This is a genomic window from Pseudomonas sp. MF08875 (assembly GCF_059862525.1).
In genome coordinates this window covers 112,527-161,202 of record NZ_JCBCUW010000007.1, presented here as the reverse complement: position 1 = coordinate 161,202, position 48,676 = coordinate 112,527, and the positions used below count along the sequence as shown (strand labels likewise).

Annotated in this window: 43 protein-coding genes and 2 pseudogenes (1 of these 45 running past the window's edge); 23 read left to right on the top strand and 22 right to left on the bottom strand. The window is 62.7% G+C overall.

The genetic code is table 11. The features are described from left to right. The first annotated feature begins 570 nt into the window (after positions 1 to 570). Complete coding sequence (gene epsC / locus AC19YT_RS06220; protein ID WP_095109184.1) at positions 571 to 1,497, top strand: serine O-acetyltransferase EpsC; 927 nt, start codon at positions 571 to 573, stop codon at positions 1,495 to 1,497. 496 nt (positions 1,498 to 1,993) lie between these two features. Further along, positions 1,994 to 3,955 (top strand): choline transporter BetT, encoded by a 1,962-nt coding sequence (gene betT / locus AC19YT_RS06215; protein ID WP_176465107.1) that lies wholly within the window; start codon positions 1,994 to 1,996, stop codon positions 3,953 to 3,955. Between the two features lie 121 nt (positions 3,956 to 4,076). On the opposite strand, the pseudogene AC19YT_RS06210 reads toward betT, so the two are convergent. From AC19YT_RS06210 to AC19YT_RS06170, 9 genes and pseudogenes are all read right to left on the bottom strand, one after another. Next, positions 4,077 to 4,302 (bottom strand): annotated as a pseudogene (locus AC19YT_RS06210) (PIN domain-containing protein); the annotation flags it as partial. Beyond that, the gene (locus AC19YT_RS06205) at positions 4,299 to 4,544 is read right to left on the bottom strand and encodes a FitA-like ribbon-helix-helix domain-containing protein (protein ID WP_500609937.1); all 246 of its coding nucleotides are present in this window, start codon (positions 4,542 to 4,544) and stop codon (positions 4,299 to 4,301) included. The gene AC19YT_RS06205 and the pseudogene AC19YT_RS06210, both read right to left, overlap by 4 nt. Positions 4,545 to 4,618: 74 nt before the next feature. Beyond that, the gene (tauD, locus tag AC19YT_RS06200; protein WP_095109180.1) at positions 4,619 to 5,455 is read right to left on the bottom strand and encodes a taurine dioxygenase; all 837 of its coding nucleotides are present in this window, start codon (positions 5,453 to 5,455) and stop codon (positions 4,619 to 4,621) included. A gap of 42 nt (positions 5,456 to 5,497) precedes the next feature. Then, a complete protein-coding gene (gene tauC / locus AC19YT_RS06195) occupies positions 5,498 to 6,340 on the bottom strand; it encodes a taurine ABC transporter permease TauC (protein WP_500609936.1) in 843 nt (280 codons plus the stop codon). Beyond that, positions 6,337 to 7,116, bottom strand: a complete 780-nt coding sequence (tauB, locus tag AC19YT_RS06190; protein WP_095109178.1) for a taurine ABC transporter ATP-binding subunit — start codon at positions 7,114 to 7,116, stop codon at positions 6,337 to 6,339. The genes tauC and tauB overlap by 4 nt, the downstream gene beginning before the upstream one ends. A 91-nt stretch (positions 7,117 to 7,207) precedes the next feature. Next, positions 7,208 to 7,372 (bottom strand): annotated as a pseudogene (gene tauA, locus AC19YT_RS06185) (taurine ABC transporter substrate-binding protein); the annotation flags it as partial. Positions 7,373 to 7,616: 244 nt separating this feature from the next. Further along, positions 7,617 to 9,200 (bottom strand): glutamate--cysteine ligase, encoded by a 1,584-nt coding sequence (gshA, locus tag AC19YT_RS06180; protein ID WP_500609935.1) that lies wholly within the window; start codon positions 9,198 to 9,200, stop codon positions 7,617 to 7,619. A 215-nt stretch (positions 9,201 to 9,415) separates the two neighbouring features. Then, complete coding sequence (locus AC19YT_RS06175) at positions 9,416 to 9,799, bottom strand: PaaI family thioesterase (protein ID WP_500609934.1); 384 nt, start codon at positions 9,797 to 9,799, stop codon at positions 9,416 to 9,418. Continuing rightward, positions 9,799 to 12,123 (bottom strand): Tex family protein, encoded by a 2,325-nt coding sequence (locus AC19YT_RS06170; protein WP_095109175.1) that lies wholly within the window; start codon positions 12,121 to 12,123, stop codon positions 9,799 to 9,801. The genes AC19YT_RS06175 and AC19YT_RS06170 overlap by 1 nt, the downstream gene beginning before the upstream one ends. A gap of 360 nt (positions 12,124 to 12,483) precedes the next feature. Here AC19YT_RS06170 and ompR point away from each other — a divergent pair, with 360 nt between their 5' ends. Continuing rightward, a complete protein-coding gene (gene ompR, locus AC19YT_RS06165) occupies positions 12,484 to 13,224 on the top strand; it encodes an osmolarity response regulator transcription factor OmpR (protein WP_095109174.1) in 741 nt (246 codons plus the stop codon). A gap of 116 nt (positions 13,225 to 13,340) precedes the next feature. After that, positions 13,341 to 14,654 (top strand): ATP-binding protein, encoded by a 1,314-nt coding sequence (locus tag AC19YT_RS06160; protein WP_095109173.1) that lies wholly within the window; start codon positions 13,341 to 13,343, stop codon positions 14,652 to 14,654. A 100-nt stretch (positions 14,655 to 14,754) separates the two neighbouring features. Here AC19YT_RS06160 and rimK read toward each other — a convergent pair whose 3' ends face one another. Continuing rightward, complete coding sequence (rimK, locus tag AC19YT_RS06155) at positions 14,755 to 15,660, bottom strand: 30S ribosomal protein S6--L-glutamate ligase (RefSeq protein ID WP_095109172.1); 906 nt, start codon at positions 15,658 to 15,660, stop codon at positions 14,755 to 14,757. Beyond that, positions 15,657 to 16,139 (bottom strand): retropepsin-like aspartic endopeptidase RimB, encoded by a 483-nt coding sequence (rimB, locus tag AC19YT_RS06150; RefSeq protein ID WP_095109171.1) that lies wholly within the window; start codon positions 16,137 to 16,139, stop codon positions 15,657 to 15,659. Before rimB ends, rimK begins: the two co-directional genes overlap by 4 nt. A 216-nt stretch (positions 16,140 to 16,355) precedes the next feature. On the opposite strand from rimB, the gene AC19YT_RS06145 reads away from it, so the two are divergent. Continuing rightward, complete coding sequence (locus AC19YT_RS06145; RefSeq protein WP_095109170.1) at positions 16,356 to 16,763, top strand: RNA-binding S4 domain-containing protein; 408 nt, start codon at positions 16,356 to 16,358, stop codon at positions 16,761 to 16,763. Positions 16,764 to 16,787: 24 nt separating this feature from the next. Here the strand turns inward: AC19YT_RS06145 and AC19YT_RS06140 are convergent, their stop codons facing one another. Continuing rightward, on the bottom strand, positions 16,788 to 17,588 hold the full coding sequence (locus AC19YT_RS06140; protein ID WP_095109169.1) for a phosphatase PAP2 family protein: 801 nt from the start codon (positions 17,586 to 17,588) through the stop codon (positions 16,788 to 16,790). A 101-nt stretch (positions 17,589 to 17,689) separates the two neighbouring features. Here AC19YT_RS06140 and hslO point away from each other — a divergent pair, with 101 nt between their 5' ends. Both hslO and AC19YT_RS06130 read left to right on the top strand, forming a co-directional pair. Beyond that, the gene (gene hslO / locus AC19YT_RS06135) at positions 17,690 to 18,592 is read left to right on the top strand and encodes an Hsp33 family molecular chaperone HslO (RefSeq protein ID WP_095109168.1); all 903 of its coding nucleotides are present in this window, start codon (positions 17,690 to 17,692) and stop codon (positions 18,590 to 18,592) included. A 179-nt stretch (positions 18,593 to 18,771) separates the two neighbouring features. Beyond that, positions 18,772 to 20,319, top strand: coding sequence for a phosphoenolpyruvate carboxykinase (locus AC19YT_RS06130; RefSeq protein WP_095109167.1), 1,548 nt, complete (start codon positions 18,772 to 18,774; stop codon positions 20,317 to 20,319). Positions 20,320 to 20,382: 63 nt separating this feature from the next. On the opposite strand, the gene AC19YT_RS06125 is transcribed toward AC19YT_RS06130, so the two are convergent. Next, complete coding sequence (locus AC19YT_RS06125; protein ID WP_095109166.1) at positions 20,383 to 21,468, bottom strand: S8 family peptidase; 1,086 nt, start codon at positions 21,466 to 21,468, stop codon at positions 20,383 to 20,385. 161 nt (positions 21,469 to 21,629) lie between these two features. On the opposite strand from AC19YT_RS06125, the gene AC19YT_RS06120 reads away from it, so the two are divergent. Further along, positions 21,630 to 23,561, top strand: coding sequence for a RecQ family ATP-dependent DNA helicase (locus tag AC19YT_RS06120; RefSeq protein WP_500597415.1), 1,932 nt, complete (start codon positions 21,630 to 21,632; stop codon positions 23,559 to 23,561). 40 nt (positions 23,562 to 23,601) lie between these two features. On the opposite strand, the gene AC19YT_RS06115 is transcribed toward AC19YT_RS06120, so the two are convergent. Together AC19YT_RS06115 and AC19YT_RS06110 are read right to left on the bottom strand one after the other, a co-directional pair. After that, a complete protein-coding gene (locus tag AC19YT_RS06115) occupies positions 23,602 to 25,992 on the bottom strand; it encodes a penicillin acylase family protein (RefSeq protein WP_095109165.1) in 2,391 nt (796 codons plus the stop codon). Positions 25,993 to 26,096: 104 nt separating this feature from the next. Further along, entirely contained in the window at positions 26,097 to 26,678 is a 582-nt protein-coding gene (locus AC19YT_RS06110) for a DUF6436 domain-containing protein (protein ID WP_500609933.1), read from the bottom strand. A gap of 110 nt (positions 26,679 to 26,788) precedes the next feature. Here AC19YT_RS06110 and bipL point away from each other — a divergent pair, with 110 nt between their 5' ends. Next, positions 26,789 to 27,730: a phospholipase BipL gene (bipL, locus tag AC19YT_RS06105; RefSeq protein WP_095109163.1), complete on the top strand. Its 942-nt coding sequence runs from the start codon at positions 26,789 to 26,791 to the stop codon at positions 27,728 to 27,730. A 16-nt stretch (positions 27,731 to 27,746) separates the two neighbouring features. Here the strand turns inward: bipL and AC19YT_RS06100 are convergent, their stop codons facing one another. After that, entirely contained in the window at positions 27,747 to 28,499 is a 753-nt protein-coding gene (locus AC19YT_RS06100; RefSeq protein ID WP_095109162.1) for a DUF2059 domain-containing protein, read from the bottom strand. A 108-nt stretch (positions 28,500 to 28,607) separates the two neighbouring features. Between AC19YT_RS06100 and AC19YT_RS06095 the strand changes: the two genes are divergently transcribed. Together AC19YT_RS06095 and AC19YT_RS06090 are read left to right on the top strand one after the other, a co-directional pair. Next, positions 28,608 to 29,240, top strand: a complete 633-nt coding sequence (locus AC19YT_RS06095) for a 2OG-Fe(II) oxygenase (protein ID WP_095109161.1) — start codon at positions 28,608 to 28,610, stop codon at positions 29,238 to 29,240. A 2-nt stretch (positions 29,241 to 29,242) separates the two neighbouring features. Next, on the top strand, positions 29,243 to 29,731 hold the full coding sequence (locus tag AC19YT_RS06090; RefSeq protein ID WP_500609940.1) for a 2-thiouracil desulfurase family protein: 489 nt from the start codon (positions 29,243 to 29,245) through the stop codon (positions 29,729 to 29,731). Between the two features lie 9 nt (positions 29,732 to 29,740). Here the strand turns inward: AC19YT_RS06090 and AC19YT_RS06085 are convergent, their stop codons facing one another. After that, on the bottom strand, positions 29,741 to 30,514 hold the full coding sequence (locus AC19YT_RS06085; RefSeq protein ID WP_500609932.1) for a transporter substrate-binding domain-containing protein: 774 nt from the start codon (positions 30,512 to 30,514) through the stop codon (positions 29,741 to 29,743). A 133-nt stretch (positions 30,515 to 30,647) separates the two neighbouring features. Here AC19YT_RS06085 and AC19YT_RS06080 point away from each other — a divergent pair, with 133 nt between their 5' ends. Further along, positions 30,648 to 31,085: a DUF4399 domain-containing protein gene (locus AC19YT_RS06080; RefSeq protein ID WP_095109159.1), complete on the top strand. Its 438-nt coding sequence runs from the start codon at positions 30,648 to 30,650 to the stop codon at positions 31,083 to 31,085. 105 nt (positions 31,086 to 31,190) lie between these two features. Here the strand turns inward: AC19YT_RS06080 and serA are convergent, their stop codons facing one another. After that, positions 31,191 to 32,420: a phosphoglycerate dehydrogenase gene (serA, locus tag AC19YT_RS06075; RefSeq protein ID WP_095109158.1), complete on the bottom strand. Its 1,230-nt coding sequence runs from the start codon at positions 32,418 to 32,420 to the stop codon at positions 31,191 to 31,193. A gap of 204 nt (positions 32,421 to 32,624) precedes the next feature. Here serA and AC19YT_RS06070 point away from each other — a divergent pair, with 204 nt between their 5' ends. From AC19YT_RS06070 to AC19YT_RS06055, 4 genes are all read left to right on the top strand, one after another. After that, entirely contained in the window at positions 32,625 to 34,019 is a 1,395-nt protein-coding gene (locus AC19YT_RS06070) for a D-2-hydroxyglutarate dehydrogenase (protein ID WP_095109157.1), read from the top strand. 22 nt (positions 34,020 to 34,041) lie between these two features. After that, positions 34,042 to 34,707, top strand: a complete 666-nt coding sequence (locus AC19YT_RS06065) for a fumarylacetoacetate hydrolase family protein (protein WP_095109156.1) — start codon at positions 34,042 to 34,044, stop codon at positions 34,705 to 34,707. Positions 34,708 to 34,964: 257 nt separating this feature from the next. Next, on the top strand, positions 34,965 to 35,891 hold the full coding sequence (locus tag AC19YT_RS06060; protein WP_500609931.1) for an SdiA-regulated domain-containing protein: 927 nt from the start codon (positions 34,965 to 34,967) through the stop codon (positions 35,889 to 35,891). A gap of 119 nt (positions 35,892 to 36,010) precedes the next feature. Beyond that, complete coding sequence (locus AC19YT_RS06055; protein ID WP_500597412.1) at positions 36,011 to 36,925, top strand: SdiA-regulated domain-containing protein; 915 nt, start codon at positions 36,011 to 36,013, stop codon at positions 36,923 to 36,925. Between the two features lie 6 nt (positions 36,926 to 36,931). Here the strand turns inward: AC19YT_RS06055 and AC19YT_RS06050 are convergent, their stop codons facing one another. Continuing rightward, positions 36,932 to 38,884 carry an autotransporter domain-containing protein gene (locus tag AC19YT_RS06050; protein ID WP_095109153.1) on the bottom strand — a complete coding sequence of 651 codons (1,953 nt, stop codon included), beginning with the start codon at positions 38,882 to 38,884 and terminating at the stop codon, positions 36,932 to 36,934. A 375-nt stretch (positions 38,885 to 39,259) separates the two neighbouring features. Then, a complete protein-coding gene (rpiA, locus tag AC19YT_RS06045) occupies positions 39,260 to 39,931 on the bottom strand; it encodes a ribose-5-phosphate isomerase RpiA (protein ID WP_500597409.1) in 672 nt (223 codons plus the stop codon). A 184-nt stretch (positions 39,932 to 40,115) separates the two neighbouring features. On the opposite strand from rpiA, the gene ilvA reads away from it, so the two are divergent. Together ilvA and AC19YT_RS06035 are read left to right on the top strand one after the other, a co-directional pair. After that, the gene (ilvA, locus tag AC19YT_RS06040) at positions 40,116 to 41,630 is read left to right on the top strand and encodes a threonine ammonia-lyase, biosynthetic (protein ID WP_095109151.1); all 1,515 of its coding nucleotides are present in this window, start codon (positions 40,116 to 40,118) and stop codon (positions 41,628 to 41,630) included. Between the two features lie 40 nt (positions 41,631 to 41,670). Further along, positions 41,671 to 42,099: a DUF2269 family protein gene (locus AC19YT_RS06035; RefSeq protein ID WP_095109150.1), complete on the top strand. Its 429-nt coding sequence runs from the start codon at positions 41,671 to 41,673 to the stop codon at positions 42,097 to 42,099. Positions 42,100 to 42,209: 110 nt separating this feature from the next. On the opposite strand, the gene AC19YT_RS06030 is transcribed toward AC19YT_RS06035, so the two are convergent. After that, the gene (locus AC19YT_RS06030) at positions 42,210 to 42,866 is read right to left on the bottom strand and encodes a histidinol-phosphatase (RefSeq protein ID WP_500597407.1); all 657 of its coding nucleotides are present in this window, start codon (positions 42,864 to 42,866) and stop codon (positions 42,210 to 42,212) included. A gap of 143 nt (positions 42,867 to 43,009) precedes the next feature. Between AC19YT_RS06030 and AC19YT_RS06025 the strand changes: the two genes are divergently transcribed. Together AC19YT_RS06025 and ptsP are read left to right on the top strand one after the other, a co-directional pair. Then, the gene (locus tag AC19YT_RS06025) at positions 43,010 to 43,489 is read left to right on the top strand and encodes an RNA pyrophosphohydrolase (protein ID WP_095109148.1); all 480 of its coding nucleotides are present in this window, start codon (positions 43,010 to 43,012) and stop codon (positions 43,487 to 43,489) included. A gap of 22 nt (positions 43,490 to 43,511) precedes the next feature. After that, positions 43,512 to 45,791 carry a phosphoenolpyruvate--protein phosphotransferase gene (ptsP, locus tag AC19YT_RS06020; RefSeq protein ID WP_095109147.1) on the top strand — a complete coding sequence of 760 codons (2,280 nt, stop codon included), beginning with the start codon at positions 43,512 to 43,514 and terminating at the stop codon, positions 45,789 to 45,791. Between the two features lie 114 nt (positions 45,792 to 45,905). Here ptsP and AC19YT_RS06015 read toward each other — a convergent pair whose 3' ends face one another. After that, positions 45,906 to 46,652, bottom strand: coding sequence for an NRDE family protein (locus tag AC19YT_RS06015; protein WP_095109146.1), 747 nt, complete (start codon positions 46,650 to 46,652; stop codon positions 45,906 to 45,908). Between the two features lie 111 nt (positions 46,653 to 46,763). Here AC19YT_RS06015 and AC19YT_RS06010 point away from each other — a divergent pair, with 111 nt between their 5' ends. From AC19YT_RS06010 to AC19YT_RS06000, 3 genes are all read left to right on the top strand, one after another. Next, on the top strand, positions 46,764 to 47,546 hold the full coding sequence (locus AC19YT_RS06010; protein WP_095109145.1) for a sulfite exporter TauE/SafE family protein: 783 nt from the start codon (positions 46,764 to 46,766) through the stop codon (positions 47,544 to 47,546). A 75-nt stretch (positions 47,547 to 47,621) separates the two neighbouring features. Next, the gene (lgt, locus tag AC19YT_RS06005; protein WP_095109144.1) at positions 47,622 to 48,434 is read left to right on the top strand and encodes a prolipoprotein diacylglyceryl transferase; all 813 of its coding nucleotides are present in this window, start codon (positions 47,622 to 47,624) and stop codon (positions 48,432 to 48,434) included. Positions 48,435 to 48,482: 48 nt separating this feature from the next. Next, positions 48,483 to 48,676, top strand: partial view of a thymidylate synthase gene (locus AC19YT_RS06000; RefSeq protein WP_500609930.1) — the start only. It continues 778 nt past the right edge of the window; only the first 194 of its 972 coding nucleotides appear in the window; its start codon is at positions 48,483 to 48,485; its stop codon lies off the right edge, out of view.

Below are 48,676 nucleotides of genomic sequence, written 5' to 3'. Positions count from 1 at the left end.
CTGAGTCAGCTGCCGGTAATGCGTAGTCATCTGCGCTTGAATCCTTCGGTGTGAGAGCCTGGATTCTACCGGTGGCTGGCTCTCTGCCTCTCGTTTCAAGCGTTGCGCTTATTCTATGAATTCAGGGTGCCTGCGAAGTTCTAGAGTGTGAACTTCGATAAGTTATACCGATTTAATAAGGGGGCGAGCGCCGATGAGTGGAGTATGCCGGTAAGGAAGAGAAATAAAAATTCATTGAGTTGAAATGAAACTTTAGGGTGCGGCAGAGTTCGGTAACTTGCTCGAAAACTCTCGGGTGCGCCCATGTTGGGGGCGGCAAACAATGCCTTGTTCAGCACTCACGCCTTTATCGAAAAACCCTGGCAGGGGCTGTGGCTACCTCACCTGGCTTGTTGTTGAGCGCCGGCCAGCACCACGGCGGCGGAGTTCAGGCCGCCGCTGCCAGGAGCGACTGCCAACGGCTTATGCCCGAATGTGCTGGCCACCATACAAACGGTTCTTAAACGGCGCTGGGCGGCGTGCCGTAAAGTGGAGGCCATTTTTGCCGCCGTCAGTGTGAGGAGTTCTACCGTGAGTGCGCGATCCAGCCATTGGCAATTGCAGACCATCGTCGGCCAACTGCGGGCCGCCCGCGATCAGTGGCGTTCGCAAAATGGCCGCATCAGCGGCGAGCAGGGCGGGCGGGAATTACCGTCCCGGGCGGCGATGGCCGAGATCCTCGAAGCCTTGTGCGGAGCGTTGTTCCCCATGCGCCTGGGGCCGGTTGACCTGCGTGAAGAGAGCGAGGACTTTTACGTCGGCCACACCCTGGACGTGGCGCTGAACGCGTTGCTCTGCCAGGCGCGCCTGGAGTTGCGCTACGTGGCGCGCCAGAGCGCCCGTGTCGATGAAGAGGTGGAGGCCCGCGCCATCGCGTTGATCCAGGACTTCGCCCTGGCCCTGCCGGGCCTGCGCAGCCTGCTGGATACCGACGTGCTGGCCGCCTACCATGGCGACCCGGCCGCCCGCAGCGTGGATGAAGTGCTGCTGTGCTACCCCGGCATTCTGGCGGTGATCCACCATCGCCTGGCCCACCACCTGTACCGCGCCGGGTTGCCGTTGCTGGCGCGCATCAGTTCGGAAATAGCCCACTCGGCCACCGGCATCGACATCCACCCCGGCGCGCAGATCGGCCCTAGCTTCTTTATCGACCACGGTACGGGCGTAGTGATTGGCGAAACGGCGATCATCGGCGAGCGGGTGCGCATCTACCAAGCCGTGACCCTGGGCGCCAAGCGCTTCCCGGCGGACGAGGACGGCCAACTGCAAAAAGGCCACCCGCGCCACCCGATTGTCGAGGACGACGTGGTGATCTACGCCGGCGCCACGATCCTGGGGCGTATCACCATCGGCCAGGGCTCGACCATCGGCGGCAACGTCTGGCTGACCCGCAGCGTTCCGCCCGGCTGCAACCTGACCCAGGCCAACCTGCAACATGATGATGGGACGCAGAAGTAGGGGCTGGGCAATAGAGATCGCCGGTGGGAGCAACTGTCTTACCCCTGCCATTCGTCACCGCCACTCAGGCTGCCATTGCGAGCAGGCTCGCTCCCACAGAGGAAAAATGAAAATCCCACCCACACCACAGTAGGGCTGTGGTGTCGGTTGGTTTTCGGTTCAGGCAACGTGCTCTGTGGGAGCGGGCCCAGCCCGCGATGGTGTTTGGCTAGCCATCGCCTCGCTGCCGACGGTTTTAACGCTGAACGAAACTGTTTACCCCACGTCATACCCTTCCTTGAGCTAGCGTACGAAAGTACTGGCGAGCCTTACGATTAGTCCTCGAACCCTATCCATGTTTAACTTGAACGCTCGTTCAAGTTAAACCGGTGGTTCGCTGCCCGTACACAACAGGAGGCTTGCCTTTGCTGAGTCCGTTTTTTTCGGCCCCCTTTTCCATCCCTGAGGTGCATCGTCCATGAGTGCATCGTCTACTCCTACCTCCGGCCAGATGCGCATGAATGCGCCGGTGTTCTATTTCGCAGCCAGTTTCATCCTGGTGTTCGGCCTGGTGGTGATCGCATTCCCGCAGGAGGCCGGCGCCTGGTTGCTGGCGGCGCAGGACTGGGCGGCCAATACGGTCGGCTGGTATTACATGCTGGCGATGACCCTGTATCTGGTCTTCGTGGTGGTCACCGCGCTGTCTGGCTACGGCAAGATCAAGCTCGGTGCCGACCACGACGAGCCCGAGTTCAGTTACCTGTCATGGGCCGGGATGTTGTTCGCGGCGGGGATCAGCATCACGCTGTTTTTCTTCTGCGTTTCCGAACCCCTGACGCACCTGCTGCAACCGCCCCAGGGCGAGGCTGGCACCGCCGATGCGGCGCGCCAGGCCATGCAGGTGCTGTTTTTGCACTGGGGCCTGCACGGCTGGGGTGTGTTTGCCTTTGTCGGCATGGCCCTGGCGTACTTCGCCTACCGGCATAACCTGCCGCTGGCCCTGCGTTCGGCCCTGTACCCGTTGATCGGCAAGCGCATCAACGGCCCCATCGGCTATGCGGTGGATGGCTTCGGCATCATCGCCACGGTGTTTGGCCTGGGCGCGGACATGGGGTTTGGCGTGCTGCACCTCAATTCCGGCCTGGATTACCTGTTCGGCATCGCCCACACCCAATGGATTCAGGTCGGCCTGATAACCCTGATGATGGGCGCGGCGATCATCGTCGCCGTCGCTGGCGTCGATAAAGGCGTGCGGGTGATGTCCGACATCAACATGCTGCTGGCCTGCGCGTTGCTGTTGTTCGTGCTGTTCGCCGGGCCCACCCAGCACTTGCTCAACACCCTGATCCAGAACCTGGGCGACTACCTCGGCGCCTTGCCGGCCAAGAGTTTCGACGTGTACGCCTACGACAAGCCCAGCGACTGGCTGGGCGGTTGGACGGTGTTCTATTGGGCCTGGTGGATCGCGTGGTCGCCCTTTGTCGGGCTGTTTATCGCGCGTATCTCCCGGGGCCGCACGATCCGCGAATTCGTCTTCGGCGTGCTGCTGATCCCTCTGGGGTTCACCCTGGCCTGGATGTCGATTTTCGGCAACAGCGCCATCGATCTGGTGCTCAACCACGGCATGAGTGCCTTGGGCATGTCGGCCTTGGAAAACCCGTCGATGACCCTGTACCTGCTGCTGGAAACCTACCCCTGGGGCAAAACCGTGATCGCGGTCACGGTGTTCATTAGCTTCGTATTCTTCGTCACCTCGGCGGATTCCGGCACCGTGGTGCTGTCCACGCTCTCGGCCCGGGGCGGCAACGCCGATGAAGACGGGCCCAAGTGGCTGCGGGTGTTCTGGGGCGCGATGACGGCCCTGGTGACCAGCGCGCTGCTGTTCGCCGGCAGTATCGATTCGCTGAAGTCGGCGGTGGTGCTGACCTCGCTGCCGTTCTCGATGATCTTGCTGCTGATGATGTGGGGCTTGCACAAGGCGTTTTACCTCGAATCCCAGAAGCAGATCGCCCAGTTGCACTCCCTGGCACCGGTTTCGGCCTCGCGCCGGGGCAAGGGTGGTTGGCGCCAGCGCCTGAGCCAGGCGGTGCATTTCCCTTCGCGCGATGAGGTTTACCGCTTCCTCGACACCACGGTGCGCCCGGCCATCGAGGAAGTGACGGCGGTGTTCGTCGAGAAAGGCCTGAACGTCGTCGCCCAGCCCGACCCGGCCAACGACAGCGTCAGCCTGGAGATCGGCCATGGTGACGAGCACCCGTTCGTGTACCAGGTGCAGATGCGCGGTTACTTCACGCCGTCCTTCGCCCGCGGCGGCATGGGCCCCAAGGAACTGCGTAACCGCCGCTACTACCGGGCCGAAGTGCACCTGGCCGAAGGCAGCCAGGACTACGACCTTATGGGCTACACCAAAGAGCAGATCATCAACGACATCCTCGACCAGTACGAACGGCACATGCAGTTTTTGCATTTGGTCAGGTGAGGTTGGGGAGGCTCATCACGAGCGCGCCTATGCCCACAGGGCATTACGTAACCCCTGTGTGGTGATGGCGGTCTAAAGGCTTGCCAGGAAGCTGACCGCGGGCTGTCCAGACGTTCCGGCGGATACGATCAGCGAAATCCTCCTCGAACATGCCCCCGTGCGGCGTCCAGCAGGCTGCTGCGGCGTTTGCCGGGCGGCAGACGCTCGATGCCGTGGAGAATCTGCGCCATGGTGATGGCGCTGATGTACAGATCACTGGCTACTTGCTGCTCTACCCAAAGCGAAACGACGAGCGCGGGTGGTGGCCGCATCAGCTCGGAAAGTAGGTTGGTGTCGAGCACAATCATTGTCCCAGGTCCACCACGCGGGGCGCGTCGCTGCGCGCGGGCAGATCAAGTTCCACGCCACCCTCCTCGGCGAACCGCGCGCGAATGCGGCTGCCCAAGCCATCGCCGCTGGCCGCCTTGTTCAGTGCCTTGTGCAAAACCAAGCGGGCCTCTTCTTCCATGGAATGACCGCTGTGCGCTGCCTCGACCCGCAGTCGCTCTTTCACGCGGTCGTCTAGGTTGCGAATAGTCAGACTCGCCATGGTGCCTCCCGCTGCAATCAATGAAGTCATTGCGCTGTCAGCGGGCCGGCGGCTTGCCGTTGGTCATTTGCCGGCTAAAACGGCACATCCCCCAAAATCGTCGCCCGCTGCATCACCCGACGCTGCGGGCGGTAGTCGTCCACGGCGTAGTGCTGGGTGACGCGGTTGTCCCAAAAGGCGATGTCGTTGGCCTGCCAGCGCCAGCGCACGATGAATTCGGGGCGGGTGGCGTGGGCGAAAAGGAATTTGAGGAGGGTTTCGCTTTCGCTGCCGCTCAGTTCGTTGATGCGGCTGGTGAAGCCCTCGCTGACGAACAGGGACTTGCGCCCGCTGACCGGGTGGGTGCGTACCACGGGGTGGGACACGGGCGGGTTTTTCTGGCGTGCTTCTTCCCAACGCGCCAGGTCGGCGGGGGTGGTGCCGTAGCGCTCCACCGGGAAGGAGCGGGTGAAATCATGGGTTGCCGTCAGCCCGGTGAGCAGGTTTTGCAAGGGTTTTGACAGTGCCTCGAATGCCGCGATGCCGCTGGCCCACAAGGTATCGCCGCCCACGGCGGGCAGCAGTTTGGCGCTGAGCACCGCGCCCATGGCCGGGTTGGGCAGGAAGGTCACGTCGGTGTGCCAGATGGCGTTGTCGCCCACGTCGGTGACGGCGGTGTCGAGGATCAGCACTTCGGGCTGTTCCGGCACGTTGGGGTAGATCGGGTGAATGTGCAGATCGCCGAAGTTCGCCGCAAATCGCGCTTGCTGCTGAGGTGTGATCGGCTGATCGCGGAAAAACAACACCTGGTGCTTGAGCAGCGCCTGCTCAATGGCGTCCCGTTGTTCCAGGTTCAGCGGTGCGCTGACGTCGACGCCGCTGATCTGCGCGCCGAGGGCCAGGCTTATAGGGGTGATGGTCAGGCTGCTCATGGGGTTCCCTTTGAGTGTGTGGCGCCGAGCGCTCGGCGGTGATTAATGGGCCTGGCCGTGCCACGGCACCAGTTTGCGTTGCAGGGCGCGCAGGCCCATTTCCATGGCGAAGGCAATCAGGGCGATGACCAGAATCCCCAGCACCACCACATCGGTGACCAGAAATTGCGCCGCCGACTGCACCATGAAACCCAGGCCACTGGTGGCGGCGATGAGTTCGGCGGCCACCAGGGTGGACCAGCCCACACCCAGGCCGATGCGCACCCCGGTGAGAATGTCGGGCAGGGCGCTGGGCAGGATCACATGGCGAATCAGTTGTGCGCGGGTGGCACCCAGCGATTGCGCGGCGCGCAGTTTCGCCGGGTCCACGGTGCGCACGCCGGTGGCGGTGGCGATGGCGATCGGGGCGAAGATCGCCAGGTAAATCAGCAGCACCTTGGACAACTCGCCAATGCCGCACCAGATGACGATCAACGGCAAGTAGGCCAAGGGCGGGATCGGCCGGTAGAACTCGATCAGCGGGTCGAGGATGCCGCGGGCGATGCGGTTGTGGCCGATGGCGATGCCCACCGGCACGGCGGTGAGCACGGCAAAGCCCAGGCCCAGGCCGATGCGCCCCAGGCTCGCGGCCAGGTGCTGCCACAGGGTGGAATCCATGTAGCCGCTGGTGGCCAGCAACCAGCCCTTTTGCAGCACGGCCGAGGGCGGCGGCAAAAACAAAGGCTCGATCAGGCCGCTGGCGGTCACCGCCCACCACAGGGCGAGCAGCGCCAAAAGCGTCAGCACGCTGATGGTGCGGGTGCCGAGGCTGCGGCGCGGGGCGCCGGCGGGTGCCGCGTGGCCGGCAGGTTTGGCGACGGTGGCGGGGAGTTCGTAGCTGCTCATGCGCGCTCCTGGCGTTGGGAGAACACGCGGCTTAGCACATGCTCACGGGTTTCGATAAAGCGCGGGTCGGACTTGATCGCCCGCGCCGATTCGCCGGCGGCGTAGCGCTGGCCGAAATCCAGGCTCAGGCGCTCGACAATCTGCCCGGGGTTGGGCGCCAGCAAAATCAGGTCGGTGGCCAGGAACACCGCTTCTTCGATGTCGTGGGTAATCAGGAACACCGGTTTGGCGGTGCGCCGCCAGACTTGCAGGAGCAACTCCTGCATCTGTTCGCGGGTGAAGGCATCGAGGGCACCGAACGGCTCATCCATCAGCAGCACACGCGGGTCGGCGGCCAGGGCGCGAGCTAGGCCGACGCGCTGTTTCTGCCCGCCGGAGAGCTGCCAGATACGCCGTTGGTCGAACCCGGCCAGGTCCACCAGGGCCAGCATCTCGCGGGCGCGGCTGTCCCGTTGTACGCGGGGCACGCCGGCCAGTTCCAGGCCGAAACCGACGTTGGCAAGCACGTCCTGCCAGGGCAGCAGAGCGTCGTCCTGGAACACCACGCCGCGCTCGGCACTGGGGCCTTGCACGGGCACGCCGTCGAGGGTGATGCGCCCGGCGCTGGGGGTGACGAAACCGGCAATCAGGTTTAACAGCGAGGTTTTGCCACTGCCGGATGGGCCCAGGGCCACCAGCAGTTGCCGGGGCCCCAGGTTGAGGGTGATGTCGGCCAGCACCGGCTCGGGGCTGCCCGGGTACTGTGCGCTGATGCGCTCCAGTTCTAACAAGGCCATCGCGGCGTACTCCGGGTCAGTTGGGGATGAACAGGGCGCTGACGTAGGGCGCGTAGTCCGGCAGCACGGCTTGCACCTTGCCCTGCGCCTTGAGGGGCGCGTGGGTGGCTTTTGCATAGCTGCCGTCGGCCCGGGCGACTGTGGCTGGGGCCACGGTGGTGTGGTACGCGACGGTGAGGTCCGCCGCGTGGGCGAACAGGCTGGCCGCCGCCAGGGTTAGGGCCGCCAGGAGGCGAAGGGGGGCGTGCAGTTTCATCGTGAAGCTCCTCATCAGGCGGCCGAGGTTTCGGCTGATGAGGAGACTAAATGATCTAAGAATTCAAAAATAAATAACTTTTTAGAATTAGCTTATGAGCAAGGCGCACGGCGGTGGGGGTTTTGTGCCAGCGCTTAACCTGTGGGAGCGAGCCTGCTCGCGATAAGGCTGGGGCAGGCGCTGCATATGTACTGGCAAGGAGGCCGCTAGCGCGAGCGGAGCGCCGCCCGGCCAGCTCCCACCGTCAGTTACTGATGGCCAGAATGCTCGCCTGGTAGGAACCGACAAATACGTCGAAATCGCCCACCTCGGTTTGCTCCAGTTCGGTTTGCTGGGCCAGGGAGCTGCGGGCCAGTTCTTCAAAGCGGGCCTGGTCCTCGGTGCTCAACGGCTCGCGGCGGAAGAATTCGGCGTGGGCCTGGCTCTGGCGCATGGAGAACTGGGTGAAGCTTTCCTGGTGCTCGGCCATGGCGGCCAGGACCTGGGCCGAGGGGGTCAGCGACGGGTCGCGGACCTTCGCCATTTGCGCATCCAGGGCCTTACTGTGGGCGTTGCCGCCGTGGCTCTGGTCGAGCAGGGCGGCCAGCGGGGCGATGTTCTCCAGCAACTCGGCGGCCCATTCCTTGAGGTCCACGGCCTGGCCATTGCGCTGCAATTGCAGGCCCGGGCGGCGGCCTTCCTTGACCACGCTGAGGAAGTTGGAGGTGCAGTTGCCGCATTCGTTGTTCTGGAACAGCGGGCTCTCGTTCAGGGCGCAATACAGCAAAAACGCATCGATGAAGCGCGACTGCGGCAGGTCGATGCCCATCGGCAGGAACGGGTTGATGTCCAGGCAACGTACTTCGACGTACTGGATGCCGCGCGCCATGAGGGCCTGGATCGGCCGCTCGCCGGTGTAGGTGACACGCTTGGGGCGGATGTTGGAGTAGTACTCGTTTTCGATCTGCAGGATGTTGGTGTTGAGCTGCACCCATTCACCGTCCTGATGGGTGCCGATTTCGACGTAGGGCGCGTAGGGCGTGGCCACGGCCTTGCGTAGGCTGTCGGTGTAGCTTTCCAGGTCGTTGTAGCAGGGCGTGAGGCCAGCCTGGGCGTTGCTCTGGTAACCCAGGTCGCTCATGCGCAGGCTGGTGGCATGGGGCAGGTAGAGGGTGTCGGCGTCCCACTGTTCGAGCTGGTGGGCGCGGCCCCGCAGGAAACCGGCGTCCAGCGCCGGCGAGGCACCGAACAGGTACATCAGCAGCCAGCTATAACGGCGGAAATTGCGGATCACGGCGATATAGGCGGCCGACTGATAGTCGCGGTCGGTGCCGACAAAACCTTCGGCCTGCTTGAGCAGCGGCCAGATTTTTTCCGCCAGGGAAAAGTTGTAGTGGATCCCGGCGATGCACTGCATGGTCTTGCCGTAGCGCAGCGCCAGGCCCTTGCGGTAGACGTACTTGAGCTGGCCGATGTTGGAGGTGCCGTAATAGGCGATCGGGATATCTTCCTCGGCCGGCAACGGGCACGGCATCGATGGACTCCACAGGTACTCGTCGCCGAGCTTGCTGTAGGCGAAACGGTGGATCTTGTCGAGGCTGGCCAGGGTGTCTGCCGGGTCGGGCAGGGCCGGGGTGATGAATTCCAGCAGCGACTCGGAATAGTCGGTGGTAATCAGTTCGTTGGTCAGCGCGGCGCCCAGGGCTTCGGGGTGCGGCGTCTGGGCCAGGCGGCCGGCCTCGGTGACGCGCAGGCATTCGCGTTCGATACCGTGCAGGCACTGTTGGAGCACCGAAAGGTTGGCGTGCTCGCTGAGCAGGGCCAGGCGGCGGTTGAGAAGTTCGCTCAAGTTGGATTCCTTCACGCGTCAGTCGCCCCAATATGGGGGTGGGCAGGACGGTCTACAAGGGTGAAGTAGAAACTGGCGTTTTCGCCTGGTTTTAGAGCCGGATCGGCCCGCATTGAAAATGCCGACTTCCATTCGTGAAATTGGCTACTGCGGATGAAGAAAATTCCGACGCCGCATTTGCAGCGCCGAAATTAACCCAAATCCATGACCGGCAGCTATAGCGTTGCGAAGGTGCCTTGCGCCTTAGCGACCAGTTTGTCGCCCTGCATCACCTCGGCTTCGACCACCAGCGTGCGCCGGCCCGGGTGGATGACCCGCGCGATGCACTGCACCTCGCCGTTGTCCACGGCGCGGATGTAGTTGATCTTGCACTCGATAGTGGCGCTCTGCTGGTCAAAGCCGTGGCTGCTGGAACACGCCAGGCCCATGGCGATATCCACCAGGCTGAACAGCGCCCCGCCATGCAACTTGCCACCGCGGTTGCGCAGTTCTGGCGCCAGCGCCAGGGCGACTTCGGCCACACCGCCCTCCAGGCGCAGCAAGCGGCAGCCCAGCAGTTGGCTGAATGCGCTTTGCACCACCTCGGCGGGGGCGGCCATCAGCGCTTCTTCAACTGCTTGGCGTTGGCGAACAGCGATGCCATGGCGTTGTTGCTCGCCGCCGGCGCTGGTGCTTCCTTGCGTGGCGCGCTGCCTTGGGACTGGCGCGGTGCAGAGCCTGGGCGCGAGCCACGGGCGCCGTCGATTTTCTCGCCCGGAGTGTCGCCCATGCGCATCGACAGGCCCACGCGTTTGCGCGGGATATCGACCTCCATGACCTTGACCTTGACCACGTCGCCAGCCTTTACCGCTTCGCGCGGATCTTTGATGAACTTCTCCGATAATGCAGAGATATGCACCAGGCCGTCCTGATGAACGCCGATATCCACGAACGCACCGAAGTTGGTGACGTTAGTGACGACGCCTTCGAGGATCATGCCCAGTTGCAGGTCCTTGAGGTCCTCGACGCCGTCCTGGAATTCGGCGGTCTTGAACTCGGGCCGGGGGTCGCGCCCTGGTTTTTCAAGCTCTTGCAGGATGTCGGTGATGGTCGGCACGCCGAAGGTTTCGTCGGTGTACTTTTTTGGGTCCAAGCGCTTGAGGAACGCGGCATCGCCGATCAGCGAGCGGATATCGCGCTCGGTTTCGGCGGCGATGCGCTGTACCAGCGGATAAGCCTCGGGGTGGACCGCCGAGGCGTCCAGCGGGTTGTCACCATTCATCACGCGCAGGAAGCCTGCCGCTTGCTCGAAGGTTTTTTCCCCAAGGCGCGAGACTTTTTTCAGTGCGGCGCGGGTCTTGAAGGCGCCGTTCTCATCGCGGTGGGTGACGATGTTCTGCGCCAGGGTGGCGTTGAGGCCGGAGATGCGCGCCAGCAGCGCCACGGAGGCGGTATTGACGTCCACGCCCACGGCGTTCACGCAGTCTTCGACCACGGCATCCAGGCCGCGGGCCAGTTTCAACTGCGACACGTCGTGCTGGTACTGGCCGACACCGATGGATTTCGGGTCGATTTTCACCAATTCCGCCAACGGGTCTTGTAGGCGCCGGGCAATGGACACCGCACCACGGATCGACACGTCGAGATCCGGGAATTCCTTGGAGGCCAGCTCCGAGGCCGAGTACACCGAAGCGCCCGCCTCGGACACCATGACCTTGGTCATTTTCATCGCCGGGTACTTCTTGATGAGCTCGGCGGCCAACTTGTCGGTTTCGCGGCTGGCGGTGCCGTTGCCGATGGCGATCAGGTCCACCGCGTGCTTGGCGCACAGAGCGGCGAGGATGGCCAGGGTCTGGTCCCATTTGTTGTGCGGCACGTGGGGGTAGACGGTGGCGTGGTCCAGCAGTTTGCCGGTGGCATCGACCACCGCCACCTTGCAGCCGGTGCGCAGGCCCGGGTCCAGGCCCAGGGTGGCGCGCGGCCCGGCGGGGGCGGCCAGCAGCAGGTCGTGCAGGTTGTGGGCGAAGACGTTGATCGCCTCGGTTTCGGCGCCGTCGCGCAACTCGCCCAGCAGGTCGGTTTCCAGGTGGGTGTAGAGCTTGACCTTCCAGGTCCAGCGCACCACCTCACCCAACCATTTGTCGGCAGGACGGTTCTGGTTCTGGATGCCGAACTGCTGGCCGATCATGCCTTCGCACGGGTGCATGGTGCCCGGCAATTCGTCGCCGACCTTGAGCGCGGAGCTGAGGATGCCCTCGTTGCGGCCCCGGAAAATCGCCAGGGCGCGGTGCGATGGCATGCTCTTGAGCGGCTCGTCGTGTTCGAAATAGTCGCGGAACTTGGCGCCTTCCTCTTCCTTGCCAACGATCACGCGGGCACTGAGGGTGGCTTCCTGCTTGAGGTAGTTGCGCAGTTTTTCCAGGAGGTTGGCGTTTTCGGCGAAGCGCTCCATGAGGATGTACTTGGCGCCTTCGAGGGCGGCCTTGACATCGGCTACACCTTTTTCCGCGTTGACGAAGCGTGCGGCCTCGGTTTCCGGGGTTTGCGTCGGGTCGTTGAACAGGCCGTCGGCCAAATCGCCCAGGCCCGCTTCCAGGGCGATCTGGCCCTTGGTGCGACGCTTTTGCTTGAACGGCAGGTAAAGGTCTTCGAGGCGGGTCTTGGTGTCGGCGAGTTTGATATCGCGGGCCAGTTCCGGGGTCAGCTTGCCCTGCTCCTCGATGCTGGCGAGGATACTGACGCGCCGTTCGTCGAGTTCTCGCAGGTAACGCAGGCGCTCTTCCAGGTGCCGCAATTGGATGTCATCGAGGCTGCCGGTCACTTCTTTACGGTAACGGGCGATAAAGGGCACCGTGGAGCCCTCATCCAGTAGGGCGACGGCCGCTTCGACCTGTTGCGGGCGGACACCGAGTTCCTCGGCGATGCGGCTGTTGATGCTGTCCATAAAACCACCTGAAAAATTGTGAAAGCAGGCCCGCACCACCGGCTTAAGGGGGGCGCGCGCCTGGTTGAGCGGCCTGGCCGGCACCGCTGCCTGGATCGACAGGCAGCCTGTGGACCCGTGAAATCGAACGTTTACTGCGCGACCCGTGAAAATGGATAACGGCCACCGACAGTAACGATCAGACATTGCCCTACACAAAAGGCGGCGCATTATAACCAGCGATCTGTGCTTCGGGGGCATTGCACCGCGTAGGCACAATGGCTGGATTGCTGGCGCCAGAGGAAAAATCTGCTAACAATGCACACGGTGCGTATAACGGCAGCTACGCCATAATGCGCGCCGAGATCACAGGAGCATCCAATGAGCAGCACTGCACACACTGCTGAAGGCGAAAAAATTCTCATCGTTGACGACGATCCGGGGCTGAGCAGCTTGCTGGAGCGTTTTTTCGTCAGCAAGGGCTATCGCGCACGCGCGGTGCCGAACACCGAGCAAATGGATCGTCTGCTGGCCCGCGAGGTGTTCAACCTGGTGGTACTCGACTTGATGATGCCCGGCGAAGATGGCCTCAGCGCCCTCAAACGCATGCGTAGCCTCAAAAACCAAATTCCGATCATCATGCTGACCGCCAAGGGCGATGAGCTGAGCCGGATCAATGGCCTTGAAAAAGGCGCCGACGATTACCTGGCCAAGCCGTTCAACCCGGATGAGTTGATGGCTCGCGTCAAAGCGGTGCTGCGCCGTCAGTCGGCACCGGTACCTGGCGCGCCGGGTAGCGAAGACGAGAGTGTGACCTTCGGCGATTACGAACTCTCCCTGGCAACCCGCGAACTCAAGCGTGGCGACGAAGTACATATGCTCACCACGGGTGAGTTCGCCGTGCTCAAGGCTCTGGTGATGAACGCCCGCCAGCCGCTGACCCGCGACAAACTGATGAACCTGGCCCGCGGTCGCGAATGGGATGCCTTGGAGCGTTCTATCGATGTACAGATTTCCCGTCTGCGCCGGATGATCGAGCCTGACCCGTCCAAGCCACGCTACATCCAGACTGTCTGGGGTGTCGGCTACGTGTTTGTCCCGGATGGCACTGCGACCAAGTGACCGGTGATTTGTAGGAGTGAGCTTTTCGGGCCCTGTCGGATACCGGTAGCCCCGCAGGTCGCCCTCCGCAATTTTGCGAGCGCTGCTCGCTCCTGCAAAGTGTGTAGCTGTCGTCTATGAAGACCCCACTGTGGTTCCCCCAAAGTTTTTTCTCGCGCACCCTTTGGCTGGTGCTCATTGTCGTCCTGTTCTCCAAGGCACTCACCTTGGTTTATCTGTTGATGAACGAGGACGTGCTGGTAGACCGACAGTACAGCCACGGGGTTGCCTTGACCTTGCGTGCTTACTGGGCTGCTGACGAAGCCAACCGCGAAAAAATCGCCGATGTCGCTGGGCTGATCCGCGTGGTGGGCGCCGGTGTGCCGGAAGGCGAGCAGCATTGGCCCTACAGCGAGGCCTATCAGCGCCAAATGCAGTCTGAGCTGGGCGCTGACACCGAGGTGCGCTTGCGCATGCAGGCACCCCCAGCGCTGTGGGTACGGGCGCCGAGCCTGGGGGATGGCTGGCTGAAGGTGCCGCTTTATCCGCACCCATTGCGTGGTCAGAAAATCTGGAACGTCTTGGGCTGGTTCCTGGCCATCGGCCTGTTGTCCACTGCGTCTGCCTGGATCTTCGTCAGCCAACTCAACCAACCCCTCAGGAGGCTGGTGTATGCCGCCCGCCAACTCGGCCAGGGCCGCAGCGTGCGCTTGCCCATCAGCGACACCCCGAGCGAAATGGCCGAGGTGTACCGTGCGTTCAATCAGATGGCCGAGGATGTCGAACAGGCTGGGCGTGAGCGTGAGCTGATGCTCGCTGGCGTGTCTCACGACCTGCGCACGCCCTTGACGCGCCTGCGTTTGTCCCTGGAACTGATGGGCGACCACAGCGACTTGAGCGACGAAATGGTGCGCGATATCGAGGACATGGACGCAATTCTTGACCAGTTTCTGGCATTTATTCGCGACGGTCGTGACGAGTCGGTAGAGGAAGTCGACCTCAGTGATCTGGTGCGCGAGGTTGCGGCCCCCTACAACCAGAATGAAGAGCGCGTACGTCTGTGCCTGGAGCCGATCCAGCCGTTTCCGCTGCGCCGTGTGTCCATGAAGCGGCTATTGAACAATCTGATCGGCAATGCCTTGCACCACGCCGGTACGGGAGTTGAAGTCGCGGCTTATGTTTCGGGCGACACCAATGCACCGTATGTGGTGCTCAGTGTCATGGACCGCGGTGCGGGTATCGATCAGTCGGAGTTGGAAGCCATCTTCAATCCCTTCACCCGTGGCGACCGCGCCCGGGGCGGTAAAGGCACAGGTTTGGGGCTGGCCATCGTCAAGCGCATCGCGTCGATGCACGGCGGTAATGTCGAACTGCGCAACCGCACCGGTGGTGGCCTGGAAGCACGGGTGCGCTTGCCGTTGGGGCTCATGCTGCCGCGAGATGCAGTTTGACGGCAGCTGCAAGCGGCAAGCGATGAGCTGGAAGAGAGGCGCCATGCCTTGCTTTCCTCTTGCAGCTTGCAGCTTGCAGCTTGCAGCTAAAACCTTGCCGTTATCCTTTTCCTTTGGTTCGGGTCATGTTCGGCCCGCCATTCTTTTCCAAGTGCTGAATGATGATTCCCGCCACGTCCTTGTTGGTGGTGGTCTCGATGCCTTCCAGGCCGGGTGAGGAGTTCACCTCCATCACCAGGGGCCCGTGGTTGGAGCGCAGGATATCGACGCCTGCCACGCTTAAGCCCATGACCTTGGCTGCCCGCAGGGCGGTCATGCGTTCTTCCGGAGTGATTTTGATAAGGCTGGCGCTGCCGCCACGGTGCAGGTTGGAACGGAACTCGCCGGGCTTGGCCTGACGCTTCATTGCTGCGATCACCTTGTCGCCCACCACGAAGCAGCGGATGTCCGCGCCGCCCGCTTCCTTGATGTATTCCTGCACCATGATGTTCTGCTTGAGGCCCATGAACGCCTCAATCACCGACTCCGCCGCCGTCGCCGTTTCGCACATCACCACGCCGATACCCTGGGTGCCTTCGAGTACCTTGATGACCAGCGGCGCGCCGTTGACCATTTCGATCAGGTCGGGAATGTCGTCTGGCGAGTGGGCAAACCCGGTCACCGGCAGGCCAATGCCACGCCGCGACAGCAGTTGCAGCGAGCGCAGTTTGTCCCGCGAGCGGGCGATGGCCACGGACTCATTGAGGGGGAATACGCCCATCATTTCAAACTGACGCAACACCGCGCAGCCGTAGAACGTCACCGAGGCGCCGATCCGTGGGATCACCGCGTCGAAGCCTTCCAGCGGTTTGCCACGGTAATGGATCTGTGGCTTGTGGCTGGCGATGTTCATATAAGCACGCAGGGTATCGATCACCACCATCTCATGGCCGCGTTCGGTCCCCGCTTCAACCAAGCGACGGGTGGAATACAGACGCGGGTTACGCGACAGCACAGCGATCTTCATGCAACACCTGTGGCAGAGGTAGTGGAGGCCGGAAATACCGGTTTGTCTTGAACGTACTTGAGGCCCGGATTAACCACCAATTGGCCGGCGATCAGGGCTTTGGAACCGAGTAGTAAGCGGTAGCGCATGGACTTGCGGCAGGCGAGGGTGAATTCCACCTGCCAGACGCGATCGCCCAGGGCCAGGGGGGTGCGGATGACATACCGCACCTGCGCATGGCCGTTGGAGCTTTTTATCGTCTTGATCGCCACCAGCGGCGCTTCACAGTGGCGATGGCGCAGTTGCACCACGGTGCCCAAGTGGGCGTTGAAACGCACCCATTTTTCGCCGCCGCGCTCGAAGGGTTCGATTTCGGTGGCGTGCAGGCTGGAAGTGCTGGCGCCGGTGTCGATCTTCGCCCGCAGGCCTGCCACTCCCAGGTCGGGTAGGGCGACCCACTCGCGTAGGCCGACAACGGTCAAATGGTCAAAAGTCTTCAAATAGGCTCAACCCGTAAAAAACCGTTCGCGCCGCAAGCGGCCGAATTTGCGGTATTCACGCAGAATAATGGGTAAAAGGCGACAGATATCTACGGCCCGCAGTGCCCGCCCTCAAGCGTCGGGCTGGGGCGCGGCATTCTAAACCGAGCGGGTGTCAGTCATGGCACAACAGAAACGGTAGTACAGTTCGGAAATATTTCAGAATGAGGAATTCCGATGGCACAAAAAAGCGAAGAGGATGACAAGGTTCGTCTGGATAAGTGGTTGTGGGCGGCGCGTTTTTTCAAAACCCGCGCCCTGGCCAAGGCGGCCATCGAGAGCGGCAAAGTGCATTGGCGCGGCGAGCGCTGCAAGCCCGGCAAAGAGCCTCGGGTGGGCGATGAGTTCCAGATCCGCGCCGGGCTCGATGAGCGCACGGTGGTGGTTTTGGCGTTGTCGATCGTGCGCCGAGGCGCGCCCGAGGCCCAGGCGCTATACGCCGAGACCGAGGCGAGCATCGCCAAGCGCGAAGCTGCCGCGGCCATGCGCAAGGCCGGCGCCCTGGGGGTGAGCACCGATGGCAAGCCGAGCAAGAAGCAGCGCCGCGATCTGTTCAAGTTCCGTGGCGCCAGTCACGCCGATTGACCGGCCAGCCACAGGGGGCCTAACTCACGCGGTGCGTACCACACTCAGGCGCGAGACCATGGGGATATGCCCCAGCAGCCGGAACAGCGGCTCGCTGACCCGCAACAGCGCCCCCGAGACCTTGGCCGCGAAGGGCGTGTAGTAACCCCAGCCGAGGGCCAGCACCGCCAGCAGGACACCGCCTATATAGTCGTCCTGGCCCCAATGGGCGCCAGCTACCAGGCGCGGCAGCATGAACAGGATCGCCAGGCCCCAGACCACCAGGCGTTGCCCCAGCGTGCGGCTGAACAGGCCCATGAACAGCGCCCAGATAATCAGCACTGAGGCGTGGTCACCGGGGAAGCTCTGGCTGGAACGGTCCTTGAGCTCCCAGGTTTTTTCCAGGCCCGGGAAATAGTCGCTCATGCGCACCGCGCCTTCGATCACCATGGACGGGCTGTGGTGCTGCCAGCCCATCTGGGCGGCTAGTTTGGAAAACAGCATGCGCACAAACAGCAACAGCAGCAGGATGGCGAGGAAGCCAAAGAACGCCTGGCGCACATGGATGGCCTTGAACACCCAGTCACCGCGAATCAGCAGCGCCAGTAGGATCACCCCCACTACCGCGTCGAACGGGCGCAGGCTGGCGACGGCCCAGGTGTGCAACCAGGCCGGGTGGGTCGCCAATGGCGCATTGAGCAGGCCGAACAGCCACTCGTCGAAAATGACACAGAGCATCTGGCCCGTAGGCCACAACCAAAAACACAGCAGTGCAAGAGGTAGTAAGTTACACAACGCCAAGCGACCGAGGTTCCACCTTGCTTGGAACAAACCCGGATTGTTCATAAAATGCCTCCCGTGGCCGAACATTCATGCACCAAAATGGTGCTAGTCCGTGATTTTCGCCTCTCGTACACATTTTGTCATTACTTCAGATACCCAAACCTATGACCGATCTACCAGATACCGACTTCACCCAACGCTTCATCTTTGATGACAGCGACACTCGCGGCGAGCTGGTTGCGTTGGAACGTAGCTATGCCGAAGTTCTCGCCAAACACCCTTACCCGGAGCCTGTCGCGCAACTGCTCGGTGAGTTGATGGCGGCGGCGTCGCTGCTGGTTGGCACCTTGAAGTTCGACGGTTTACTGATCCTCCAGGCCCGCTCCGAAGGGCCGGTGCCGATGCTGATGATCGAGTGCTCCAGCGAGCGCGAAATCCGTGGCCTGGCCCGTTACGAAGCGGACCGCATCGCTCCGGACGCGACCCTGGCCGACCTGATGCCCGGCGGCGTCCTTGCGCTGACGGTCGACCCGACCCAGGGCCAGCGCTACCAGGGCATCGTCGACCTCGATGGCGCGACCCTGTCCGAGTGCTTCACCAATTACTTCGTCATGTCCCAGCAGGTGGGCACGCGTTTCTGGCTGTATGCCGACGGGCGCCGCGCGCGCGGCCTGCTGTTGCAGCAACTGCCGGCCGACCGGATCAAGGACGAAGACGACCGCGCCGCCAGTTGGCAACACATCACCACCCTGGGCGGCACCCTGACCGCCGACGAGTTGCTGGGTCTGGACAACGAAACCGTGCTGCACCGCCTCTACCACGAAGAGCAGGTGCGCTTGTTCGATCCACAGCACCTGCACTTTCATTGCAGTTGCTCGCGGGACCGTTCCGGCACTGCGCTGGTTAGCCTGGGCCTGGAAGATGCACAGCAATTGGTGGTCGAACACGGCGGCCACATCGAGATCGACTGTCAGTTCTGCAACGAGCGCTACCTGTTCGATGCCGCCGATGTCGCTCAGTTATTCGCTGGAGCAGGCGTAGACACACCCTCGGATACTCGCCACTAAAACGTTTCAGCGCAGGTGATTTACCTGACATTTGTTCAAATGAGGCCGTACTGACGGGAGGACCCTACTTTTTTTGGGTGTTTCTGGCATAATCCGGCCCACTTTTTTCGCGGTAGTAGTGCACAACTTTCTACTACAAAACGTTTGGAGCACTCGGCCACTGGCCGACGGGGAACCTCATGACGCAAGCCAACAACGCCGTGTACACCGATCTGAGTGTCGACGATCTGGTTAAAGAAGCCTTGAACCGCGGTGAAGGCGAGCTGTCCGACACCGGCGCCCTGGTTGTCCGCACCGGCCACCGCACTGGCCGCTCGCCAGTCGACCGTTTCATCGTTGAAGAACCTTCCACCCAGGACGCCATCGCCTGGGGCCCGATCAACCGCAAGTTCCCGGCTGACAAGTTCGATGCCCTGTGGGACCGCGTTGAAGCCTTCATCGGCGAACGCGAGCGCTTTGTTTCCCACGTCCATGTAGGTTCCGATCCTGCGCACTACCTGCCGGTCAAGATGACCACCGGTACTGCCTGGCACAACCTTTTCGGCCGCTGCCTGTTCATCAACCCCGAAGCCGGCCAGTACAACGCCGGTGGCAAGGCTGAGTGGCAGATCCTCAACGTGCCCGAGTTCGAATGCGTTCCGGAACGTGACGGCACCAATTCCGACGGCACCGTGATTCTCAACTTCGCCGCTCGCAAAGTGCTTATCGCTGGTATGCGTTACGCCGGCGAAATGAAAAAAGCCCTGTTCTCGGTACAGAACTTCCTGCTGCCAGCGGTCGACGTGCTGCCGATGCACTGCGCCGCCAACATGGGCGAGGCGGGCGACGTGACCCTGTTCTTCGGCCTGTCCGGCACCGGCAAAACCACCCTGTCGGCCGACGAAAGCCGTTACCTGATCGGTGACGACGAACACGGCTGGGGCGTTGGCGTGGTGTTCAACATCGAAGGCGGTTGCTATGCCAAGTGCATCGACTTGTCCGAGAAGAACGAGCCGGTCATCTGGAAAGCCATCCAGCACGGCGCCGTGCTCGAAAACGTCGTACTCGATGCGAACAAGAAGGCCGACTACGCCGACGACAGCCTGACCCAGAACAGCCGTGCGGCCTACCCACGTGAACTGATCGAAAAACGCGCCCCGCTGAACCTGGGCGGCGAGCCCAACGCGGTGATCTTCCTGACCTGCGACCTGACTGGCGTACTGCCGCCAGTGTCGATCCTCAGCGAAGAACAGGCGGCCTACCACTTCCTGTCCGGCTACACCGCCTTGGTGGGTTCGACTGAAATGGGTTCGGGCAGTGGCATCAAGTCCACCTTCTCCACCTGCTTCGGCGCGCCGTTCTTCCCGCGTCCGGCCGGCGAATACGCTGAGCTGCTGATTAAGCGCATCCGTGGCTTCGGCTCCAAGGTGTACCTGGTCAACACCGGTTGGACCGGCGGTGGCTACGGTGTGGGCAAGCGTTTCAACATCCCGACCACCCGTGGTGTTATCGCCGCCATCCAGAGCGGTGCTCTGGTGGGTGCCGAGACTGAGCACCTGGACACCATCAACCTCGACGTGCCGCTGGCCGTACCGGGCGTTGAAACTGGCCTGTTGAACCCACGCAACACCTGGGCCGACAAGGCTGCCTACGACGAAGCCGCCAAGGCATTGGCCGCCCTGTTCGTCGAGAACTTCAAGAAGTTCGACGTCAGCGACGCCATCAAGGCCGCCGGCCCGAAGTTGTAATGACTTCGCGCTAGCGCAACGAAAAAACCGCCCTTCGGGGCGGTTTTTTTCGGTCATTGAAAACTACGGCAGTTCGCCGCGCGAGGCCGCTTCCAGGTCCATTAAGCCCCGGCCATAGGCCTCGCTGTTGGCGTAGATGCCGGTGCGATTGGCGGTGCTGAGCAGCCGATCGCGGATCTGCTGCGGGCTGAGGTGCGGGTAGCGGCTTTGCAGCGCTGCCAGTGCGCCACTAACGATGGCCGTGGCCGGAGAGGTGCCGGCGGTCTGGGTATAGCCACCGTCCTTGGCGGTGGTGGTCAGGCCCATGTCATTGCCGGAATCGCCACCGGGGACGGCGATGCACCAGGCCGCGGCCACGCCGCAGTAGTTGGATTTGGCATTGACCACGGTGCCGTCGCGTTTGAGGGCGATGACCGCTATCCAGCCTTTTTCCAGCTCCGGGATGGCCAGCGGCAAGCCGGGTTCGGCCAGGGGTTCGCGTTTGAGTTCATTGCCGGTGGGGAAGACAAACACCGCGCCCTCGGCCACCAGTTTGCGCGCCATCTCCAGGGATTGCGGCATCACCTGCTTGTAGCGGGCTTCGGTGATTTCCGTGGCCGGGATCGCATTGGCCCAGGCGTTGCTGAAGATCCGCGCGCCTTGGTCGAAGCCGAACTGCCAGGATTGAGCGATCTCGCTGTCGAAGAAAAACGGCTCGTTGTCGTCACCGAAGCGCAGCGGGATCAGTTGCGCGTTGAACGCTACGCCGTGCATGCCGGCACCGTCCTTGTTGGCCGCCAGGATGCCGGCCATCTGCGTGCCGTGGCCCAGCCTGTCGATGGTGCCGGGGCGGTCTTCGACATAGTCGTAGCCCGGGTGGCCGATGCGGCCCTTGAATTCCGGCAGGTCGGCATTGAGGCCCGAATCGACAAGGGCCACCTTCACGCCCTGGCCGGTGCCGCCGCGGGCGTACAAGGCGGAGGCCTTGATGACGGTCAGGGCTTTTTGCTCGATGTATTCAGGGGTTTCGAAGTTGGGAGCCTCAGGCTCGATGACAGGTTGTTGGGGCACGGTCAGGCATCCGGTCAGGGTCAGCGACAAGCCCGCCAGGCTTATCCATGGTAAAAAGCCGGGCTTGTACGGTCGGGCACTCAAGAGGGGGGTGTGCATGGTTCATTCCTTTAGGTTGATGTGCTTCGGGCTTCCAGCCGCGATGTGGGCGAATCTTAGCCCCGGTTGCCAGGGGTGGTGCAGTGGTTATGTCGTTGGTTTTGTTTCAGCGTGTGGAGCCGTATTCCGCCCTTTTTTCGACTTTTTGGAGCCGCGACCTTATGTACAGCACCCTCGAGCGGGTTTTCGGTTATCCACAGTTTCGCCCTGGCCAGGAGGCGGCGGTCAGTGCGGTATTGGCCGGGCGTTCGGTGGCGGCGATATTTCCTACGGGCTCCGGTAAATCTCTGTGCTACCAGTTACCGGCGTTGCTGCTGCCGCATCTGACACTGGTGGTGTCGCCGCTCTTGGCATTGATGCAGGACCAGTTGGCGTTCTTGCAACGCCACGGCATTGCGGCGGCGAGTATCGATTCGGTGCAGAGCCGTGAAGACGCCAGTGCGGTGATGGCGCGGGCGCGGTCCGGTGAGTTAAAGATCCTGATGATCTCCGTGGAGCGCCTGAAGAACGAACGCTTTCGTAACTTCCTACAACAGGTGCAGATTTCTCTGTTGGTGATCGATGAGGCGCACTGTATTTCGGAGTGGGGCCACAACTTCCGCCCGGATTACCTGAAGCTGCCGGACTACCAACGCCAGTTCGCTATCCCCCAGGCCTTGCTGCTCACCGCCACCGCGACGCCGCAGGTAATTGCCGACATGCAGGCCAAGTTCGCTATCGCCCCCGCCGACGTGGTGACCACCGGTTTCTACCGGCCCAACCTCAACCTGCTGGTGGAGCCGGTAAGCGGCCAGGACAAGCGTCGGCGGCTGGTGCAGTGGATGAGCGCGCGAGCAGGGCAGGCGAGCATCGTCTACGTCACGCTGCAAAAAACCGCCGAGCAGATTGCCGAACACCTGAGCCAGCACGGTATCGCCGCCCAGGCTTATCACGCCGGGTTGCCCCATGAGCGGCGCGAGGCCATCCAGCGCCAGTTCATGGCGGGCCAGGCCGGTTGCATCGTCGCCACCATCGCGTTCGGCATGGGCATCGACAAAAGCGATATCCGCAACGTGGTGCATTTTGACCTGCCCAAATCCATCGAGAACTACAGCCAGGAAATCGGCCGCGCCGGCCGCGATGGCCAGCCCTGCGATTGCCTGGTGCTGGCCAACCGCGACAGCCTCAATGTGCTGGAAAACTTCGTCTACGGCGACACTCCGGAGTTGAGCGGCATCCGCTGTGTGCTGGAAGAACTGCAAGGCGCCGCACCGGACGGCCAGTGGGAATTTTTGCTGGGGCCGCTGGCAGACCAGAGCAACATCCGCCAACTGCCCCTCAAGACCTTGCTGGTGCAGTTGGAATTACGGGGGTTGATCGCCCCGCGTTACGCCTATTTCGCCGAATATCGCTTCAAATTACTCCTTGAACCAGAGGCATTGCTGACGCGTTTCGAGGGCGAGCGACGCGACTTCGTGGCGGCGATCATCCACACCTCTAGCCGCGCCCGGACCTGGGCCACGGTGAATTTCGACGCGCTCTACGAGCAGTACGGCGCCGAGCGCAACCGGGTGGTCAAGGCGCTGGATTACTTCCAGGAAAAGGGCTGGGTGGAGCTGGAAAGCAAGCAGATGACCGAGGTTTACAGCGTGCTGGCGGATTTCGATGCGCCAGCCCTGAGCGCCGAACTGCACGCCTACTTTACCCGCCACGAACGCGGGGAAATTGCACGCATCCACGCCATGCTCGACCTGTTCGCCACTGAGCAGTGCCTGGGCCATCGCCTGGCCCGCTACTTTGGCGACGAGCAGGCGCCGCAACGCTGCGGCCACTGCTCGGTGTGCCATGGCCAGGTCGCGCATTTGCCGGCGCCGCCCGAGTTGCCCGCGCTTGTGGATAAAAACTTCGCGGTGCTGTGCGGCACATTTATCCACAGGCACCAGCAGCACACGGGGCTTGAGCCCAGCAGCGAATTGCTGACGCGCTTCCTGGGCGGCATCAGCGCGCCGCTGTTCACCAAGCTCAAGGCCCGCGCGATCCCCGGGTTCGCGGCGCTGGAGGATTACCCTTACGCGCAGGTGCGTGCGTGGGTCGAAGGCCAGTTGCCGGGCTGAGGCCTGTCACCCGCCGCCGCTGTTGTCGTAGCCAGCGGGGCTACAACTTCGCAGGCAGCAGGCGCAGGGTGCTGCGGGTGTTGGCGCTGACTTCTTCTTCGCTGAAATGGGCCTGTTGATAGAGGCCCTCGATGTACGCCTCGGCCTGGTCGCCGTAGTGCTTGTCGAACGGTACGCCACTCTGGCCGACCGGGTTGATGGTCAAGCTGTGGGCCGGGTCGGCGAAGTCGATCAGGCGCCGGGTCGAGGGGCCGTAGGTGACCGGCCATGGCGCGGGGCCGATTTTGGCCGAGAGATTGTTCGGCACTTCGTGGCTGCCCGGCGCGGCGAACGGGCCGACATTGAACAGCCGATCTAGCGGTTTTTGCGTGCCCAGTGGATGGCTGTGGGTCAGGGTGTGGGCCTTGCCCCACTGCCATTGGCCGGGGTCGTCGCCCAGGGTGGCGCTCAGGTGGGCGATGCTGTTCTGCCAGGCCAGCAGCACGATCTGGGCGCGGGTTTCCTTGGCTGGCGTGTGGCGGTTGTCCCACCAGGGCGAGTCGACGGTGGCGGCCAGGCGCGGCAATGCGGCGTCGATCACCCGGGTCGAGAGCAGGGTGTCGAAAAAGCTGTCGCCCAACTCATCGCGAAACACGGCATCGCTGAGGTTGTAGAGAAACTGGTTGAACAGCGTCGCGCTGGTGGATGCCAGCGGATAGTCGCCCGGCCACTGCGCCAGTTGCTCCAGTAGCTTGCGTTGGGCCGGGTCTTTGACCTCGGCGCGCAGGTCCGCCAGCAAAGGCGCCAACAGGCGCGGGCCGTAGGCGGTGGTGGTGCCCAGTTGCAGTTTCTGGCTGTTTTCCAAGTCCCAACTGATGCTGGCGTCGCTCAGTTGCCGGTTCAGGTGTTGGCCGCGATCGGCGAGGTTGTAGTAGCCAGGGATCTCCATGCCGGTGGGTGAAGCCGGTTGGTAGTTGGCCGAGAGGATATAGCCGCGCGGCGGGTTTTCTTCCTGCGGATTGGCGCTGAACGGGTAGAAGCCTTCCTTGTCGGCCTGGGCCGTAGTGCCGTCGAGGATGAACGCCGGGTTGGCCCCCGCTGCGCGTTTGGGCAACTGCGCCGCGGCCCACCAGGCGATGTCGCCGCGGGCATTGGCCCACACCAGGTTCAGCCCCGGCGCATGGACCTTGGCCGCCGCGCTGCGGGCCTTGGCCAGGGTGTCGGCGCGGTTGAGCTGGTAGAAGCCTTCAAGGATCGGGTTCTGGGTTTCCAGGAAGGCCCACCACATGGCGATGGGGGTCTTGCCTGCCGTGGCACCCAGCACGTCGTTGATGATCGGGCCATGGGGTGATTGGCGCAGCTCCAGGGTGACTGGGGCCTGGCCCTTGACCGCGATCTGTTGTTGGCTGCGGATCAGGTCTACCCATTGCTCGCGGTACCAGACCTGGTTGGGGTTGTCCGGGTTGACCTTCTCGGCGATCAAGTCGAGGTCGTCGTTCTGGAACATCGTCAGGCTCCAGCCGAAATCCCGGTTGTGGCCCAGGAACGCGAAGGGCACCAGGGCCTGGTGATGGCCGTATAGCTCAAAATCCGGCGTGGACAACTGCGCCTCGTACCACACCGCCGGCACCGAGAAGCGGATGTGAGGGTCGCCGGCCAGCAGCGGTTTGCCGCTTTTGCTGCGGGTGCCGTCCACCACCCAGGCGTTGCTGCCTTCCATCTGCGGCAAGCCATTGTCGGCCAGGGCTTGTTCGCTGAGGCGGGCGATGGCGTTCAGGTCCTGCCAGTCCCCGGCGCTCAGGCCCGGAGCCTGGGCCAGCATGCCTTTGGGCTGCCAGCTCAGGTCGAAGACGTCCAGGTAGTCGGGGCCCACCTGGTCGCGGATGTAGGTGAGCAAGGGCTCGGTACGAAACGCGGCAGCGAAGCTGTAGGCCATGTACCCGGCGACGCTGATGGTGTCTTCCACGGTGAAGGGCCGCGGGGTGATGCCTAGCACATCGAACTCCAGCGGGTGCGGTCGGGCATCCTGATATTGGTTGATGCCGTCCAGATAAGCCTGCAAGGCCTGCGACGCGGCAGATTGGCGATCCAGGCTGGCGGCATAGCTAGCGGCGCGCTCGCGGATGCGCAGGCTGCGGAACAGTTTGTCGGTGTCTACCAGTTTGGGTCCCAGCACCTCGGCCAGTTCGCCCCGGGCCAGGCGCCGCATGATTTCCATCTGGAACAGGCGATCCTGGGCGTGCACATAGCCCAGGGCGCGGTAGAGGTCGAGGTCATTGCTGGCGCGGATGTGGGGCACGCCACGTTCGTCGTAGCGCACGGTGACCGCATCCTTGAGGCCGTTGACCGCCACCAGGCCCTGGCGCGACGGCTGCTTGCCATACAGGTACCAGCCACCGCCCAGGGCGAGTACGAGCAGTAGCAGGGCCAAGAGGGTCAGGATGCGTTTCATTGAAGCTCCTTGTTGTTTCTTATGGGGGTGCCACCCGCGAACCGCGAACATTTAGCACAACCACCCCGGTGGCGCAGGCTTGTCCGTGAAAAGTCGCAATTGCCTTACTCGGCCGGCACCGCCGTCCACGGGCAGTAGCAGCCCACCGCCAGGGTATGCGTGGCGTTGACCGGGCGGTTCTCGCTCAAGGCCTGGAGGATGGGCTCGATGAAGCTGTTGCTGGAGTTGCAGGTCAGGCCTTCGCTGTACGGGCCGAAGTAGGCCAGTTTGCCATCGCGGTCCCAGATCGCCACGGCGGGGCTGGCGGGGATCTGCTCGGCGCCGGGCAGGCTGTCGAGGTAGGTCATTTGGCTCAGGTCGGCCGGTAATTTGCCTTGGCTGCCAGGTTTTTGCACGGCGTAGAACGCCACGCCCTGGGGCGCGAAATGCGCGATCAGTTCGCTCAAGTGCTGCTGGTTGCCGACGTTGCAGGGGCAGGCCGGGTCCCAGAAATGCACGAGGCGGATCGGCCCCGGGCCATCGATGGCGGCGGGCAGGCGCAGGGCATCGCCGGAAAACACCGCCGTGTGTTCGCTGAAGGTGCGCACATAGCGCTCCTGGAACCATTGGTAGGCGGCCCAGAGCGTCGCCGCGCACACCAGGGCGAGCAGGCTGGCAATCAGGGTTGTGCGGTAGGGCAGGCGCATGCGGATCAATCCTCGAAGGTCGCGTAGCTTGCCATGCCGGGCGCGACAGATGAATATCGCAGGCCCATAAAGTCTGTTGCGCAGCCTGGCGCATTTGTCTGGAACCCCTTATGCCTGCGACCTTCGACCCCGATTCCCTACGTGCCAGCCTGCGACCATTGGCCGCCGCGCAGCCGTTGTCGGTACAGGCCCGGGCCTACCAGCACTTCTACGGGTTGGACCTGGCCGACTGCGAAGCGGGCCTGGGGTGTTTTGCGGCAGGTGGCTACGAGGTGGTGAGCCAGGTGTGGCGACCCCGGCAGGCGCGGGGCACGCTGTTTTTGCTGCACGGTTTTTACGACCACATGGGCTTGTATCGCCACGTCATCCAGTGGGCGCTGGCGCAGCAGCTCGTGGTGATTGCCTGCGACTTGCCGGGCCATGGGCTGTCCAGCGGCGAGCGTGCCAGCATCGCCGATTTCGCTGAGTACCAGGCGACGCTGCAAGGCCTGTTCGCCGAGGCGCAGTCCCTCGACCTGCCGCAGCCCTGGCACCTGTGCGGGCAGAGCACGGGCGGGGCGATTGTGGTGGACCATGTGCTCAGCGAGGGGGCCCGCAGCCCGGCCCAGGGCCAGGTAATCCTGCTCTCGCCCCTGGTGCGGCCGCGGGCCTGGGGCTGGTCGCAGCTCAGCTATTACCTGCTCAAACCTTTCGTCAACGGCATCGCCCGGCGGTTCAGCGAAAACTCCAACGACCCGGCGTTCCTGGCGTTCCTGCAGGCCGATCCGCTGCAACCCTTGCGCCTGCCGACCGCGTGGGTCGGCGCGTTGGCGCGCTGGATCAAACGCATCGAGGCGCTGCCGGGCAGCCCGCGGCGGCCGCTGATCGTCCAGGGGCAAGCGGACATGACGGTGGACTGGCAACACAACCTGGAGGTGCTCAAGCACAAATTCGACCGCCCGCAGGTGTTGATGCTGCCCACGGCGCGGCATCACCTGGCCAATGAAACCCAGGCCCTGCGCGACGAGTATTTTGCGTTCTTGAGCAAGCGGCTCAAGGGCCGCGGCCTTTGACCTGGGGCGCCCCGGTTTACGGGTTGAGGCTGGAGCTGCTCTGGCCCACGGCGAGCCCGGCGCGGATCGCCGCCAGCGCAGCCTGGTAGTAGGTCTTGCCCTCGGCCGACTCGGCGAAGGTGGCGAATTCTTCCAGCTCGGCGTCGGACAAATCGCGATAGACGTAGAGCAGGGTGTTGTTCAGGTCGGCACCGATCTGTTCCATCAGCCGCTGGCGCTGGCCGTTGAGCATGCCTTGGGCCTGGCCGCCGCCCAACAGCCCGGGAATCATCTGGCTCAGGCTGTCGGCCGCCACGCCGGCGATGGCCAGGCTGACTTCGGCCCCCGCCTCGCGCGCCGGTAGGGCTTGGGCCAGGTGGCCGATGATGAGCAGACGGTTGTCGCTGGCTTCGATTTTCGGCAAGCCCTGGGCGTTTTTCGCCAATTGGTCGCGGCGCGTGGCCAGCAGTTCGGCGGCGATGACCTTGCGCCCCAGGGGCGACTGGAAAAACGCCAGCGCCGGCGCCGGGTCGGCAAGCTTCTGGCGCAACTGGGCCAGGGCACGCTGGTCCATGGCTTGGGGCGCGAAACGTTGGTTGCTGTTGTCCACTAACGCCTGGTACACCGCCGGCGGCAGGCTGCTGCGGTAGCGTTGCTGGGCGGCGGTCAAGGCATCGGTGAAATGCGCACGTTGCTGCGGCCAGCCGGCGACCGTGTAGAGCTGGTCGAGGCCGTCTGCCCAGGTGGGCAACGCGCAGAACATCAACAATGAAAAAAGCAAACGGCGCATAGGGACTCCTGTCAGCAGGCCACCATTGTCCGTGGCACTTTGGGACTTGTCGAGAATTCGTATCAGTCCGCTATGCGGCTCTGTCGGATATTGGGCCGTATCGATACTATGCGCGCCATGCAAATACCCTCTGAACACCCGCTGTTGTTACGCATCGTTGACGACCTGGCTACGCGGGGGTGGTCACAGCAGAATATTTTCCTGCCGGAGGCTCTGACTCTGGAACTGGCGGCTGAGTGCCATAAACGTGCCGCCGAAGGTGAGCTCGCCCCGGCCGCCGTGGGGCGAGGGCCGTTCCAGGAGATTCGCGAGGGGATTCGCGGCGACCATATTCAGTGGCTCGAACCCGGCCAGGCCCTGCCTTGCGATACCTACCTGGGCTTGATGGACAGCCTGCGCGTGGCCATGAACCGTGGCCTGTACCTGGGGCTTGAGGATTTCGAGTGCCATTTCGCCCTGTACCCACCGGGGGCGTTTTACCTCAAGCATGTGGATCGCTTTCGCGACGATGACCGGCGCATGGTCTCGGCGGTGATCTACCTCAACCAAGGCTGGCTGCCGGAGCATGGCGGCCAATTGCGCATGTACCTGGACGATGGCGTTGAATACGACGTGACCCCCACGGGCGGCTGCCTGGTGGTGTTTCTGTCGGGAGAGGTGCCCCATGAAGTGCTGCCCGCCACCCGCGAACGCCTGTCGTTGACGGGCTGGTTTCGCCGTCGCGGCAACGAGCCGTTTTGACCCTGCACAAGGTGCTGGTGAGCCGCTGCCTGCTGGGGCATCGGGTGCGTTACGACGCCGGCGCCAGCGGGCCGTTCGATCAACTGGAACAGTGGCTCGCGCAAGGGCGGGTGGTGGCACTGTGCCCGGAGGTCGCCGGCGGCTTGCCCACGCCCAGGCCCGCGGCGGAGATTCCCGGTGGCCAGGGTGTCGAGGTGTTGGCGGGCGATGCGCGGGTGCTGACCGCTGCCGGTGAGGACTTCACCGCAGCGTTTTTATCCGGGGCCCAGCAGGCGTTGGCGTTGGTGCAGCGTTTCGACATCCGCGTCGCCGTGCTCAAGGCCAACAGCCCTTCATGCGGCAACCTTTTGACCTATGACGGCACGTTCAGCGGGGTCAAGGTGGGAGGCGATGGCGTCACTGCGGCGCTGCTCAAGCGCCATGGCATGCAGGTGTTCAACGAGCTTGAATTACCTGCTGCCGCCCAGGCCCTTGCGGCGCTCAGCCGGTAGCGGCGGGCTTCAGTTCTTGGGCGGTGTGCTGGCGTCCATGCCGAACCATTTCTCCGACAGCGCCATTAGCCGGCCATCTGCTTTGATTCGTTGCAACGCCTTGTCCAGGCTGGCCTGGAACGCCGGGTTGCCCTTCTGGAAAGGGATCACCAGGCTCAATGTCGGGCCGACCTTGGCCCCTTCCTTAACCGGCAGTTGGCTATCGCGGATCGCGAAAGGCACCAGCAGGCGATCGCTGATGGCGGCGTCGATCTGCTTGGCGGCCACGTCCTTGAGCGGTTGCTTGGCGTCGGGGTAGCTGCGCAGGTCGATCCCCTCGACGGTGCGCGCCTGCTCCACAAACTGGCTGCCCTGCGCCACGCCCAGGGCCTGGCCCTTGAGGGCGTCGAGAGTGGAGAGTGGGCGCTGCTCTTCCTCACGCACGATCAATTGCGCGTTGGAATAGCTGTAGGGCTCGCTGAAATCGAAACGATCCTTGAGTTGCGGGGTCAGTGCTATGTGGTTCAGGGCGATGTCGTATTTACCGCTCTCGACACCCGGCAGCAGGTCATTGGCGTCGGTGACGACGAAGTCCGCGCGAACATCGAGTTCGTTGGCGAGAAATTGCCCCAGTTCCACTTCAAAACCGGTCAATTTGCCGTCGTCCTTGAAGTTGAACGGCGGGTTGTCGGCTTGCAGTGCGATGCGCAGTTCACCGCGGTCATTCACATCGTCGATCAATTCGGCTTGAGCACAAACGCTCACAAGGGGGAGCAGCATTAATAGGCCAGGCAAAAAGCGCATGGTTACTCCTTTGATTTCTAATGTGCCGCGCAGGGTGCTGATGCGCTTTGCTATGGTGTTGAGTGCCTTCGACAACGAATAGCCACGAAGTTGTCATAAACCTACAAAATTTGCGAAAGAACTGGAGAAGTTAATGAAAACCTTTATGTCGCGTGCAGCGTTTGCAGGTTTGTTATTGAGCGCCTCGATGCTCGCCATGGCTGCCGAGGTTCCGCGTACAGCGGCACCGGCGGGTGCCAAAGTGTTCATCGTGTCGCCGGCCGATGGCGCTACGGTGGCGAAAACCTTCAAGGTCAAGTTTGGCGTCGAGGGCATGGCCCTGGCCCCTGCCGGTGACCAGACGAAAAACACCGGCCATCACCATTTGCTGATCGATGTCGACAAGTTGCCGGCAGAAAATATGCCAATCCCCGCCGATGCCAACCATATCCACTTCGGTAAGGCGCAGACCGAAACCGAAGTCACTCTGGCCCCGGGCAAGCACACCTTGCAACTGGAATTGGCGGACAAGAACCATGTGCCGTTCAAGCCGGTGCTGGTCTCGGAAAAAATCACGGTCACCGTGGAATAAAAAAGGAAGCCCCCGGCAAATCGCATTTGGGTGCGATCTGCCGGGGGCTCCTTTTTAGCTGCAAGCTATAAGCGGGCAAACATCAACTTGCCGCTGGCCCGGTTCTTAGAAAAGAACCCGGCTACGGATAGTGCCGTTGATGTGCTGCAACTTCTCTTGCGCCAGGTCCGAGTACTCGGCGTCAACGTCGATCACAACGTAGCCGACTTTCTCGTTGGTTTGCAGGAACTGACCGGAAATGTTGATGCCGTTTTCGGCGAAAACCTTGTTGATCTCGCTCATCACGCCCGGGATGTTCTCGTGGATGTGCAGCAAACGGTGCTTGCCAGGGTGAGCCGGCAGGGCCACTTCAGGGAAGTTCACCGACGACACGGACGTGCCGTTATCGCTGTACTTGACCAGTTTTTCCGCCACTTCCAGGCCAATGTTGGCTTGGGCTTCTGCAGTCGAACCGCCGATGTGCGGGGTCAGGATGACATTGTCCAGGCCACGCAGCGGGCTCTCGAACTCTTCATCGTTGGAGCGCGGCTCCACCGGGAACACGTCGATGGCGGCGCCAATCAAGTGTTTGTCCTTGATCGCGTCGGCCAGTGCGTCGAGCTCGACCACCGTACCGCGTGCCGCGTTGATGAGGATGCCGCCCTTCTTGATGGCGCGGATTTCCTTCTCGCCGATCATCCACTGGGTGGCTGCGGTTTCCGGCACGTGCAGGGTGACGATGTCGGACATGCCCAGCAGGTCGTGCAGGCTGCCGACCTGGGTCGCGTTGCCCAGTGGCAGTTTGGTCACGGTGTCGTAGAAGAACACCTGCATGCCCAGGCCTTCGGCCAGCACGGACAGCTGCGTGCCGATCGAGCCATAACCGACGATACCCAGCTTTTTGCCGCGGATTTCAAAGGAGTTGGCCGCACTTTTGATCCAGCCGCCACGGTGGCAGGAAGCGTTTTTCTCAGGGATGCCACGCAGCAGCAGGATCGCTTCGGCCAGCACCAATTCAGCCACTGAGCGGGTGTTGGAGTAAGGCGCGTTGAACACCGCGATGCCGCGCGCGCGGGCCGCGCTGAGATCCACCTGATTGGTGCCGATGCAGAAACAGCCGACTGCCACCAGCTTCTTGGCGTGATCGAAGATTTCTTCAGTCAGCTGGGTGCGGGAGCGAATGCCGATAAAGTGCGCGTCGGCGATCTTTTCCTTGAGCTGGGACTCCGGCAGAGAACTGGTGATGTACTCAATGCTGGTGTACCCGGCGGCCTTTAGGACGTCGACGGCCGATTGGTGGACGCCTTCCAGAAGAAGGAACTTGATCTTGCTCTTATCGAGAGAAGTCTTGCTCATCTGCGTAAACCTGTATCCCGGAGAAAAATGGCAGGGAATCGAGCAGCGCAAGCTGACCCGGACGGCAGGAAAGCCGTCACCGCAGGAGGTCCTTGGGCACTCTCCTGCGGGGGCGGTATGCTAGCATACGCGCCCCGCTAAACACTCATTCCTGCGACGTGAAGCGTTCTCAGGATGACCATGAATTGTTCGAGAGTTCTATCCATGACCAATCCTGCCCTGATTGATGAGCTGAAGACCCTGGTCGAGCCCGGCAAAGTCCTCACCGATGCCGACTCCCTCGCTGCCTACGGCAAGGATTGGACCAAGCATTTTGCTCCGGCGCCCTGTGCCATCGTGTTCCCGAAAACCACCGAACACGTCCAGGCCATCGTGCGCTGGGCCAACGCCCATCACGTGGCGCTGGTGCCTTCGGGTGGCCGCACGGGCCTGTCGGCGGCGGCCGTGGCGGCCAATGGTGAAGTGGTGGTGTCTTTCGACTACATGAACCAGATTCTCGACGTGAACCTCACCGACCGCACTGCCGTGTGCCAACCGGGCGTGGTCACCAAGCAGTTGCAGAACGCTGCCGAAGCACAGGGGCTGTACTACCCGGTGGATTTCGCGTCTTCGGGTTCCAGCCAGATTGGCGGCAATATCGGCACCAATGCCGGCGGGATCAAGGTCATTCGCTACGGCATGACCCGCAACTGGGTCGCGGGCATGAAAGTGGTCACCGGCAAGGGCGACGTGCTGGAACTGAACAAAGACCTCATCAAGAACGCCACCGGTTATGACATGCGCCAGTTGTTCATCGGCGCCGAAGGTACCCTGGGCTTTGTTGTCGAAGCCACTATGCGCCTGGACCGGGCGCCGAAAAACCTCACAGCGATGGTGCTGGGCACCGCGGATTTCGATTCGATCATGCCGGTGCTGCACGCCTTCCAGAGCAAGCTGGACCTGACGGCATTCGAGTTCTTTTCCGACAAGGCGCTGGCCAAGGTCATGGCCCGAGGCGATGTGCCGCCGGCGTTCGAGACCGACTGCCCGTTCTACGCCCTGCTGGAATTCGAAGCCACCACCGAAGAAGTGGCCAACCACGCCCTGGAAACCTTCGAGCACTGCGTCGAGCAGGGCTGGGTGCTGGACGGCGTGATGAGCCAGAGCGAAACCCAATTGCACAACCTGTGGAAACTGCGCGAGTACATCTCCGAGACCATTTCCCACTGGACGCCGTACAAAAACGACATTTCGGTCACTGTGTCGAAAGTGCCGGCCTTCTTGAAGGAAATCGACGCCATCGTCGGCGAACACTATCCAGACTTCGAAATCGTCTGGTTCGGCCACATCGGCGACGGCAACCTGCACTTGAACATCCTCAAGCCCGATAACCTGAGCAAGGATGAGTTCTTCGCCAAGTGCGCCACCGTCAACAAGTGGGTGTTCGAAACCGTCGAGAAGTACAACGGTTCGATCTCCGCCGAGCACGGCGTGGGCATGACCAAGCGCGATTACCTGACTTACAGCCGTTCCCCGGTTGAAATCGAGTACATGAAAGCGGTCAAAGCGGTGTTCGACCCGAACGGCATCATGAACCCGGGCAAGATTTTCGCGGTTTGAAACCCCCTCCAGGAGTCGGTCAATGAGCTACCAGCACCAGTACGTCGATGGCACGCGCATTCATTTCCCGGTCGGGAAAGTGGTCTGCATCGGGCGCAACTACGCCGAGCACGCCAAGGAACTGGACAACCCGGTGCCTAGCGAACCGTTGTTGTTCATCAAGCCCGGCAGTTGCGTGGTGCCGCTGGAGGGTGGCTTTGCCATCCCCGCCGAGCGCGGTTCGGTGCACTACGAAGCGGAAATCGCGGTGCTGATCGGCAAGCCGCTGTCCGCCAAGCCCAGCCGCGAAGAAGTGCTGGATGCCATCTCTGGGTTCGCCCCGGCGCTGGACCTGACCCTGCGCGACAAGCAGGCCGAGCTCAAGGCCAAGGGCCTGCCGTGGGAAATCGCCAAGTCGTTCGACGGCGCGGCGGTGATTGCGCCGTTCGTAGTCAGCAGCAGCTTCAGCGACCTGACCGATATCGGCATTCGCCTGACCATCAACGGTGAAGTGCGCCAGGATGGCAACAGCGCCATCATGCTCAACCCCATCGTGCCGATGATCCAGTACATGGCCGGGTGCTTCTCATTGCAGGCCGGCGACGTGATCCTGACCGGCACCCCAGTGGGCGTCGGCCCGCTGAGTGTTGGTGATGAGCTGGTGCTGGAACTGCCAGGCGTGAGCCGCTTCGAAAGCCGCGTGCGCTAAGCACGATATGTGTGGGCGCGCGGGCGAGCCTGCGATGAGGCCGGTACATCCGCTACCGCTTTAGCGGCTGGGCGGTTGCCATCGCGGGCGAGCGGAGCGCCGCCCGGCCCGTTCCCACACACGGCTATACCGACCGTTATCGCTTCGCTTTTCCTTTGCATTTTTTTCACATCCAGTCTGGATAATTCGGCCCGCCGGGCATCCGAGCCTGTCTTCTTGTGCTATTACCCTTGGCTCACTTTCCGGAACGCCCCGTCATGGCCATTCTCCCAGCCTCAAAACCCGCTGCCGCTCGTCGTTCCCGTTTTGCCATGCGCTGGTATTCCTGGCTGTTGCTGGCGGGTGTGGTGATTTATGGCCTGTCGGCGGCCATGCACTGGGACGATCGCGGGGTGTTGTGGGTGCTGGAGCGGTTTGAAACGCCACTGGAGCGCAAAGAAAGCATCTGGCTGCCGGATTATCACGCCGTCATCGACGCCAAACCCCTGGTGGGCATGGAAGACGACGAGGCCTCGGACGTGGCCTATAACCCGCTGACCAAGACGCTGTTCGCGGTGATGGGCAAAAAGCCATTTTTGAGTGAGCTGACCCTGCAAGGCGACCTGCTGCGCAAGATCCCGCTGGTGGGCTGGGCCAACCCGGAAGGGGTGGCGGTGCTGGAGAACGGCCTGATCGGGATTGTCGATGAGCGCCGCCACACGCTTTCCATGGTCACGGTGGATGCCGCGACCCAACAGTTGAACTACGGCGACTTCCCCAAGTACGACCTGGGCCCCTCCGCCGACCAGAACAAGGCGTTTGAAGCCGTTGTCTGGGACCCGCGCAAGCAGCAGCTATGGCTGGGGGAAGAGCGCCCGCCGGCGTTGTACTCCTGGAACAGCGATGGCAGCGCCACCCTGCGGGGTGACAAGCACAAACTCGACAGCGATGAGCTCGACCTGCGTAACCTTTCGGCCCTGTCCATCGACCCGCGTACCGGGCACATGCTGGTGCTGTCGGCCGACTCCAACCTGCTGTTGGAGTTGGATGAAACCGGCGAGCAAGTCAGTTTCATGACCCTGCTGGGCGGCTTCAATGGCCTGAAAAAAACCATCCCCCGTGCCGAAGGCGTGGCGATGGACGAGGCCGGTACTCTGTACATCGTCAGCGAGCCAAACCTGTTCTATCGCTTCGAGCGTAAGTAAGTTCTTCAAGCCGACATCGGTTGATAAATATTCCTTGCCAGACAGGCAAGGTAATTAAGTTTAAATTCAGGCCGTGGTGATATTTCATCCCGCTGCCTGAATACTGAGCTTGCCAACCGATGCGCAAATTCCTACGTCCAAAACCTCTTCTTCTTATTGCTGGCCTTATTGCCCTGGTGTTGGCCGGGTTTGCCGGGCAGCACTACCGTCTCTTCGAGCGCGCCTGGTTCAACTGGCAGGTGTGGCTGCATCCGCTCGATAGCCGCTCCATCGGCTTGGGGGATTATCGGGTGGCGGTTGAGGCGCGGGTCATCGAGGGCCTGGACGACGATGTCTCGGCGCTCACCTTCGACCCGGTGCGCAAGAGCCTGTTTACCGTGACCAACAAGAATGCCGAGCTGATCGAGTTGTCCCTCGACGGCAAGATTCTGCGGCGGGTGGCGTTGGTGGGTTTTGGCGACGCCGAAGCGGTGGAATTCATCAGTGCCAACACCTATGTGGTCACCGATGAGCGCCAGCAACGCCTTATCAAGATTCACTTGGACGACGACACGGTGTTCCTCGATGCCGCAGACGCCGAGCAGATCAGCATTGGCGTGCACATGAGCAGCAACAAGGGTTTCGAGGGGTTGGCCTATGACTCGGTGGGCAAGCGCCTGTTCGTCGCCAAGGAGCGCGACCCGATGCTGATCTACGAGGTCCATGGCTTTCCCCATTACAACCCGGACAAAGCCTATTCGGTGCATGTGGTGAACAACCCCAAGCGTGACGCCGGGTTGTTTGTGAGGGATCTGTCCAGCCTGCAATACGACGAGCGCAGCGGCCATTTGTTGGCGCTGTCGGATGAGTCGTTTCTGGTGTTGGAATTGGGCATCGACGGTCGGCCCATCAGCAGCCTGTCGCTGCTCAAGGGTCGCCATGGCCTGAGTAAAAGCGTGCCCCAGGCCGAGGGCATCGCCATGGACGATGAGGGCACGCTGTATCTGGTCAGCGAGCCGAATCTGTTTTATGTGTTCAAACAGCCGGCTCGCTGAGGTCGGTCAGAACTGCCACTGCACCCCGAGGGAATAGCCGGTCTGGCTGCCCTCGTCATGGCCTAAGCGGCCATTGACCTCCGCGTAGAGCCCCAGTTGCGGGGTGATCGCCAATTGGCTGCCCAGTTGCGCGCGGCCGAAGCTCTTGTCCACTGTGCCCAGGCGTGCGCCGCGGGCCTGGTTGTCGGCGTGGCTGGTCAGCAGGATGTCGTCCAGGCGCCCGTCGCCCAACTCCTTGACCCAGGCGATATCGCCGTACGGCATCAGGCTCAGGCCATAGGGTAGGCCGACGGTGCCGCGCGCGCGCCAGCCGAGGCTGGCTTCCAGGGAGTCGAAACTCTGCTCTTCATAGCCCAGGGCGGTGCGTAGGTCTTGTTTCTCGTGGAACTTGTCGATGCGGTAGTGGCTGTAGTCGAGGCCGGCGAACGGCCCGCTTTTGATGGCGCCGAAGTCGAAGTCGTAGCCGCCCAGCACGCGGGCGCCCAGGCTCAGTGCGTCGGTTTCGCCAGTGAGTTTCTGGTTAAGCAGCACCGGGCCACCATTGGCCTGGATCACCAGGTTGCGTTTGGAGTCGAAGCTGCTGTGGCCCACGCTCAGGTCGCCGGCCAGCCACTGCGGGCCGCCGTCGTTGAGCAAGGCGTAGATCGCCGCTTGCCAGCTATCGCTGTCGAGTTTGCCGCCGTGCTCCAGTTTGTCGCGGCCGTTGAGGTAGCTGAGGCTGGCGCCGATGGCCAGGCTCGGGCTCAACTGGTAGTCGCCCAACGCGTGTAGGCCCAGGCGCCGGGCCTCGGGGTTGGGGGCGCTGTCGAAGCCGCTGTCGGGGCTGTATTCGCCGTCGAGGCCGATCTCACCGTCGAAGCTGCCGACTTCACGGGTGGCTGATTGCAGGGTTAGCCAGCGCCGGTCGTGCAGGCGCACCAGGGCTTGGTGCTGGCGTTGCAGGTTGTCTTGCATGTTGCGTGCAACCGCGCCGCCGGACGCGGTAGAGGCCATCAGGTCGGCGTTGGTCAGCTCCAGCACTAAACGGCTAAGCAGGCGCGAGTAGTCGCGCAGGCGCTGGTCGATGCGCTCCTGGCCGAAGGCGTTGGTCAGCACCGCTTCGTTGTCTTCTTTGGGGTCGTGCCAGGTCGAGCCGCCGGGGATGGCCGGGTTGTCGGTCTGGGTGTAGCCGTCCAGGTCGCCCAGTTCCCAGTTGGTGGCTTCGATATAGAGGATGGGAATGTTCAAACCCTCGAACGCTTCGCCATCGCTGCAGCAACCGGTGCCGGCGGGGTAGGCCGGGTCGAGGCCGGGGTTGGTGAACAGGTTGATATTCAGCTCTTTGGCGATCTTGAAGGTCTGGTCGCGCAGGGCGGTGAGGGCCGGATTATCGACGCTGTTCTGGCCGGCGTGGGCGTACATCATGTCGCCAGTAATCAGGCTGTCGAGGTTAATCATGGCCAGCATGTTCTGCCGTTCGCTGGCGCTCAGGGACGCGACAAAAGCCTTGGAGCCGCGCAGGCCTTCTTCTTCGGCGCCGAAGCCGACCACTTGCAAGCCGTTCTCCAGCTTCAGCCCGCCCAGGTTGCGGGCGATTTCTGTCAGCACGCTGGCGCCCGAGCCGTTGTCGTCCAGGCCTTGCAGGGTGGGGCGGCCGAAGTAGGTGTCAAAGTGCGCGCCCACCACCACGTACTGCGGTTTGGTGCCGGCGGCGTAGGCCACGACGTTCTGCGAACTGCGGGAGCTGCCGCCAGCGGTCCAGGAAAAATCCTGGCGGCTGATGCCGTAGGCATTGCCCATCTGGCTTTGCATCCAGTCGGCGGCCCCGGCGAAATTGGCCGTGCCACGGTAGCGGCCAGGGTAGTCGTTTATCAGCTTATCGAGGGTGGTGGCTGCGTGTTCGCCGTAGTTGTAGGCAAAGCTTGGGGCGCTCAGCAAGGCACTGGCAACACTGATGGCGAGGGCGAGAGGTTTTATCACGGGGTCTTCCTTGAAGCGTTGAAGGATAGGGTTGTCGGCCTGACCCTTTGCACGATGTGCGCCTTATTCCGTGTCCAGGCTCGATTTGGCGCCTGAACTTAACCGTTCGTCGCCTTGTTGTAAGTTGTAACGAATTTAAGACTAAAAGCGAAGGGGGGCGCTGCGACGCGTTGCTCAAATGTGGGCAAACGCGGGGGGAAGTGCTGCGAAAAGTAGCATTTTGGTGGGGGCGCAAGTACAGCGAACAGGGTGGGAGCGGGCCGGGCGGTGCGCCGCTTGCCCGCGATAGCGGTGTATCAGCGGCCTAATCCAGTGGCTGAAAGTTCGCTATCGCGGGCAGGCCCGCTCCCACAGAGAGAGGCCAAACCCCAGGCATCAAGCCTTGAGGGTTTTCACCCCTTCAGCGGTGCCCAGCAGCAGCAGGTCGGCGGGGCGGGCGGCGAACAGGCCATTGGTGACGACGCCGACGATGGCGTTGATCTGGCGTTCCAGTTCCACCGGGTTGGTGATCTGCATGTTGAACACGTCGAGGATGATGTTGCCGTTGTCCGTCAGCACGCCTTCGCGGTACACCGGGTCGCCGCCCAGTTTCACCAACTCGCGGGCAACGTGGCTGCGGGCCATGGGGATGACTTCCACCGGCAGCGGGAACTCGCCCAGCACCGGCACCAGTTTGCTGGCGTCGGCGATGCAGATGAAGGTCTTGGCCACGGCGGCGACGATCTTCTCGCGGGTCAGGGCTGCGCCGCCGCCCTTGATGAGGTTCAGGTGCGCGTCGCTTTCATCGGCGCCATCGACGTAGAACTCCAGGTCACTGACTGTGTTGAGTTCGTACACCGGGATGCCGTGGGCCTTGAGGCGCGCGGCGGTGGCTTCGGAGCTGGCGACCGCACCGTCGAACGCGCCCTTGTGCAGGGCCAGGGCGTCGATGAAGCAGTTGGCGGTGGAGCCGGTGCCGACCCCGACGACGCTTTTGTCGTCGAGTTTGGGAAGGATGAAATCGACGGCGGCCTGGGCCACTGCCTGTTTGAGTTGATCCTGGGTCATGCGGGCTCCGGAAGCGGGCGAGGGGGGGTAGCACAAAGGCCGGCATTATAGGCGCCGGCACTGTGCAGGTCATGGGCAATGTGGCCAATGGGGGGCAATTAAACCGTGGGAATCGTGTGGTCGCCCGGCCAAACGCTGGGTTAGACTCCGTGACCCTGCCCAACCCGCCCAGTGATGCTTTCCGATGCTCGAACAGTACGTCAAGAAGATCCTCACCTCGCGCGTTTATGACGTTGCCGTAGAAACCCCGTTGCAGGCTGCCCGCCAGCTCTCCGAGCGCTTGGGTAACCAGGTCTGGCTCAAGCGCGAAGACTTGCAACCGGTGTTCTCGTTCAAGATCCGCGGCGCCTACAACAAACTGACCCAGCTCAGCGAGCAGGAACGCCAGCGCGGCGTGGTCACGGCGTCGGCGGGCAACCATGCCCAGGGCCTGGCCCTGGCGGCCAAGGTGCTGGGGGTCAAGGCGACCATCGTGATGCCCAAGACCACCCCGGAAATCAAGGTTGAAGGCGTGCGCTCGCGCGGCGGCAAAGTGGTGCTGCACGGGGATTCCTTCCCCGAAGCCCTGGCCTACTCGCTCAAATTGGTGGACGAAAAAGGCTACGTCTATATCCACCCCTACGACGACCCGCACACCATTGCCGGGCAGGGCACCGTGGCCATGGAGATCCTGCGCCAGCACCCGGGGCCGTTGGACGCGATTTTCGTCCCGGTGGGCGGCGGCGGTTTGATCGCTGGGATCGCGGCCTACGTGAAGTACCTGCGCCCGGAAATCCGCATCATCGGCGTCGAGCCGGATGATTCCAACTGCCTGCAAGCCGCCCTGGCGGCGGGCGAGCGTGTGGTGCTGCCCACCGTGGGCATCTTCGCCGATGGCGTGGCGGTGGCGCAGATCGGCCAGTACACCTTCGATATCTGCAAGGATTACGTCGATGAAGTGATTACCGTCAGCACCGACGAGATCTGCGCGGCGATCAAGGATATCTACGACGATACCCGCTCGATCACCGAACCTGCCGGCGCCCTGGGCGTGGCGGGGATCAAGAAATACGTGGAGTCGCGCGGCATCAGCGGCCAGACCCTGGTGGCCATCGACTCGGGCGCCAATGTCAACTTCGACCGCTTGCGCCATGTGGCCGAGCGCGCCGAATTGGGCGAGGGCCGTGAAGCCATCATCGCCGTGACCATCCCGGAGCAACCGGGCAGCTTCAAAGCGTTCTGCGAAGCGGTCGGCAAGCGCCAGATCACCGAATTCAACTACCGCTACAACACCGGCAGCGAAGCCCACATCTTCGTGGGCGTGCAGACCCACCCCGACACCGACCCGCGCAGCGCACTGCTGGCCAGCCTCACTGAGCAGGGTTTCCCGGTGCTGGACCTGACCGACAACGAACTGGCCAAGTTGCACATCCGCCATATGGTTGGCGGCCACGCAGCGCGGGTCAGCGATGAGTTGGTGTTCCGCTTCGAGTTCCCCGAGCGGCCGGGGGCGTTGTTCAACTTCCTGCACAAGCTGGGCGGGCGCTGGAACATCTCGATGTTCCACTATCGCAACCACGGCGCAGCCGATGGCCGCGTGGTCGCAGGCCTGCAAGTGCCGGCCGACGAGCGTCACCTGGTGCCAGCGGCGCTGGCCGATATCGGTTACCCGTACTGGGATGAAAGTGACAACCCGGCCTATCAACTGTTCCTCGGTTGAACGGCTACGCTCTGGGGCACGGCCTCAAGGAACTGAATCAATGGAAACCCTGACCACACTCAAAATCGTCCACGTCGCCGCCACCGTGTTGCTGCTGCTCAGCGCGCTGGGCCTGGCGATCTGGGTCTGGCGCACCCGCCGCAATGGCGATGCCCTGGCCCACACTCGCACCTTGCAGCGCCCGCGTGTGTTTGTCTGGTTGCTGATGGGCATTTGCCTGGCCAGCCTGCCGTTCAGCGGCTGGTGGCTGGCGCACCTGATCGGCTGGCCGCTGGGGCAGACCTGGATTCTGGCCTCCAGCGTGCTCTACACCCTCGCCGCACTGAGCTGGTTCTGGCTGGTGGCGCGGCTCAATCGCCTGCGCACGGCGCCGAACGGCAGCAATGGCACGTTCAGCTTGGCGTTGGCGCTGTTTGGTTTCGTCTGCGTGATCGCCATTGCGGGGTTGATGGGGGCCAAGCCGGTTTAGGGGCCGGAACTGAGCCGGCCCCGATCGCAGGCAAGCGGAGCGCCGCCCGGCCAGCTCCCGCAGGGGCTAGGTGGCTTTCTGTGGGGGCGGGCCTGCTCGCGATAGCGATCTCAACCGCGCAGCGAAATCACCGGCCAACCGCGCTTCGAGGCTTCGGCCCGCAGGTTCGGATCCGGGTCCACGGCCACCGGGTTGGCCACTTGCTCCAGCAGCGCAAGGTCGTTCATCGAGTCGCTATAGAAGTAGCTGCCGTCCAGCGAGTGCCCGCTTTCTTCCAACCAGCGCTTGAGGCGCGTGACCTTGCCTTCGCGAAAACACGCCACGTCTGTGGTGCGCCCGCTGTAGCGGCCGTCGATCATTTCGCACTCGGTGGCGATCAGGTGCTCCACGCCCAGGCGTGCGGCAATTGGCGCGGTGACGAAACGATTGGTGGCGGTAATGATAAGCAGCGTGTCGCCGGCGTCGCGGTGCCGGGCCAGCAGTTCCAGGGCTTTGGGCAGAATGATCGGCTCGATGCAGTCGCGCATGTAGTCGCGATGCCACTCATCCAACTGGGCCATTTCGGTGCGGCCGAGGATTTCCAGGCAGAAGTTCAGGTAAGCGGTGTTGTCCAGCTTGCCGGCCAGGTAATCCTGGTAGAACTCGTCGTTGCGGGTCTTGTAGGTGACGGTATCGAGGATGCCGCGTTCGCACAGGTAATCGCCCCAGGCGTGGTCACTGTCGCCACCCAGGAGAGTGTTGTCCAAGTCGAATAAAGCCAGGCGCATTGCAGTTACTCGCTGAAAAGTCTGTAAAAAGGCGTCAAGAATACGGTCTTTTCACAAGAGTGCACATAAGGTAGGACGTCTCGTTGCTGCTTTAACAACCTTTGTGGAACAATGCGGCGACATGCGTCTGCGAGGTTGTTGCCGTGATCGATCCCGATGGTTTCCGCCCCAATGTGGGGATCATTCTTACGAATGATGCTGGGCAGGTGCTATGGGCTCGTCGTATCAATCAGGATGCCTGGCAGTTTCCACAAGGGGGGATCAACCCCGAAGAGACGCCGGAAGACGCCTTGTACCGCGAGTTGAACGAAGAAGTTGGCCTGGAACGCGAAGATGTGCAAATTCTGGCCTGCACCCGGGGCTGGTTGCGTTATCGTTTGCCGCAGCGTCTGGTGCGCACCCACAGCCAACCGCTGTGCATTGGCCAGAAACAGAAGTGGTTTCTCCTGCGCCTGGTCTCCAACGAGCAGCGGGTGCGGATGGATTTGACCGGTAAACCGGAGTTCGATGGCTGGCGCTGGGTCAGTTATTGGTATCCGTTGGGCCAGGTGGTGACATTCAAGCGCGAGGTGTATCGACGCGCTCTCAAAGAGCTTGCCCCGCGCCTGCTAGCGCGCGACTGACGACGGAGTTCGACCCCGAGCCATGCTCAATACGCTGCGCAAGATCGTCCAGGAAGTTAACTCCGCCAAGGATCTCAAGGCGGCGTTGGGGATTATTGTGTTGCGCGTCAAGGAAGCCATGGGCAGCCAGGTCTGCTCGGTGTACCTGCTGGATCCGGAGACCAACCGCTTCGTACTGATGGCCACGGAGGGCTTGAACAAGCGTTCCATCGGCAAGGTCAGCATGGCGCCCAACGAAGGTCTGGTCGGCCTGGTCGGCACGCGCGAAGAACCCCTGAACCTGGAAAACGCCGCTGACCACCCACGCTACCGCTACTTTGCCGAAACCGGCGAAGAGCGCTACGCCTCCTTCCTCGGCGCACCGATCATTCACCACCGCCGCGTTGTCGGCGTGTTGGTCATCCAGCAAAAAGAGCGGCGCCAGTTCGATGAAGGCGAAGAAGCCTTCCTGGTGACCATGAGCGCGCAACTGGCCGGGGTTATCGCCCACGCCGAGGCCACCGGTTCGATCCGCGGCCTGGGGCGCCAGGGCAAGGGCATCCAGGAAGCCAAGTTCGTCGGCGTGCCGGGTTCGCCGGGCGCGGCGGTCGGTACCGCGGTGGTCATGCTGCCGCCGGCCGACCTGGACGTAGTGCCCGACAAGACCATCACCGATATCGACGCCGAACTGGGCTTGTTCAAGACCGCCATCGAAGGCGTGCGCGCCGACATGCGCGCCCTCTCGGCCAAGCTCGCGACCCAGTTGCGCCCCGAAGAGCGCGCGTTGTTCGACGTCTACCTGATGATGCTCGACGACGCCTCCCTGGGCAGCGAGGTGACCACCGTCATCAAGACCGGCCAGTGGGCCCAGGGTGCGCTGCGCCAAGTGGTCACCGACCACGTCAACCGCTTTGAATTGATGGACGACGCCTACCTGCGCGAGCGCGCCTCGGACGTCAAGGACCTGGGCCGGCGCCTGCTGGCCTATTTGCAGGAAGAGCGCCAGCAAACCCTGGTCTACCCCGACAACACCATTCTCATCAGCGAAGAACTGACGCCGGCCATGCTCGGCGAGGTGCCGGAAGGCAAGCTGGTGGGGCTGGTTTCGGTGCTTGGCTCGGGCAACTCCCACGTTGCGATCCTGGCCCGCGCCATGGGTATCCCGACCGTGATGGGCCTGGTGGACCTGCCGTATTCCAAGGTCGACGGCATCCAGATGATCGTCGACGGCTACCATGGCGAGGTCTACACCAACCCCAGCGAGGTGCTGCGCAAACAGTTTGCCGATGTGGTGGAAGAAGAGCGGCAACTGGCGCAGGGGCTCGATGCCTTGCGCGATTTGCCGTGCGTGACGGTGGATGGCCACCGCATGCCGTTGTGGGTCAACACCGGCCTGCTGGCCGATGTGGCGCGGGCGCAGAAGCGTGGCGCAGAGGGCGTGGGCCTGTACCGCACCGAAGTGCCGTTCATGATTAACCAGCGCTTCCCCAGCGAAAAGGAGCAGCTTGCGATCTATCGCGAGCAACTCGCCGCCTTCCATCCGCAACCGGTGACGATGCGCAGCCTAGATATCGGCGGCGATAAGTCACTGTCCTACTTCCCGATCAAAGAAGACAACCCGTTCCTTGGCTGGCGCGGGATCCGCGTTACCCTCGACCACCCTGAAATCTTCCTCGTCCAGACCCGCGCCATGCTCAAGGCCAGCGAAGGGTTGAACAACCTGCGCATTCTCCTGCCGATGATCTCCGGCACCCACGAACTCGAAGAAGCCCTGCACTTGATCCACCGTGCCTGGGGCGAAGTGCGTGACGAAGGCACCGACGTGCCGATGCCGCCGATTGGCGTGATGATCGAAATCCCCGCAGCGGTGTACCAGACCCGCGAACTGGCGCGCCAGGTGGACTTCCTCTCGGTCGGCTCCAACGACCTGACCCAATACCTGCTGGCCGTGGACCGTAACAACCCGCGGGTGGCCGACCTCTACGACTACCTGCACCCGGCCGTGCTGCAAGCCCTGCAAAACGTGGTGCGCGACGCCCATGCCGAAGGCAAACCGGTGAGTATCTGCGGTGAAATGGCCGGCGACCCGGCGGCGGCGGTGCTGTTGATGGCCATGGGTTTCGACAGCCTGTCGATGAACGCCACCAACCTGCCGAAAGTGAAATGGATGCTGCGCCAGATCAACCTGAGCATGGCCAAGGACTTGCTGGCCGAGTTGATGACCATCGACAACCCGCAAGTTATCCACAGTTCCCTGCAACTGGCCCTGAAAAACCTCGGGCTGACGCGGATGATAAACCCGGCCTCGGCCAAGAGCCTCTGACACCGGTTGACGGCCCCTCACCGCCAGTGGGAGCGGGCTTGCCCGCGATAGCGGTTTTGAATGTACCGCCGCCATCGCGGGCGGGCCCGCTCCCACGGGTTTGCCTAAGCGTTGTCAGGCCTTTATCTCTACCTCCCCCAGATGCCCGCCATAGGGCCCGAAGCTGCGCTCCACCAAGTGCCGCGTGCCATCGGCGTGGACGATCAGCGCAGTGCTCGCCCGCGTGCCGTAGCTGGGGCTGGCGATAAACACGCTCGAGAGCAGCGTCTCGGTGGCCAGGCCCACGCCGGTGTCCGGCAGGTCGGCGAACGGCGCGACCTGGTTATCCCCCAGCAACGCCAGTAGGGCTTGCGGTTGCGGGTCGTGGAGCACTTCGCCCAGGGCCGCCCGGGCCTTGAGCAGTTTCGGCCACGGTGTATCGAGCCCGGCGTTGGACAGCCCGTAGACGCCTGCCTGCACCTGCACGGGCGCTGTCGTCAGGGCGTTGTAGTACCACAGCTGCTGCGCGGTGCCGATCAGCAGGTTGAACCCCGCGTACTCGATGGAGCGCCCGGCCACATCGGTCAAATAATCATCAATCGGGATCTTTCCATCGAGAAACCGCGCCACCAGCTCGCCCCGCGACTTGCGCGCTGGTGGTTGGTGGGGGTTGCGGATATTGGTCAGCGCGGCGAAGCGCCCGTCGGCGCCAATGCCCAGCCAGGTGCCACCCGCCTCCAGGTCGCGGCCGGCGTAGATCTGCGGGTTTTCCGGCCATTGCGCCAGCGGCAGGCTCGGGCGGGCATAGAATTCATCGCGGTTGGCCGCAACGACCAAAGGCTGCGCGTGGCCGGGGCGCCAGGCAAATACGATCAGGCACATAAGGTTGTCCCTTGTGTTTTTTGCCCACTCTACGCAGACAAACCTGGCTCATCCAGTTCCGCCGCAGGCCATGCATCCGTTACCATGCCGCACTTATTACGGGGTGCGACCATGGAATTTCTCCTCTATCTGCTGCTGGGCGCCTGTGCCGGCGTGCTGGCCGGGCTGTTTGGCGTGGGCGGCGGGATCATCATCGTTCCGGTGCTGGTGTTCAGTTTCACCCTGCAAGGCTTCGACGCCTCGATCCTCACTCACCTGGCGGTGGGCACCTCCCTGGCGACCATCATCTTCACCTCGATCAACGCCGTGCGTGAACACCAGCGCAAAGGCGCGGTGCGCTGGCCGATCTTTGTGTGGATGACCCTGGGTATCCTGATCGGCGCCGGTTTTGGCGCCCTCACCGCTGAAGCGATTTCCGGCCCCAACCTGCAAAAAATCATCGGCGTGTTCGCCCTGGTGATCGCCGTGCAGATGGCCCTGGAGCTCAAGCCCAAGGCCAGCCGAACGGTGCCGGGTAAAGTCGGTCTGACCCTGGCCGGCTCGGTGATTGGCTGGGCCTCGGCGATTTTCGGCATCGGCGGCGGTTCGTTGACCGTACCGTTCCTGACCTGGCGCAGCGTGCCGATGCAACAAGCCGTGGCCACGTCTTCGGCGTGCGGCTTGCCGATTGCCCTGGCCAGCGCCCTGAGTTTCATGGTGCTGGGCTGGAACGACCCGCACCTGCCGGCCCAGAGCCTGGGCTTCGTGTACTTGCCGGCGCTGCTGGGGATCGCTTTGACCAGCATGTTTTTCGCCCGTTATGGCGCGCGCCTGGCCCACAAGCTGTCGCCGCGTTTGCTCAAGCGCTTGTTCGCCGCTTTGCTGTTCTGCGTGGGTCTGAGTTTCCTGATCTGACCTGCAACGCAATGCTGGCTTAATCCCGCCCGGGCATGGTCCCGGCGGACTGTTGAAAACTGACGAGGAGTCGCAATGCTGCCTTACCCGCAGATTGACCCGGTGGCCCTGGCCATCGGCCCGCTGAAAATCCACTGGTACGGCCTGATGTACCTGATCGGCATCGGCGGCGCATGGTTGCTGGCCTCCCGCCGGTTGAACCGTTTCGACCCGACCTGGAGCAAGGAAAAACTCTCGGACATGGTGTTCTGGATGTCCATGGGCGTGATCGTCGGCGGGCGCCTGGGCTACGTGCTGTTCTACGACCTGAGCGCCTACCTGGCCAACCCGCTGCTGATTTTCGAAGTGTGGAAGGGCGGCATGTCGTTCCACGGTGGCTTTATCGGCGTGATGCTGGCGGCGCTGTGGTTCGGTAAACGCAACGGCAAGTCGTTCTTCGAGCTGATGGATTTTGTCGCACCCATGGTGCCCATCGGCCTGGGCGCCGGGCGCATCGGCAACTTCATCAACGCCGAGTTGTGGGGCAAGCCCACCGACGTGCCGTGGGCGATGGTGTTCCCGCCCTACAGCGACCCCTCGCAACTGGCGCGCCATCCGTCGCAGCTCTATCAGTTCGCCCTCGAAGGCGTGGCATTGTTCGCCATCCTCTGGCTGTTCTCGCGTAAGCCACGGCCGACCATGGCGGTCTCCGGCATGTTCGCGCTGTTCTACGGCCTCTTCCGGTTCATTGTCGAGTTCGTGCGCGTGCCGGATGCCCAGCTCGGCTACCTTGCATGGGACTGGCTGACCATGGGCCAGGTGCTCTGCCTGCCGATGATCGTCGGCGGCCTGGCCTTGATCTGGCTGGCCTACCACCGCGCACCAGCGGCCAAGAACGCCGCGCTTTAAATTCGCAGCGCAGGGCGCCAGCCCTGCGTTCAAGGACACAGGTAATTCATGAAGCAATATCTCGATCTGGTCGCCCACGTCATCAAGAACGGCACCAAACAGGCCAACCGTACCGGCGTGAACACCATCAGCGTTCCCGGCGCGATGCTGCGCTATGACCTCAAGGAAGGTTTTCCGGCGATCACCACGCGGCGCATGGCGTTCAAGTCCGCCATCGGCGAGATGTGCGGCTTTTTGCGCGG

What these genes read in the sequence shown, in the direction of transcription:
- betT (WP_176465107.1), top strand. Translation starts at nt 1,994, where the DNA reads ATGAATGCGCCGGTGTTCTATTTCGCAGCCAGTTTCATCCTGGTGTTC.
- AC19YT_RS06205 (WP_500609937.1), bottom strand. Translation starts at nt 4,544, where the DNA reads ATGGCGAGTCTGACTATTCGCAACCTAGACGACCGCGTGAAAGAGCGA.
- tauD (WP_095109180.1), bottom strand. Translation starts at nt 5,455, where the DNA reads ATGAGCAGCCTGACCATCACCCCTATAAGCCTGGCCCTCGGCGCGCAG.
- tauC (WP_500609936.1), bottom strand. Translation starts at nt 6,340, where the DNA reads ATGAGCAGCTACGAACTCCCCGCCACCGTCGCCAAACCTGCCGGCCAC.
- tauB (WP_095109178.1), bottom strand. Translation starts at nt 7,116, where the DNA reads ATGGCCTTGTTAGAACTGGAGCGCATCAGCGCACAGTACCCGGGCAGC.
- AC19YT_RS06175 (WP_500609934.1), bottom strand. Translation starts at nt 9,799, where the DNA reads ATGGCCGCCCCCGCCGAGGTGGTGCAAAGCGCATTCAGCCAACTGCTG.
- AC19YT_RS06170 (WP_095109175.1), bottom strand. Translation starts at nt 12,123, where the DNA reads ATGGACAGCATCAACAGCCGCATCGCCGAGGAACTCGGTGTCCGCCCG.
- ompR (WP_095109174.1), top strand. Translation starts at nt 12,484, where the DNA reads ATGAGCAGCACTGCACACACTGCTGAAGGCGAAAAAATTCTCATCGTT.
- AC19YT_RS06160 (WP_095109173.1), top strand. Translation starts at nt 13,341, where the DNA reads ATGAAGACCCCACTGTGGTTCCCCCAAAGTTTTTTCTCGCGCACCCTT.
- rimK (WP_095109172.1), bottom strand. Translation starts at nt 15,660, where the DNA reads ATGAAGATCGCTGTGCTGTCGCGTAACCCGCGTCTGTATTCCACCCGT.
- AC19YT_RS06145 (WP_095109170.1), top strand. Translation starts at nt 16,356, where the DNA reads ATGGCACAAAAAAGCGAAGAGGATGACAAGGTTCGTCTGGATAAGTGG.
- AC19YT_RS06140 (WP_095109169.1), bottom strand. Translation starts at nt 17,588, where the DNA reads ATGAACAATCCGGGTTTGTTCCAAGCAAGGTGGAACCTCGGTCGCTTG.
- hslO (WP_095109168.1), top strand. Translation starts at nt 17,690, where the DNA reads ATGACCGATCTACCAGATACCGACTTCACCCAACGCTTCATCTTTGAT.
- AC19YT_RS06130 (WP_095109167.1), top strand. Translation starts at nt 18,772, where the DNA reads ATGACGCAAGCCAACAACGCCGTGTACACCGATCTGAGTGTCGACGAT.
- AC19YT_RS06125 (WP_095109166.1), bottom strand. Translation starts at nt 21,468, where the DNA reads ATGCACACCCCCCTCTTGAGTGCCCGACCGTACAAGCCCGGCTTTTTA.
- AC19YT_RS06120 (WP_500597415.1), top strand. Translation starts at nt 21,630, where the DNA reads ATGTACAGCACCCTCGAGCGGGTTTTCGGTTATCCACAGTTTCGCCCT.
- AC19YT_RS06115 (WP_095109165.1), bottom strand. Translation starts at nt 25,992, where the DNA reads ATGAAACGCATCCTGACCCTCTTGGCCCTGCTACTGCTCGTACTCGCC.
- AC19YT_RS06110 (WP_500609933.1), bottom strand. Translation starts at nt 26,678, where the DNA reads ATGCGCCTGCCCTACCGCACAACCCTGATTGCCAGCCTGCTCGCCCTG.
- bipL (WP_095109163.1), top strand. Translation starts at nt 26,789, where the DNA reads ATGCCTGCGACCTTCGACCCCGATTCCCTACGTGCCAGCCTGCGACCA.
- AC19YT_RS06100 (WP_095109162.1), bottom strand. Translation starts at nt 28,499, where the DNA reads ATGCGCCGTTTGCTTTTTTCATTGTTGATGTTCTGCGCGTTGCCCACC.
- AC19YT_RS06095 (WP_095109161.1), top strand. Translation starts at nt 28,608, where the DNA reads ATGCGCGCCATGCAAATACCCTCTGAACACCCGCTGTTGTTACGCATC.
- AC19YT_RS06085 (WP_500609932.1), bottom strand. Translation starts at nt 30,514, where the DNA reads ATGCGCTTTTTGCCTGGCCTATTAATGCTGCTCCCCCTTGTGAGCGTT.
- AC19YT_RS06080 (WP_095109159.1), top strand. Translation starts at nt 30,648, where the DNA reads ATGAAAACCTTTATGTCGCGTGCAGCGTTTGCAGGTTTGTTATTGAGC.
- serA (WP_095109158.1), bottom strand. Translation starts at nt 32,420, where the DNA reads ATGAGCAAGACTTCTCTCGATAAGAGCAAGATCAAGTTCCTTCTTCTG.
- AC19YT_RS06070 (WP_095109157.1), top strand. Translation starts at nt 32,625, where the DNA reads ATGACCAATCCTGCCCTGATTGATGAGCTGAAGACCCTGGTCGAGCCC.
- AC19YT_RS06065 (WP_095109156.1), top strand. Translation starts at nt 34,042, where the DNA reads ATGAGCTACCAGCACCAGTACGTCGATGGCACGCGCATTCATTTCCCG.
- AC19YT_RS06060 (WP_500609931.1), top strand. Translation starts at nt 34,965, where the DNA reads ATGGCCATTCTCCCAGCCTCAAAACCCGCTGCCGCTCGTCGTTCCCGT.
- AC19YT_RS06055 (WP_500597412.1), top strand. Translation starts at nt 36,011, where the DNA reads ATGCGCAAATTCCTACGTCCAAAACCTCTTCTTCTTATTGCTGGCCTT.
- rpiA (WP_500597409.1), bottom strand. Translation starts at nt 39,931, where the DNA reads ATGACCCAGGATCAACTCAAACAGGCAGTGGCCCAGGCCGCCGTCGAT.
- ilvA (WP_095109151.1), top strand. Translation starts at nt 40,116, where the DNA reads ATGCTCGAACAGTACGTCAAGAAGATCCTCACCTCGCGCGTTTATGAC.
- AC19YT_RS06035 (WP_095109150.1), top strand. Translation starts at nt 41,671, where the DNA reads ATGGAAACCCTGACCACACTCAAAATCGTCCACGTCGCCGCCACCGTG.
- AC19YT_RS06030 (WP_500597407.1), bottom strand. Translation starts at nt 42,866, where the DNA reads ATGCGCCTGGCTTTATTCGACTTGGACAACACTCTCCTGGGTGGCGAC.
- ptsP (WP_095109147.1), top strand. Translation starts at nt 43,512, where the DNA reads ATGCTCAATACGCTGCGCAAGATCGTCCAGGAAGTTAACTCCGCCAAG.
- AC19YT_RS06015 (WP_095109146.1), bottom strand. Translation starts at nt 46,652, where the DNA reads ATGTGCCTGATCGTATTTGCCTGGCGCCCCGGCCACGCGCAGCCTTTG.
- AC19YT_RS06010 (WP_095109145.1), top strand. Translation starts at nt 46,764, where the DNA reads ATGGAATTTCTCCTCTATCTGCTGCTGGGCGCCTGTGCCGGCGTGCTG.
- lgt (WP_095109144.1), top strand. Translation starts at nt 47,622, where the DNA reads ATGCTGCCTTACCCGCAGATTGACCCGGTGGCCCTGGCCATCGGCCCG.